The 56378-nt window shown below is 67.5% G+C and carries 60 protein-coding genes, 1 tRNA gene and 1 pseudogene (2 of these 62 only partly in view); 53 read left to right on the top strand and 9 right to left on the bottom strand.

Annotated features, from left to right (window positions below):
• Both ACOGI8_RS16495 and ACOGI8_RS16490 read left to right on the top strand, forming a co-directional pair.
• Positions 1–2406, top strand: partial view of a fibronectin type III domain-containing protein gene (locus tag ACOGI8_RS16495; protein ID WP_419856426.1) — the end only. The gene continues 14595 nt to the left of window position 1, outside the view; only the last 2406 of its 17001 coding nucleotides appear in the window; its start codon lies off the left edge, out of view; it ends in the stop codon at positions 2404–2406.
• 122 nt (positions 2407–2528) lie between these two features.
• Positions 2529–3728 carry a Fic family protein gene (locus ACOGI8_RS16490; RefSeq protein WP_419854869.1) on the top strand — a complete coding sequence of 400 codons (1200 nt, stop codon included), beginning with the start codon at positions 2529–2531 and terminating at the stop codon, positions 3726–3728.
• Positions 3729–3743: 15 nt separating this feature from the next.
• On the opposite strand, the gene orn is transcribed toward ACOGI8_RS16490, so the two are convergent.
• A complete protein-coding gene (gene orn / locus ACOGI8_RS16485) occupies positions 3744–4328 on the bottom strand; it encodes an oligoribonuclease (RefSeq protein WP_419856425.1) in 585 nt (194 codons plus the stop codon).
• A gap of 43 nt (positions 4329–4371) precedes the next feature.
• Here orn and ACOGI8_RS16480 point away from each other — a divergent pair, with 43 nt between their 5' ends.
• The gene (locus ACOGI8_RS16480) at positions 4372–5187 is read left to right on the top strand and encodes a potassium channel family protein (RefSeq protein ID WP_419854868.1); all 816 of its coding nucleotides are present in this window, start codon (positions 4372–4374) and stop codon (positions 5185–5187) included.
• Here the strand turns inward: ACOGI8_RS16480 and ACOGI8_RS16475 are convergent.
• From ACOGI8_RS16475 to ACOGI8_RS16465, 3 genes are all read right to left on the bottom strand, one after another.
• Positions 5184–5474, bottom strand: coding sequence for a hypothetical protein (locus tag ACOGI8_RS16475; RefSeq protein WP_419854867.1), 291 nt, complete (start codon positions 5472–5474; stop codon positions 5184–5186). The two genes, ACOGI8_RS16480 and ACOGI8_RS16475, sit on opposite strands and share 4 nt — an antisense overlap.
• Before the next feature lie 52 nt (positions 5475–5526).
• Positions 5527–5961: a dUTP diphosphatase gene (dut, locus tag ACOGI8_RS16470; protein WP_419854866.1), complete on the bottom strand. Its 435-nt coding sequence runs from the start codon at positions 5959–5961 to the stop codon at positions 5527–5529.
• 60 nt (positions 5962–6021) lie between these two features.
• Positions 6022–6094, bottom strand: a tRNA-Lys gene (locus ACOGI8_RS16465).
• An 80-nt stretch (positions 6095–6174) separates the two neighbouring features.
• Between ACOGI8_RS16465 and ACOGI8_RS16460 the strand changes: the two genes are divergently transcribed.
• Positions 6175–6372 carry a hypothetical protein gene (locus ACOGI8_RS16460; protein WP_419854865.1) on the top strand — a complete coding sequence of 66 codons (198 nt, stop codon included), beginning with the start codon at positions 6175–6177 and terminating at the stop codon, positions 6370–6372.
• Between the two features lie 27 nt (positions 6373–6399).
• Here ACOGI8_RS16460 and ACOGI8_RS16455 read toward each other — a convergent pair whose 3' ends face one another.
• Positions 6400–7104 (bottom strand): histidine phosphatase family protein, encoded by a 705-nt coding sequence (locus ACOGI8_RS16455; protein WP_419854864.1) that lies wholly within the window; start codon positions 7102–7104, stop codon positions 6400–6402.
• Positions 7105–7166: 62 nt separating this feature from the next.
• On the opposite strand from ACOGI8_RS16455, the gene ACOGI8_RS16450 reads away from it, so the two are divergent.
• The 12 genes from ACOGI8_RS16450 to ACOGI8_RS16395 all read left to right on the top strand — a co-directional run bounded on the left by ACOGI8_RS16450 (position 7167) and on the right by ACOGI8_RS16395 (position 17742).
• Positions 7167–7409 carry a MoaD/ThiS family protein gene (locus ACOGI8_RS16450; RefSeq protein WP_419854863.1) on the top strand — a complete coding sequence of 81 codons (243 nt, stop codon included), beginning with the start codon at positions 7167–7169 and terminating at the stop codon, positions 7407–7409.
• Positions 7410–7423: 14 nt separating this feature from the next.
• A complete protein-coding gene (locus tag ACOGI8_RS16445) occupies positions 7424–8440 on the top strand; it encodes a hypothetical protein (RefSeq protein ID WP_419854862.1) in 1017 nt (338 codons plus the stop codon).
• Between the two features lie 72 nt (positions 8441–8512).
• Positions 8513–9775, top strand: a complete 1263-nt coding sequence (locus ACOGI8_RS16440; RefSeq protein WP_419854861.1) for a glycosyltransferase — start codon at positions 8513–8515, stop codon at positions 9773–9775.
• Positions 9772–10248, top strand: a complete 477-nt coding sequence (locus ACOGI8_RS16435; protein ID WP_419854860.1) for a YbjN domain-containing protein — start codon at positions 9772–9774, stop codon at positions 10246–10248. The genes ACOGI8_RS16440 and ACOGI8_RS16435 overlap by 4 nt, the downstream gene beginning before the upstream one ends.
• A gap of 163 nt (positions 10249–10411) precedes the next feature.
• Positions 10412–11203, top strand: a complete 792-nt coding sequence (gene proC / locus ACOGI8_RS16430; protein ID WP_419854859.1) for a pyrroline-5-carboxylate reductase — start codon at positions 10412–10414, stop codon at positions 11201–11203.
• Positions 11204–11302: 99 nt separating this feature from the next.
• A complete protein-coding gene (locus tag ACOGI8_RS16425) occupies positions 11303–12127 on the top strand; it encodes an SAM-dependent chlorinase/fluorinase (RefSeq protein WP_419854858.1) in 825 nt (274 codons plus the stop codon).
• Positions 12128–12347: 220 nt separating this feature from the next.
• On the top strand, positions 12348–13607 hold the full coding sequence (locus ACOGI8_RS16420) for a glutamyl-tRNA reductase (protein ID WP_419854857.1): 1260 nt from the start codon (positions 12348–12350) through the stop codon (positions 13605–13607).
• 140 nt (positions 13608–13747) lie between these two features.
• A complete protein-coding gene (gene hemC / locus ACOGI8_RS16415; protein WP_419854856.1) occupies positions 13748–14623 on the top strand; it encodes a hydroxymethylbilane synthase in 876 nt (291 codons plus the stop codon).
• Positions 14620–15483, top strand: coding sequence for a uroporphyrinogen-III synthase (locus ACOGI8_RS16410; protein WP_419854855.1), 864 nt, complete (start codon positions 14620–14622; stop codon positions 15481–15483). The genes hemC and ACOGI8_RS16410 overlap by 4 nt, the downstream gene beginning before the upstream one ends.
• Positions 15484–15620: 137 nt before the next feature.
• Positions 15621–15989: a clan AA aspartic protease gene (locus tag ACOGI8_RS16405; RefSeq protein ID WP_419854854.1), complete on the top strand. Its 369-nt coding sequence runs from the start codon at positions 15621–15623 to the stop codon at positions 15987–15989.
• Positions 15990–16025: 36 nt separating this feature from the next.
• Complete coding sequence (gene hemL / locus ACOGI8_RS16400) at positions 16026–17315, top strand: glutamate-1-semialdehyde 2,1-aminomutase (RefSeq protein WP_419854853.1); 1290 nt, start codon at positions 16026–16028, stop codon at positions 17313–17315.
• 103 nt (positions 17316–17418) lie between these two features.
• A complete protein-coding gene (locus ACOGI8_RS16395) occupies positions 17419–17742 on the top strand; it encodes a hypothetical protein (RefSeq protein ID WP_419854852.1) in 324 nt (107 codons plus the stop codon).
• Between the two features lie 43 nt (positions 17743–17785).
• On the opposite strand, the gene ACOGI8_RS16390 is transcribed toward ACOGI8_RS16395, so the two are convergent.
• The 4 genes from ACOGI8_RS16390 to ACOGI8_RS16375 form a co-directional block, all read right to left on the bottom strand.
• Positions 17786–18013, bottom strand: coding sequence for a type II toxin-antitoxin system HicB family antitoxin (locus tag ACOGI8_RS16390; protein ID WP_419854851.1), 228 nt, complete (start codon positions 18011–18013; stop codon positions 17786–17788).
• Between the two features lie 177 nt (positions 18014–18190).
• A complete protein-coding gene (locus ACOGI8_RS16385) occupies positions 18191–19357 on the bottom strand; it encodes an ATP-binding protein (protein WP_419854850.1) in 1167 nt (388 codons plus the stop codon).
• A 73-nt stretch (positions 19358–19430) separates the two neighbouring features.
• Positions 19431–20696, bottom strand: coding sequence for a geranylgeranyl reductase family protein (locus tag ACOGI8_RS16380; RefSeq protein ID WP_419854849.1), 1266 nt, complete (start codon positions 20694–20696; stop codon positions 19431–19433).
• A gap of 9 nt (positions 20697–20705) precedes the next feature.
• Positions 20706–21485 (bottom strand): c-type cytochrome, encoded by a 780-nt coding sequence (locus ACOGI8_RS16375; RefSeq protein WP_419854848.1) that lies wholly within the window; start codon positions 21483–21485, stop codon positions 20706–20708.
• A gap of 344 nt (positions 21486–21829) precedes the next feature.
• Here ACOGI8_RS16375 and ACOGI8_RS16370 point away from each other — a divergent pair, with 344 nt between their 5' ends.
• The 37 genes and pseudogenes from ACOGI8_RS16370 to nuoH (ACOGI8_RS16190) all read left to right on the top strand — a co-directional run.
• The gene (locus tag ACOGI8_RS16370; RefSeq protein WP_419854847.1) at positions 21830–22264 is read left to right on the top strand and encodes a hypothetical protein; all 435 of its coding nucleotides are present in this window, start codon (positions 21830–21832) and stop codon (positions 22262–22264) included.
• A gap of 11 nt (positions 22265–22275) precedes the next feature.
• Positions 22276–22692 (top strand): 4Fe-4S dicluster domain-containing protein, encoded by a 417-nt coding sequence (locus tag ACOGI8_RS16365; RefSeq protein ID WP_323671405.1) that lies wholly within the window; start codon positions 22276–22278, stop codon positions 22690–22692.
• Between the two features lie 147 nt (positions 22693–22839).
• Positions 22840–23556 carry a selenite/tellurite reduction operon b-type cytochrome ExtP gene (extP, locus tag ACOGI8_RS16360; protein WP_416246634.1) on the top strand — a complete coding sequence of 239 codons (717 nt, stop codon included), beginning with the start codon at positions 22840–22842 and terminating at the stop codon, positions 23554–23556.
• 27 nt (positions 23557–23583) lie between these two features.
• Complete coding sequence (locus ACOGI8_RS16355; protein WP_419854846.1) at positions 23584–24351, top strand: menaquinol-cytochrome c reductase cytochrome b subunit; 768 nt, start codon at positions 23584–23586, stop codon at positions 24349–24351.
• Positions 24352–24363: 12 nt separating this feature from the next.
• Positions 24364–25251: a ubiquinol-cytochrome c reductase iron-sulfur subunit gene (locus ACOGI8_RS16350; RefSeq protein WP_419854845.1), complete on the top strand. Its 888-nt coding sequence runs from the start codon at positions 24364–24366 to the stop codon at positions 25249–25251.
• Positions 25244–26506: a c-type cytochrome gene (locus ACOGI8_RS16345; RefSeq protein ID WP_419854844.1), complete on the top strand. Its 1263-nt coding sequence runs from the start codon at positions 25244–25246 to the stop codon at positions 26504–26506. The genes ACOGI8_RS16350 and ACOGI8_RS16345 overlap by 8 nt, the downstream gene beginning before the upstream one ends.
• Positions 26503–27399, top strand: coding sequence for a hypothetical protein (locus ACOGI8_RS16340; RefSeq protein WP_419854843.1), 897 nt, complete (start codon positions 26503–26505; stop codon positions 27397–27399). The genes ACOGI8_RS16345 and ACOGI8_RS16340 overlap by 4 nt, the downstream gene beginning before the upstream one ends.
• A 69-nt stretch (positions 27400–27468) precedes the next feature.
• Positions 27469–27981: an NADH-quinone oxidoreductase subunit A gene (locus ACOGI8_RS16335; protein WP_419854842.1), complete on the top strand. Its 513-nt coding sequence runs from the start codon at positions 27469–27471 to the stop codon at positions 27979–27981.
• An 83-nt stretch (positions 27982–28064) separates the two neighbouring features.
• Positions 28065–28479 (top strand): annotated as a pseudogene (locus tag ACOGI8_RS16330) (NADH-quinone oxidoreductase subunit B); the annotation flags it as partial.
• Positions 28480–28690: 211 nt separating this feature from the next.
• Positions 28691–29221: an NADH-quinone oxidoreductase subunit C gene (locus ACOGI8_RS16325; RefSeq protein ID WP_419854841.1), complete on the top strand. Its 531-nt coding sequence runs from the start codon at positions 28691–28693 to the stop codon at positions 29219–29221.
• Positions 29218–30507 (top strand): NADH-quinone oxidoreductase subunit D, encoded by a 1290-nt coding sequence (locus ACOGI8_RS16320; RefSeq protein WP_419854840.1) that lies wholly within the window; start codon positions 29218–29220, stop codon positions 30505–30507. The genes ACOGI8_RS16325 and ACOGI8_RS16320 overlap by 4 nt, the downstream gene beginning before the upstream one ends.
• A gap of 124 nt (positions 30508–30631) precedes the next feature.
• Entirely contained in the window at positions 30632–31261 is a 630-nt protein-coding gene (gene nuoE / locus ACOGI8_RS16315; protein ID WP_419854839.1) for an NADH-quinone oxidoreductase subunit NuoE, read from the top strand.
• Between the two features lie 58 nt (positions 31262–31319).
• Positions 31320–32756: an NADH-quinone oxidoreductase subunit NuoF gene (nuoF, locus tag ACOGI8_RS16310; protein ID WP_419854838.1), complete on the top strand. Its 1437-nt coding sequence runs from the start codon at positions 31320–31322 to the stop codon at positions 32754–32756.
• Positions 32749–35238, top strand: coding sequence for an NADH-quinone oxidoreductase subunit NuoG (nuoG, locus tag ACOGI8_RS16305; protein ID WP_419854837.1), 2490 nt, complete (start codon positions 32749–32751; stop codon positions 35236–35238). Before nuoF ends, nuoG begins: the two co-directional genes overlap by 8 nt.
• Entirely contained in the window at positions 35235–36512 is a 1278-nt protein-coding gene (nuoH, locus tag ACOGI8_RS16300; RefSeq protein WP_419854836.1) for an NADH-quinone oxidoreductase subunit NuoH, read from the top strand. Before nuoG ends, nuoH (ACOGI8_RS16300) begins: the two co-directional genes overlap by 4 nt.
• The gene (gene nuoI, locus ACOGI8_RS16295) at positions 36512–37219 is read left to right on the top strand and encodes an NADH-quinone oxidoreductase subunit NuoI (protein ID WP_419854835.1); all 708 of its coding nucleotides are present in this window, start codon (positions 36512–36514) and stop codon (positions 37217–37219) included. The genes nuoH (ACOGI8_RS16300) and nuoI overlap by 1 nt, the downstream gene beginning before the upstream one ends.
• Entirely contained in the window at positions 37219–37908 is a 690-nt protein-coding gene (locus tag ACOGI8_RS16290) for an NADH-quinone oxidoreductase subunit J (protein WP_419854834.1), read from the top strand. The genes nuoI and ACOGI8_RS16290 overlap by 1 nt, the downstream gene beginning before the upstream one ends.
• Entirely contained in the window at positions 37905–38219 is a 315-nt protein-coding gene (gene nuoK, locus ACOGI8_RS16285; RefSeq protein ID WP_419854833.1) for an NADH-quinone oxidoreductase subunit NuoK, read from the top strand. Before ACOGI8_RS16290 ends, nuoK begins: the two co-directional genes overlap by 4 nt.
• A gap of 18 nt (positions 38220–38237) precedes the next feature.
• Positions 38238–40166: an NADH-quinone oxidoreductase subunit L gene (nuoL, locus tag ACOGI8_RS16280; protein ID WP_419854832.1), complete on the top strand. Its 1929-nt coding sequence runs from the start codon at positions 38238–38240 to the stop codon at positions 40164–40166.
• A 2-nt stretch (positions 40167–40168) separates the two neighbouring features.
• Complete coding sequence (locus tag ACOGI8_RS16275; protein WP_419854831.1) at positions 40169–41836, top strand: complex I subunit 4 family protein; 1668 nt, start codon at positions 40169–40171, stop codon at positions 41834–41836.
• The gene (locus tag ACOGI8_RS16270) at positions 41836–43425 is read left to right on the top strand and encodes an NADH-quinone oxidoreductase subunit N (RefSeq protein ID WP_419854830.1); all 1590 of its coding nucleotides are present in this window, start codon (positions 41836–41838) and stop codon (positions 43423–43425) included. The genes ACOGI8_RS16275 and ACOGI8_RS16270 overlap by 1 nt, the downstream gene beginning before the upstream one ends.
• 89 nt (positions 43426–43514) lie before the next feature.
• On the top strand, positions 43515–43754 hold the full coding sequence (locus ACOGI8_RS16265; RefSeq protein WP_419854829.1) for a hypothetical protein: 240 nt from the start codon (positions 43515–43517) through the stop codon (positions 43752–43754).
• Between the two features lie 131 nt (positions 43755–43885).
• Positions 43886–45652 (top strand): alcohol dehydrogenase catalytic domain-containing protein, encoded by a 1767-nt coding sequence (locus ACOGI8_RS16260; protein WP_419854828.1) that lies wholly within the window; start codon positions 43886–43888, stop codon positions 45650–45652.
• Positions 45649–46575 carry a 1-phosphofructokinase family hexose kinase gene (locus tag ACOGI8_RS16255; protein WP_419854827.1) on the top strand — a complete coding sequence of 309 codons (927 nt, stop codon included), beginning with the start codon at positions 45649–45651 and terminating at the stop codon, positions 46573–46575. Before ACOGI8_RS16260 ends, ACOGI8_RS16255 begins: the two co-directional genes overlap by 4 nt.
• A 2-nt stretch (positions 46576–46577) precedes the next feature.
• Positions 46578–47255, top strand: coding sequence for a hypothetical protein (locus tag ACOGI8_RS16250; protein ID WP_419854826.1), 678 nt, complete (start codon positions 46578–46580; stop codon positions 47253–47255).
• On the top strand, positions 47252–48958 hold the full coding sequence (gene ptsP, locus ACOGI8_RS16245) for a phosphoenolpyruvate--protein phosphotransferase (protein ID WP_419854825.1): 1707 nt from the start codon (positions 47252–47254) through the stop codon (positions 48956–48958). The genes ACOGI8_RS16250 and ptsP overlap by 4 nt, the downstream gene beginning before the upstream one ends.
• Positions 48955–50463: a BglG family transcription antiterminator gene (locus ACOGI8_RS16240; RefSeq protein ID WP_419854824.1), complete on the top strand. Its 1509-nt coding sequence runs from the start codon at positions 48955–48957 to the stop codon at positions 50461–50463. Before ptsP ends, ACOGI8_RS16240 begins: the two co-directional genes overlap by 4 nt.
• A gap of 340 nt (positions 50464–50803) precedes the next feature.
• Positions 50804–51544, top strand: a complete 741-nt coding sequence (locus tag ACOGI8_RS16235) for a hypothetical protein (RefSeq protein WP_419854823.1) — start codon at positions 50804–50806, stop codon at positions 51542–51544.
• Positions 51545–51639: 95 nt separating this feature from the next.
• Complete coding sequence (locus ACOGI8_RS16230) at positions 51640–52062, top strand: hypothetical protein (protein ID WP_419854822.1); 423 nt, start codon at positions 51640–51642, stop codon at positions 52060–52062.
• Between the two features lie 8 nt (positions 52063–52070).
• On the top strand, positions 52071–52538 hold the full coding sequence (locus ACOGI8_RS16225; RefSeq protein ID WP_419854821.1) for a PTS sugar transporter subunit IIA: 468 nt from the start codon (positions 52071–52073) through the stop codon (positions 52536–52538).
• 21 nt (positions 52539–52559) lie between these two features.
• On the top strand, positions 52560–52823 hold the full coding sequence (locus ACOGI8_RS16220; RefSeq protein WP_419854820.1) for an HPr family phosphocarrier protein: 264 nt from the start codon (positions 52560–52562) through the stop codon (positions 52821–52823).
• Between the two features lies 1 nt (position 52824).
• Positions 52825–53127, top strand: coding sequence for a hypothetical protein (locus ACOGI8_RS16215; RefSeq protein ID WP_419854819.1), 303 nt, complete (start codon positions 52825–52827; stop codon positions 53125–53127).
• A gap of 99 nt (positions 53128–53226) precedes the next feature.
• Positions 53227–53592: an NADH-quinone oxidoreductase subunit A gene (locus ACOGI8_RS16210; protein WP_419854818.1), complete on the top strand. Its 366-nt coding sequence runs from the start codon at positions 53227–53229 to the stop codon at positions 53590–53592.
• Positions 53593–53612: 20 nt separating this feature from the next.
• The gene (locus tag ACOGI8_RS16205; protein WP_419854817.1) at positions 53613–54164 is read left to right on the top strand and encodes an NADH-quinone oxidoreductase subunit B; all 552 of its coding nucleotides are present in this window, start codon (positions 53613–53615) and stop codon (positions 54162–54164) included.
• A gap of 8 nt (positions 54165–54172) precedes the next feature.
• Entirely contained in the window at positions 54173–54904 is a 732-nt protein-coding gene (locus tag ACOGI8_RS16200) for an NADH-quinone oxidoreductase subunit C (protein ID WP_419854816.1), read from the top strand.
• Positions 54905–54968: 64 nt separating this feature from the next.
• A complete protein-coding gene (locus ACOGI8_RS16195; protein WP_419854815.1) occupies positions 54969–56153 on the top strand; it encodes an NADH-quinone oxidoreductase subunit D in 1185 nt (394 codons plus the stop codon).
• On the top strand, positions 56150–56378 hold the start of the coding sequence (gene nuoH, locus ACOGI8_RS16190) for an NADH-quinone oxidoreductase subunit NuoH (RefSeq protein ID WP_419854814.1). The gene runs 824 nt beyond the window's last position; 229 of the gene's 1053 nt are visible here — the first part of the coding sequence; its start codon is at positions 56150–56152; its stop codon lies off the right edge, out of view. Before ACOGI8_RS16195 ends, nuoH (ACOGI8_RS16190) begins: the two co-directional genes overlap by 4 nt.

The raw sequence follows: 56378 nt of genomic DNA, 5'->3' as shown, positions 1-56378 counted from the left end.
ACCGCCCAGGACGGCACCTACACCTCGCTGGCGCTGTCGCCTGCGTTCGACGCGGCGAAGACCTCCTATGCCGCCTCGGTGCTCAACAGCGTGGGCTATGTGAAGCTGACGCCGACGGTGGCCGACACCGGCAAGGCCACGGTGAAGGCCGGCAAGGCGGGTTCTGCCCTTTCTACGGTGATGAGCGGTTCGGAGACGTCGGCCATCGCGCTGGCCCAGAACGCCGACAACGCGATCACGGTCACGGTGACGGCGGAGAACGGCACTGAGAAGGACTACACCGTCACGGTGACGACATACGCCGTCCCGACCCTCACGTCGGTCACCGCGGGCGCGGTCGGCGGCAAGCCCGCGCTGACGGTGGTCACGTCGAACCCCGACTCTGCGGGCTTCGACGTGGTGGTGCAGATCAAAGAGTCGTCCGGCGGCTGGCCGGCGAGCCGGGCCACGTCGCATCAGCTTCCCGACGGCGTCTCCCGCGACGCGGCGGCCAGCAGCGCGGGCTCGGACGTGTTCACCGGCTTCGAGAAGGGCGCGGCCTACACGGTGCGGGCCCATCTGGTGTCCAAGGGCGCCACCCCGGCGGCCAACCCCGGGTCGAGCCCGTCGGTGGAGGCCACCACCTGGGACGTGCCCGGCGCGCCGCCCGCGCCCACGGCGACCGCCGGGGTGGGCAAGCTGACGCTGAGATGGGCGGCGCCCACGGACGCCGGCGGCGCGGGCGCGGCCGTGACCGGCTACGACGTGGAGTACAAGGAGACCTCGGCCGCCGACCGGGCGGCCACCACCACGGGCGACCCGTCCACCGGCTGGGTCGACGCGGGCCACAGCGGGACGGGCACGAGGGCGGAGATCGCCGGGCTCACCGGCGGCACGAGCTACGACGTGCGGGTGAGGGCCCGCAACGGCATCGACCCCGGCAGCGCCTGGGCCGCCGCCCGAGGCACGCCGCAGGCGGAGCTGGAGTTGGCCTTCGACGCGGTCGCCTCAGAGGAGGCCGCCGGTGAACGGGGGCAGACGGTGCGGGTGACGGCCACCCTCACCGAGGCGGCCGCGGCAGAGACGACGGTCGCGCTGTCGGTGGACAACAGCAGCACCGCAACCCGCCACAAGGACTACTCCTGGTTCGTGCCGCGGGCCCTCACGATCGCCGTAGGCGAGACGTCGGTCTCGACGATGCTGACGGTGTTCGACGACGACATCGCCGAGGATTCTGAGACGATCGTGGTCGACGCCCGCGCGACCCGGACCGAAGAGGGCGTGGCGAGGACCATCCGGGCGCAGCGCCAGACGCTCACCATCGAGGACGACGACACGGCGGGCGTGCTGCTGGTCAAGCTGCACGACACCGGCGTCACCGGTGACGACTGGGCCAGAGACGTGGTGACGGCGGAGCTGAGAACCGTGACTGCGCTCACCGTGTCGACCGTGGTGCCGAAGGACACCTACTCGGTGAGGCTGGCAAGCGAGCCGACGGCCGACGTGACGATCGCAGCCGCCAGCGTGGCCCCGGGCGTGGCTGTGGTCAGCGGCGGCCCGCTCACCTTCACTGCATCGGACTGGAACCGGAACCAGACGCTCACCGTCACCGGAGTGGCGTCGGGCGCCACGTTGATCTCTCACATCTCCGCCAGCAGCGACCCCAAATACGACGGCGTCTTCATGGATGTAGCCGTGACAGTGACGCAGGGGCACTTTGTTCCCGGCGTGCCCCGCGACGTGGTAGCGGCCAATCCCAACGGCCAGCAAAGCGGGCAGATAACGGTGGCATGGCGTCCCCCGGCCGACGACGGCGGGGATGCCGTCACCGGGTACGACGTGGAGTACAAGGAGAGCGCAGCCGAGGATCGAGCGGCTGCGACGCCGGGCGATCCCCGCTCCGGCTGGGTGGACTCCGGCCACACCGGCAGCGGAACCACCACACAGATCACCGGCCTCGACAAGGGCGCCAGCTACGAGATACGGGTACGGGCGGTCAACTCGGTAGGCCCGGGCGAATGGTCGGCCTCGGCGATGGGCACAACGCCTGAACCGCAAGAGGAGACGCCGCCCGAGGAGACGCCGCCCGAGGAGGAGACCCAGCCGCCCGAGGAGGTGCCGGATGCTCCTGCGGAGGTGCCCGGGCCGGTGACCGGTTTGGCGCTGTCGGCGACCGAGAAGACGGTCACCGTCACCTGGCAGGCCCCGGAGTCGGGCGGCGCCCCCGACGGCTACATCGTGCAGCTCAAGCCGGTGGGAGGCGGCAGCGGGAAGACGCATCGTCCCAAGGCGGGCAAGCTCACGACCACCTTCCGCAACCTGGAACCCGGCACGGCCTACAAGGTGTGGGTGCGGGCGCAGAACGACGCCGGCAAGGGCGAGCGCACCCACGCCCGCATAACCCTTCCCGCCGTCCCGCCGCGCTGAGCGGCGGCGCCGAGTTGCTGCTGGCCTTCGGCACAGTTTAAGTTACGGTTGAGGTATAACCGATACTTAGGTGATCGATGGCGTCACACTTGCGAAAGCGTTGGCATCCGAGATTCGAGGGGATGAGTCGGCAGGATCGGCGCGGCTGTTTCTATGACGCGTACGTTGCCGACCCACTCGTGGGGTGGGATCCGTCGATCACCGCGGATGTGGCCGCGGACATTGCAGATGCCGAGTCGGCGGTGCGAGCGCTGAATGTTGCCGACGCATCGCATGTGAGTCTCGAAGGTCTCGCGCGGTTCTTGTTGCGGGCTGAGTCTGTTGCGTCATCCAGGATCGAAGGTCTGCAATTGGGAGCCCGTCGGCTGGCGCTCGCGGAGGCGGCGATTGCGCTCGGCGGGGAGGCGGGAGACCGAGTGGCCGCGGAGGTGCTCGCCAACATCGCAGCGATGGAATCTGCTCTCGAGCTCGCGCTCAGCAGCGCGCGGTTCGAGCTTGACGACTTGCTGCGGGTGCATCGCACCTTGATGGACAGATCGCCTGCTCCCGAACTCGGGGGAGTCGTCCGGGAGGAGCAGAACTGGATCGGCGGCAGTTCGTACAACCCGTGCAGCGCGGCGTTCGTCCCGCCGCCTCCCGAGTGCGTGCCCGAGCTGCTCGCCGATCTCCTCGACTACGTCAATCGCGACGATCACTCACCGCTGACACAAGCCGCTCTTGCGCACGCCCAGTTCGAGACCATCCATCCATTTGCCGATGGCAATGGCCGGACGGGCCGCGCGCTGATTCATGTCGTTCTGAGGCGACGCGGTCTCGCGCCCACATTCGTCCCGCCCATCAGCCTGGCCTTGGCCACGCTGTCGGACGACTACGTCGGGGGCCTGATGACGTTTCGCCATCTCAGCGAGCCCCACAGCGCCGAGCGATCCGCCGCAGCGGCGGAATGGATGCGCATCTTCGCCGTCGCGACCAACCGGGCCTGCCGGGATGCGCAGAGCTACAGCGCCGACATCAGTGCCGTCACCGCTGGCTGGCATGCAAAGCTCGGCCGTGTCCGCGCCAACTCCAGCACCGACTTGCTGTTGGGGGTCTTGCCGGGCGCGCCGATCGTGACCGTCGAATCCGCGAGCTGCCTCATCAGCCGTTCCAAGGCGCGCACGGCCGATGCGGTCAACCAGCTTGCCGAAGCAGGCATCCTGCGACAACGCAACGCGGGCCGCCAGCGCTACCGAGTATTCGAAGCCACTGGAGTGCTCGACCTGTTCACCGCACTCGAACGAGCACTCGCCAGCCCAACCGGCAACACCCGATCTGCCTATTGATCTAGCGACAGCAGCTCACGCTGAGGCTGCGTCCGCAGCATCCTGTCGGAGCCACCGGTCGCGGTAGTAGCGGAGCTCGTCGATGCTCTCGAGCACGTCGTCAAGCGCTCGGTGCTTGGTGGACCCGGCACGCGATCGGCTGAGGTCCGCCCACGCCTGGGCCACCTCGGGCTGCCAGCGCTTGGCGAGCTCCTTGATGGTGGACACATCGACCACCCGGTAATGCAAGTGCTGCTCGAGCGCCGGCATGTACTGGTCCAAGAAGCGACGGTCGGTGCCGATGGAGTTGCCGCACAGCGGCACGGTGCCCGGTTCGGGGACGTGCTCGGTGATGAACGAGAGCGTGCGTTCCTGCGCGTCGGCGACGGTGATGTTCGATGCTGCGATCTCGTCGAGCAATCCCGTGGCTTCATGCATCGTGCGGACCTCGGCGTCCATGGCATCGAGATCTGCTTGCGAAGCGCCGATCACCAGCGACGGACCCGTGGCGACGACCTCCAGCGAGTCGTCGGTGATCACGGTTGCGATCTCCACGATGCGATGGCGGCGATGATCCAGCCCGGTCATCTCGAGGTCCAGCCAGACCAGCACGGCGGCCATGGTAGGCACGACCCGGGCTGCTGGCCGCAATAGCGTTCCATCGATGAAGGTCGTGTTGGGACGACGGCAGGCGCGCCGCGCTCAGCGATCTCGCGGCGGATCGCGGCGGCGCCTCGTTTCCGGTGGACTTGAGCCCGTTGAGCGGCTCATTGCCGGCCTCACGGTGCTCGCGGTCATCTTGGCAGCCGGCACGACGGGTTATGTACTGCTCGGCCTCGGTCTGCTCGACGCGCTGTATCAGACGGTCATCACCGTCTCGACGGTTGGCTACAGCGATCCAGCGGGCACAGGAGGCCGCTACCAGATCTTCACGATCGCCCTCATCCTGCTCGGCACCGGCACGTCGCTGTACACCGTCGGTGTTGTCATTGAAATGCTGTTCGAGGGACGGCTCGACGACCACATCAGGAGGCGACGCATGCAGCGCTCCATCGACAGTCTTTCCGGTCACGCCGTGGTCTGCGGTTACGGCCAGGTCGGCCAAGCCATCGCCGCGGCAATGATCGACGCAGGCACCGATGTGGTGCTGATCGACAGCGACTCCGACGTCGATCCCGGTGATCTGCACTTGGTGCCCGGCGACGCCACCCACGACAGCACCTTGCGGAATGCCGGGCTCGAGCGGGCCAGTTCGCTGGTGGTGGCTTTGGATTCCGACGCCGACAATCTCTATGTGGCATTGAGCGCCCGCGCCCTGTGCCCCGAGCTGTTCATCGTGGCGAGAGCCAATTCGGGCGACGCGTTGCCGAAGCTGCAACAAGCCGGTGCCGATCGCGTCATCAACCCGCACCAGATCGGCGGAGCACACATGGCCGAGGCTGCCCTGCGCCAAGACGCAGCCGGCGACGGCGAGCGCTAGTCGGCCACGAGGTTCAAGGCGCGGCGAGTTTGCTCGATGCGCTCGTAACCCTCGGTGTCAGCGAGGTAACGACGCTTCGCCAGCCGCGCACGGGCGCGGCGCCTGCGGGCCTTCACGGCTGCGGCACTTGCAATCTTTCGGCCAGCGCCTGCGGCAACAAGGCCGCTGGCTGCCAGCCCTGCGGACGGGGGCCGGGATGGCGTCTTGGCCGTGTGATCGGTCTCGAATTCGAACTGAGAAACATCGAACAGGGTGAGCGGTGGCTGCGTCGGCGGCTTCGTGGCCATGCCGTCATGGCTACAGATGGGGTGTGACAGTGCTGGCGCGGGGCGCACGGCGTCAGCGACCTGAGTGCCCGAACCCTCCAAGCCCCCGCTCGGTCTCGTCGAGCGAATCGACCTCTTCCCACTCTGCCTGTTCAACGCGCTGGATCACCAGTTGCGCGATCCGGTCGCCGCGCTGGATCTCGTAGGGCTCGCTGGGGTCGGTGTTCAGCAGCAGCACCCGCAGCTCATCCCGGTAGCCGCTGTCGATCAATCCGGGCGAGTTCACGCAGGTGACCCCATGCCGCCACGCCAACCCGCTGCGGGGCTGCACGAATCCTGCGTAGCCGGGCGGGATTGCCACAGCGATGCCGGTCGGCACCATGGCCCGGCCGCCGGCTGCGGCCAGCGTGACCGTCTCGGCGGCCAGCAGGTCGCATCCTGCGTCACCGGGCTTGGCGTACGCCGGAAGCGGAAGGTCGGGATCGAGGCGCCGTATCGGAACTGCCACCACGGCGAGCACTGTAGGTGAGGCCTGAGCTGGCTCGAAGCCCGCGATTCATGGCTGCGGTAGGCCGCCCGGGACTCGAACCCGGCACCTTGGGATTAAAAGTCCCCTGCTCTACCCGATGAGCTAGCGGCCCGACGTCCGCAGGCACCGATTCGGCGCTCCGGCACTCGTATCGAGGCTACTGGTGGGGCTTCTCGCTCTAGCCTGACGCCAGTGTCTCCAGCATCCGGGCCCGAAGAGTCGCCTTCGCCAGCCGCGATGCCCGCCGCGGCATCTGAGCCGGATCTGTTCAGCGAGGCCGAGCTGGACGCCATCGAGGACGATCTGGCACGAGCGGAACGAACCTTGAGCCTGCTGGCCGACGACGACATCGATGCCGCAGCGGCAACGGCCTGGCTTACTGAGTCCTAAGAGGCGGCGTCCCGAGAGCCGGCGCGGCTACTCGATGGTGAGGTCGATGTTCGACGAGACCAGTTCGACCCTGTTACGAGGCTCCAGCTGATCCCAGCTCCAGGTGGCGTCGGCTGCAGCGCCGTCGAGCCAGAACCAGCGGCCCGCAAGGTTCGGCACCCGCTCGTCGCCGAGACCCACCCGCGCGTCGATTGTCTTGAGCACACCTGCGTGGCCCACGAGCAGGACGCGGCCGCAGACAGACATATGCCGCCGCAGCGCCGGCAGCAGCCGCCGGGCAATGCTGTCTTCAGACTCGAAGCCCGGCGGCCACCTCCTCGCTGCGACATCGCCGGGCCAGCCCTCGTCGATCTCGGCCCGGGTGAGGCCTTCCCACGGTCCCGCACTGCGCTCGCGCAGTGCCTCATCGGTCACGACGTCGCTCACGCCGAGCTGCTTGGCAATGATCTCGGCGGTCCGCCGCGCCCGTTGCAGGTCGCTGGACACGATCAAGTCGAATGCAGGCAGGTCGAACGCATGCCGACCGGTGTGCAGATCGCGCCCCCGCATCACCGGTGTCCGCCAGCTGTCATCCGCGGCAGCGAGCGTCGTCGCCAAGGCGTCGGCGGCGATCTCCGCCTGCCGCTCGCCGAGGCCGGTCAATACGGGATCGGCCTGTCCCTGCCAGCGGCCGCGCAGGTTCCATTCGGATTGACCATGCCGCACCGCCAGCAACTCTGAATGCTGTGTCACGGCGCCCGACCCTAGAGGCTCATCCTCGTTGCCTCTGGGACGTGATCGGTAGCATCGCAGCGATGCCGACGGTGACGATCCGCCTGTTCGCGGGGGCGCGCGAAGCGGCTGGTGTCGGCAGCACCCAGACCGAGGCGTCCTCAGTCGCCGAAGCACTGGACTGGGCGAAGGCGAGCTTCGGTGAGGGCTTCAGCGCTGTTCTGGCCGCCAGCAGGGTCTGGCTGAACGGCGAACCGGCGCTCGGGGAGTCGAAGCTCAGCACCGGAGACGAGATCGCCGTCCTGCCGCCCGTCTCGGGCGGCTGAGCGGCGGCTGCACCGTGGCAGCGTCGCCGGATCTCGAGCTGGCGCGGCCGCGAACCTCCGCAGCGGCGCAATGGCTCGGCCCTGCGGTCGAATTGGGCGACGCCACCATCAGCGGCGGACTGATCTGGTTCGCCGGGTTGATCGGTGCATTGTGGGCGGGAGCGGTGACGTTTGGCATCGCACTGACAGCGGTCGCCATGCTCGGCGCCTGGCAAGCTGCGGGCGTTCGCAGCCGCGCCGGAGCGACACGCCCATCGTCGAGCTCGACCGGGGCGCGGCCGCAGATTGCCGAATCGCTGGTGCTTCCCCAGAGTCATCGGCTGCCCGCTGCCGCGCTCGCCGGTGCAGTCGGATTCGCAGGCGTCCTCGACACCCGCCTGGCGGGGGTCGTTGTGGGCGGGGCGGTCGCCGCCAGCTTCATCGTGGTCGCAGCCTTGCGACCCCGCCGCCCCGACACCGGCGCTGCAATGGGGGAACAGGCGTCGCCGCTGCGGTACCTGAGCGGTGCAGGGCTGCTGATTCGCACCTGGATGCAGGTCGGCGTCGCGGCCGCGTGCTTGGCAGCCATCGCTCGCTACTCGCTGGGAGCGGCACTCGTGCTCGTGAGCGCGGCCGCCGCTCACGACGCCAGCGCGCACCTCAGCGCGTCGGGTCGGCAGCCGGGGCTTCGCGGTCCGCTGATGGGAGCGATCGCCGCCGTGATCGCCGTCTTTGCCCTGACCGGCCTGAGCGTGCCGCCGTTTGCACCCAACGACGTCTTCAGGTTCGGTGTGCTCGCGGCGTTGACCCTGCCGCTCGGCCCCGCGCTCGCCCGGCCGAATACCGCGCTCGCCGCACGCCGAGAGCACGTCCGGGCAGGCCCGCCGAACGCCAACAGACGATCAGTCGCCGGCAGCGGTGCATCGGAGCCCGCCGGCGGGCTCCAGCGTGCGCGGGAGCGTCTGGCCGGGGAGTGGGCCGTGCGCAGGCTCGATTCGCTGAGCGTCACGGCTCTGGCGTGGCTGTGGGGCTTGGGACTTCTCGCCATCTGAACGTCTCATCCCCACGGCGCTGCTGCGCACTCAGTTCGTGACGCTGCGGTGATCTGCGTAGCGTTATCGGCCGTGGCCCACGATGTTCCTGACCGCCAGATGCCTGGCCGCGTCTTGCGGGTCGCCGTGCTGTGCATGCACACCTCGCCGTTGCGCCAGCCCGGCAGCGGCGACGGCGGCGGCTTGAACGTATACGTGCGCGAACTCACTGCCGCGCTGGCGCATCTCGGCGTCGACTGCGACATCTACACGCGCCGCACCGATCCGTCGCAACCCGATCAGCTCGAGGTGGAGTCGGGGGTGACGGTCACACATGTCGATGCCGGTGCCCCGTCGCTCGACAAGGACGACCTGCCGGCGGTCGTTGCGGCATTTGCCGGCAGGGTCGGCGAGCACCTCGCTCGACGCCCAGTCGACGCAATTCACGCTCACTACTGGTTGAGCGGCATGGCCGGGCACCAACTGAAACACCGCTTGGACATTCCGCTGGCAGTCACGTTTCACACCCTGGGGCGCGTCAAGACGAGCACCGGCGACGCCGAGCCACGCCACCGGGGCGACGCGGAGCAACGAGTCATCGACTGCGCGGACGCCGTGTTCACCTCCGGCGACGCTGAGGCGGCCCAGCTCACGTCGCTGTACGACGTTGCGCCCGAGCGTCTCCACGTGCTGACACCCGGCGTGGACCGGGCCATGTTCGCGCCCGGCCAGCGCCATGGGGCTCGTGCAGCGATCGGCCTTCCACCGGGACCGGTGCTGCTGTTCGTGGGTCGCCTGCAGCCGCTGAAGGGCGCCGAGCTGGCCGTTGAGACGCTCGCAGCCACGAGAGCTGCCGGCGCAGCGGGCGCCCACGCCCAGCTCATCGTTGTGGGTGGGCCCAGCGGTCCGCGCGGCGAGGCCACGCTGTCCCGCCTGAAAGCCATGACCGACGAGCTGGCCGTGACAGACCACGTGCGGTTCGTCGATCCGCTCCCGCACTACCTGCTGTCGACCTATTACCGGGCCGCCGATGTGTGCTTGGTACCCAGCCGCTCAGAATCGTTCGGGCTCGTTGCGCTCGAAGCCGCGGCGTGCGGGACACCGGTCGTCGCGTCCGACGTCGGCGGTCTGCGCGACAACGTCGTCGAGGGCAATACGGGCTACCTCATCTCCGACCGCAGCAGCGACGCGTTCGCCCGCCGGGTCATCGACATCCTCGCTGATCCGCTGCTGGCGCTGCGCCTCGGCGATGCCGGCTCTCGCCGCGCCGAGCGCCATAGCTGGCGTGCGAGTGCGGCCGCGGCGCTGGACGTGCTCGACACCGCGGCCCGGCGAGAGCTCGTCGCCTGCCTGTGACCCGCCGGCCGGCGTCCGACGCCGAGCTCGATCGGCTCGAGTCTCGCATGGACGATTGGCTCGCCGACTGGGCCCGCTCACAGGCCGACGGCGGCGCCGACGAGCGCCCGATGCTGCTCGACGTGACCCGTGACGAGGAGGTTCCGCGGCGCTGGTACGTGCGTCTGGCCGGGGAATCGCGCGATGTCATCGCCATCTGGCTGACGCTACGCCAGCGCACGCTGGCGTATGAGTCCTACGTGCTCCCGACGCCGCAGCATCGAGCGGACCAGGTGGCCGACTTCATCCTGCGCCGCAACTACTCGCTGGTGGGCGCCCAATACGGCATCGGCCCCGAGGATGCCGTGTACCTGACGGGGGAGCTGCCCACCCACTGCGTCGACGAGGACGAGCTTGACCGGGTCGTCGGATCGCTCTGGGCGTACATCGAGCGTGACTTCACGACGCTGATCCGCCTCGGCTTCAAGCCATAAACCGCGAAAATCATTTGACACGTTTCATTGGTTTCTGATTGATTTGATTCTTGCCGGGGCACTCGCCTGCAGGCCGCAGGGAAGCGTCCCACTTCACCGCGAGTGCCCCGGCACCGCCATTGGGCTTGGCAGCGGTCCTGATGCGGTCCGGTACCGTGACCGCATGGCTGACAGCGTCGAACTGCTGATCGTCGGCGGCGGCAAGATGGGCGAAGCGCTGCTGGGCGGGTTGCTCACGGCCGGCCGCAGCGCCGAGAGCATCTGCGTCGCTGAGCCGATTGCCGCGCGCCGCGATGAGCTGGCCGATCGCTACGGCGTCGCTGTCTCCGGTGACGTCCCGGCGTCGGCCGGCGCCATCCTCGCCACCAAGCCCGACGTCATCCCGACCGTCGCCGCCGCGGTCACGGCCGCCGGCACCGAGCGCATCCTCTCGATCGCTGCCGGAGTCACGCTCTCGACGCTCGACACCGCTGCAGGCACCGGCACCCCGATCGTGCGCGCCATGCCGAACACGCCCGCACTGGTGTCGGAGGGCGCGGCGGCGATCTGCGGCAACGACCGAGCCTCCGAAGACGACCTCGGATGGGCCGAGGAGATTCTTGGTGCCGTAGGACGTGTTGTGCGCGTCCCCGAGCACCTGATGGATGCGGTGACCGGTCTGTCTGGGTCCGGACCGGCGTATGTGTTCCTGGTGGCCGAGGCAATGATCGAGGCGGGCGTGCTCATGGGCCTGGGCCGACCGGTGGCGGCGGAATTGGCCAACCAGACACTGCTGGGTGCCGCGACGCTGCTGGCCGAGGGACGTTCGCCGGCCGATCTGCGAGCCGACGTGACGTCGCCGGGCGGCACGACGGCGGCCGGGCTCCGCGAGCTGGAGGGCCACGGCGTGCGTGCCGCATTCGCTGCGGCCGTCGAAGCAGCCACGCGCCGCTCCGCCGAACTCGGCTCAGCGTGATCGAGCGCCTGGGGCCCGAGCGGCCCGTGAGCCCGTATCCAATCGAGACTGGGAACAAGAGCGGGAGATAAGCGTGTCGCCACGAGACGCTCTGCAGCCATGACAGGTTTCGACACGATCACGTGCTTGAGCGATCTGGGCACCGCAGACGAGTCGGTGGGCGTCGTTCATTCGATCGTGCGCCAGGCCGCTCCCCACGCCGCCGTGATCGACCTGTGCCACGAGATCGATCCGGGCGATACGCGCACGGCAGCTTTGATGCTGGCGCGCAGCGTGCCGCACCTTGCGCCGGGGGTGGTGCTCGCATCGGTGGGACGCCGCTTGGACCGGCCCGCCATAGCGGTCTCGGTCGGCGACGGCCAATCGATGCTGGTCGGCCCGGACAATGGGATGCTGGCGGCTGCGGTGGCGACGGTCGGCGGAGCGGACATCGCTGTGTGCATCGAGGTTGCCGACTGCGGCGATCCCCAATCTGTGCTTCACCCGGCGCGCGATGTGCTCGCGCCCGCAGCCGGTCTGCTGGCGGCCGGAGCGCCGATTGAAGCGTTGGGCGCGCCGATCGACCCCTCGCTGCTGTTGCCGTCGCTCGTTGCGGTGCCCCGCGTCGAAGACGACGGTTCGGTGACCGCGGAAGTGCTGTCGGTGACGCGCTGGGGCACGGTGCAGCTCAACGTCGACCGCGAGACGCTGGCAGCCCTCGGCGATCTCCTGGTCATGGAATGGACGGCAGGCGCGAGTGCGTCACAGCCCGCGGCAGCGAATTCGCAGTCGGTCCGGCTGGCGCCTGCGGGGTCGACGGACACAGGCAGCCTCGCCCTGTGCGACGATCCCTTCGGCTTGCTCGAGTTGACGATCGCCGGCGGGAGCGCCGCTCATCTTGGCTTCGCAGTGGGTACCGAAGTCCGGCTGCGCCCCACAGCGTGAGACCGTGACATGAGAGGGTGACATGAGACCTCGAACAGCGCTCGTGCTGGCCGCGCTCGCTGCGGTCATCCTGCTCGCCGCAACCATCCAGCTGCTCGTGGCGCTCGACTGATCGTTCTGTGACCCCATTTGCTGCGCGATCTTTTGTCGAACGCGTGGAAACGGGGTGCCGGATCGGCGAGACTGTGCGGGCCGCATTTCCGAACCCTGGGTAGTCCTCGTGTCCATCGTTGTCATGGGCGTGAGCCATCGCAGCGCACCGCTTGAGCTATTGGAGCGCTGCACGGTTGCCGCCGCCGACGTGCCGAAACGACTTGCTGATCTCGCGTCGTGCGCGAACGTCAGCGAGGCCGTCGTCGTGTCCACGTGCAACCGCACCGAGGCTTACGTCGTAGCCGAGAAATTCCATGCGGCGTTCGGCGAGATGCGCGATTTCTTCTGCACGCTGTCGGGTGCAGCGCCCGCCGAGCTGTCCGACCATCTCTACGTCCACTACGACGACGACGCGGCGCGTCACCTGTTCCGTGTGGCCAGCGGCCTGGAATCCGCCGTGGTCGGGGAGCATGAGATCTTGGGCCAGGTCCGCACCGCATGGGACACGGCACGAACCGAGGGCGCGACGGGCGCAGTCCTGAACCAGCTGTTCCGCCACGGCATCAGTGCCGGCAAGCGCGCACGCACCGAAACCGGCATCGCACGGGGGACCGCTTCGATCAGCCACGCGGCAGTGAGCATGGCCAAGAACCACCTCGGCACCTTGGAGGATGCTCAGGTGCTCGTCGTGGGCGCCGGCGAAATGGCCGAGGGCATGATCGTCGCGCTCGCGGCAGCTGGTCCTGCAGCAGTGCAGGTAGCCAACCGCACGCCTTCGCACGCCGAAGCCTTGGCAGCTCGGGTCGGAGGCCACCACCTGCCGCTCGGAAGCTTGGAAGATGCGTTGGTCGAGGTTGATCTGCTGCTGACGTCCACCGGTGCCAGTTCGGTGATCGTCGACCACGCCAGCGTCGGAGCGATCATTGAGCGACGCGCCGGTCGCCCGCTGCTGATCGTGGACATTGCCGTGCCGCGAGATGTCGACCCGGCTGTAGCTCGCCTTCCCGGTGTCACCCTCCTCGACATGGATGACCTGTCGCGATTTGCTGAGGTCGGTCAGGCGGGCCGGCAAGCCGAGGTGGCGGCCGTCGAATCGATCCTGGCTGACGAGACGGAGCGTTTCTCCGCCGACCGCACCGCCCGGGAAATGGCCCCGCTCATCGAATCGCTGCGCGGCAAGGCCGAAGCAGTGCGCCAATCCGAGCTCGAACGCGCCTTGGCAGCCCACCCCGATCTCGACGACGACGCACGCGAGGCGCTCGAGCGCGCGACCGCCGCGCTCGTCAACAAGCTGATGCATGAGCCCACCGTGGCGTTGAGGTCCGCGGCAGGCAAGGCCAAGGGCGACCGGCTCGCAGACTCAGTGCGCGACCTGTTCGATCTGTAGATCTGCGGTAATGCGCGGATAGGTGCACCGTCCCGTGGTCACCCTGCTTGTTTCCCGCTCTTGTTCCCAGTTCGTATTGGATACGGGCTCACGGGCCGCTCGGGCCACGGCTTCGCCTGCTGGCTCAGCCTCTTGATCGCGTGAGGATCGCGACACGATCGAGCCCGCTGGCAACCTGGCAGGCGCGTGCCGTCGCCACCGCGCTGGAGGCAGCCGGAGCTTCCCGGGGCGACATCGAGCTCGTGCCCGTTCGCACCACCGGCGATCTCGACCTGTCCACGCCGATTTCGGAGATGTCCGGCAGGGGCGTGTTCGTGACCGAGGTGCAAGCGGCAGTACTCGATGGGCGCGCCGACATGGCCGTGCACAGCGCCAAGGACATGCGGTCTGAGCCGACCCCGGGCTTGATGCTCGCAGGCTGTCTAGTGCGGGGCGACGCGCGCGACGCACTCGTCGGAGCGGCGCTTGATGACATCGCCGCTGGTGGCCTGATCGCCACGGGTTCGCAGCGTCGCGAATGCCAGCTGGCGGCTTTGCGGCCTGATCTGCACTTCACCGGCTTGCGCGGGAACATGGCCCGCCGCATCGCAGCAGCCGATCGGCCCGGCATCGATGCCGTGGCCGTGGCGGCGGCGGCACTCGAGCGTCTCGGCGAGTCTCACCGGGTCGCACAGCTATTCGGCCCCGACGAGATCGTGCCCCAAGTCGGCCAGGGTGCCATCGCGATCGAGCACCGCTCTGACGACGCTGACACTGCTGCCGCTGTCGGCGCGATCATCGACGAAGTGACCACACGATGCGTTCATGCCGAGCGAGCATTCCTGCGGACGCTGGGCGGCGGCTGCGAACTGCCCGCTGGCGCTCACGCCACCATCGACGCAGACGGCAACATCGCGATGTCAGCGATGCTTGCTGGGCTTGACAGTGCCATCGCGCGCGCCTCGCTCGTAGGCCCGCACGGGGAAGCTGTCGGCGAGGCGCTTGCGCGTGAACTGCTGGACCGTACAGCGCCATGAGTGACCCGATGGCTGCCGATCTGGCTGGCCGCACCGTCGTCGTCACGAGGGCGTCGCATCAAGCCGCGCCGCTCGCGGCAGCGTTGCGTGAGCGGGGCGCGAACGTGGTGCTGGCTCCCGCCATAGCGGTGGTGCCCCCGCTCGACGGCGGCCAACCGCTCGACGACGCGCTGCTGCGGCTCGAGCAGTACAGCTGGGTTGCGTTCACGTCCTCGAATGCCGTGGCGGCCACGTTCGCCCGCGCCGACCGGCGCGGCGTTCGCAAGCGCTTCGCGCGTATCCGCACAGCGGCCGTCGGCCCCTCCACGGCGGCCCGCGTCGAGTCCGAGATCAACCGTCCGGTCACGCTGGTGCCCGAGCAGCACGATGCTGCCGGGCTGGCCGCTGCCTTCCCTGAGCCCCGCCCAGACGACTGGTGCTTCGTGCCCCAGTCGGCACAGGCCCGTCCCGATCTGGTCGACGGCCTGCGCGCTCGCGGCTGGAACATCGATGCCGTGAGCGCATATCGCACTGTGACGCCCACGCTGTCTGACCATCTAGCCGCCGACGTGTCCAGCGCGGATGCCGTGGTGTTCGCCTCACCCTCCGCCGTGCAAGGCCACCTATCGCAAGTGGCCAGCACTGCCGCGCCGCCGGGCGGTGATCTGTCGGCGGCGGGCAACGATCCGCCGCCGCGCCAGTCGCTCAATGAGCCCTCCGCGCCGCCGTCTGCGGGGTCATTGGTCAACGGCCGAGTGGTCTGCATCGGGCGCACCACGGCAGCCGCTTGCGCCCAGGCCGACCTGCCGGTGGCGGTCGTCGCGGCGAGTCCTACCGATGCCGGACTCGTCGACGCTGTCGCCGCCGCTGTGCATGGCTGACGCGAGCGCAGCGCGACACTGGTGCCATGACGCGCACACCAGAAAATCCCACGGACCCCCGCGACGCTGCAAGCGAGACTCAGCGCCGCCCCGGCCGGTTGGTCGGGTTCCGCCCTGTCAAGCGAGGGAAACTGCCCATGGGTGCAACACACGTCAACGTCACCATCAGGAACCCGGCTGAACCGGATCGAACCTGGGAAGGCAAGTTCCTCGTGGACACCGGGGCCATAGATTCCCTGGTGCCACGCGAGCACTTGGAAGCCATCGGCATAGCGCCGGTGGGCACCCGCACCTACGAACTCGCCGACGGCAGCCGTCGGCCGTATGACCACGGGGTAGCCCAGATCGAGTTCATGGACGAGATAGTCGCGGGCAAGGTGGTTTTTGTGGAGGACGACACTGAGCCGCTGCTCGGTGTGACCGCGCTCGAGGCAGCTGGCATCGAAGTAGACCCGCGCAACGAGCGCCTCTCCGCGATACGGCTGAAATCCCTCGCCCCCGCCTGACAGCGGCAGACGCCGGTTCGCGTACGCTGCGAGGCCGTGACCGGGTCGAACAGCACGAACGCCGAACTGTTTGAAGCTGCGCGCAGGGTGATTCCCGGTGGCGTCAACTCGCCCGTACGCGCCTTCGGCTCGGTCGGCGGCACGCCGTACTTCGTTGCGCGAGCCGAAGGGCCGTATGTCTTCGATGTCGAAGGCCGCCGGTATCTCGATTTCGTGCAGTCCTACGGGGCGATCATCCTGGGCCACGCCCACCCGGCGGTCACCGAAGCTGTAGCGAAGGCGGCGGCCGACGGCACGTCCTACGGCGCGCCGACGCGGCGCGAGGTGTTGCTTGCCGAGCGGATCGCTGAGGCTGCGACCGGTGTCGAGCAAGTGCGCCTGGTGAGCAGCGGCACTGAGGCCACCATGACTGCCGTGCGTCTCGCACGGGGTTACACCGGCCGGTCCCGCATCGTGAAGTTCGCTGGCTGCTACCACGGCCACGCTGACGCGCTGCTGGCCGCAGGCGGCAGCGGCGTCGCCACGCTGGGCCTGTCCGGCTCTGCAGGCGTCCCGCCGAGCGGCGTGGCTGACACGGTTGTCGCTCCGTACAACGAGGTCCCCGAGCTCGATGACCGAGTGGCGGCGGTCATCGTGGAACCGGTGGCGGCGAACATGGGCGTGGTGCCGCCCGTGCCCGGATTCCTGGAGGGCCTGCGTGCCGCCTGCGACGAATCGGGCGCACTGCTGATCTTCGACGAGGTCATCACCGGATTCCGCTTGTGCCGTGGCGGTGCCGCCGAGCGATTCGGCGTGACGCCCGACATCTCCTGCTTCGGCAAGGTCATCGGCGGCGGCCTGCCCATCGGCGCCCTCGGAGCCCGGTCCGAGATCATGCAGACGCTGGCCCCGACGGGCGCTGTGTACCAAGCCGGCACGCTGTCCGGAAACCCGCTCGCCACCGCCGCAGGGCTCGCTGCGCTCGAGCAGCTCACGCCGGCGGCCTATGCGGAGCTGGAGGCCCGCGCCGGTCAGTTCGCCGACGGCTTGCGCGCAGCACTGACGCGATCAGGCTTCGACGCCGCTGTCGTCCAGGTCGGCACGCTCGTGGGCCTGTATTGCGGCTCGGTCGTCGAGCCCGGCTGGGTCCCGGCCGACTACGACGATGCCCGCACTACCGATGAGCGGGCCTACGCCCGCCTGCACGCCGAGCTGCTCCGGCGCGGTGTGGCCTTCGCACCCGGTGCCTACGAAGCGGTCTTCGTCAGCCTCGCCCACACGCTCGACGTCATCGACGAAACCCTCACCGACATCGCCACGGCCGCCTCAGCCGCGTCACAGGCCTAACGCACCCGACGCTCAGGCACTCGCCGTAGCGGTCATGGGTTCCAATGGAGTGCGCTGGACAACATCGGCGGCACTTTTCTATTGGGTCCTGGTCTCGGCCTACATGTTGATCGTGCAAGGCGACGAACTCGACTTGGATGCCGTGTTTCCCCTAGTCGGCCAGGCTCCTGAAACGTCCGTGTCGTATGCGCCTACGCCGTCCAATCCGCCACGCGCGGTCGTAGCAGCGTTCTGGATCGTCGGCTGCATTGTTGGACTTCCACTCGTGGCCTCGGCCAAGGCAATCGCAGTTGTTCTCCGCATCAGCCTGATTGTGATCGGCGCCTGCCTGCTGGCAACCATTACGCGTCTCGGAATCCTGCTCGTCCCAGTGTCTGCCCTTCAATTGATGGCCTACTACCGAAGTGACTTGTCGGGGCCCTCGTGAAGCGGTCATGTCGCGTTGATCCGTCTCACCAGTTCGGTCCGCTTCACGCCAACGTGAGATCGGCGACGTGACGCACCCCAGATAGTTCACCGCTCGTCAGGTCTGCGTGAAGGTCGCGCAGGTGCTCTTCGAGGTCTTCCAGCGTCGTCCCATGGGTCCAATAGTCGGGGAATTCCGCGAGGTAGCCGAGCCACCACTCGTGCTCTTGCCAGTAGACGATCTTCGTGGTCCGCACGCCTGCATCTCCCTGCTGGCCGTCGGCGTCGAGCATCAGGTATCCGAAAATCGTCTCTGAATGCAGAGGCGGCACCGATACGGTGCCGCCTCGCCGCAACTGTGCCCCAAGCAGCTTCCGTGAGAGGCCGACGAGGAGCGTACGCCAGAGACGATACCGCGCCAGGGCGAGGTCAGCGCCGTCGGATCGTTTGTCTACGACGACGCTCAGGTGCTATTGCGCTAGGCCTTCTTGCCAGAGGCGGCGGGCGAATTCGTGTGCGGGGATGATGTCGATGCCGTCGTGGGTGCGGCGTGGCCGGTCTTCGAGGCAGACCAGCATTCGGGCGCGTAGCTCAGCGTGCTCCTCGGCGAGTGTGCGCAGCCCCCGAAGATGGCGTGCGGTGACGGTGGCGGTGGCCTTGGCTTCGATCGCGACACGCATGTCGCCCACGATGAAGTCCACCTCGATGCCGCTGGGCAGCCGCCAGTAGCTGAGCTCCTCGCCGGTCTCGTGGTACGCCGTCATCGCGCACAGCTCGTGGAACACCCAGTTCTCGAACGCCTTGCCGTACGCGTCTGAGCCCCGCTCGACCGTGCCGCGACGGGCGAGGCGATTCACCACGCCGACATCCTCGAAGTACAGCTTGGGTGCCCCAGCCAGGCGGCGCTTCGCCCGTCGCCGCCAGCGCGGCAGCCAACGGGCCAGCAGCGTGTCGGTGAGGATGCCGAAGTGCGCCTTGGCCGTCGGTCCCGAGACACCGCATTCGCGGGCGATGTTGGCGAAGTTGACGGGGTCGCCGTCGCTGAGGGCCGCGGCGTCGAGGAAGTCGGAGAACGCAGGCAGATTGCGTACTAGGCCCTCAGCAGCGATCTCCTGCCGCAGGTAATCGGCGATGTAGGCATCCAGCAGGCGGTGGGGCCGTTCCGATTCGTACATGCGCGGCAAGTAGCCATGATTGAGCATCCGGTCGAGGTTGAACGCGTCGTCGAGTTCGCCCGAGGTGAGGCCGCGAAGCTCATAGCGCAACGCCCGCCCGCCGAGCAGATTTGCCGCGCCGTGGCGGACCTTTCGTGCGCTTGACCCGCACAGCGCGAAATGCAGCCGGTGGCGTTCGATGAGCCAATGCACTTCGTCGAGCAGTGCGGGCACCTTCTGGATTTCGTCGATGACGACCTGGCGGGTCGAGTCCGGGCCAGCGGGGCTGGCTGCTTCGAGTTCCTGGCGCAGCCGCTCGGGCCGAGTGGCGTAGCGGCGGAAATCGTCGGCCTTGAGCAGGTCCACCCACACGCCGTCGGGATACTGCTGGCGCAGCAGCGTGCTCTTTCCTGCCTGTCGAGGCCCCCACAGAAAGAACGTCTCAGTGCCCGACGCCGGCAATGTCAATCTGCGTTCAAACATCAACTTTAGAATATCATGATTATCTAAAGCACAATTTGCCATAACGCATCACAGCAGGCATCGCCAATGGCGCTCAGGTGCGGTCGCGCCAGAGCCGCGCCATCCCCGCCGCTGCCCGGTAGATGCCGCGGGGGCCGCGCGGACCGGCTCGGCTCTGCAGCAGATCTGTCGAGACGCGCATGGCCAGGTTCCCCATGCGGGGGGAGCGGATCGCGAGCTGTGTCAGCTTCCTCATCAGCCCGGGCCGGCCCAGCGCGCGGGTCGTCAGCCTGCCGAGATTGTGGTACCGCTCCCAGCGCTCAGCCAGCACAGCCTCGTACCGCCGCAGCTCGAGTCCGTCGTCGGCGTCGAGCGCCCGCCCGATGACCTCGGCCGCCAGCCGGCCGGTTGCCAGTGCCGGGCCGACGCCGTCGCCGTTCCAGGGATTGACGCTGCCGGCTGCGTCGCCGACCACCACCCAGTTCGGTCCCGAGCGCGGGCGCACCGATCCTCCCATCGGCAATCGACCGCCGGCCGGTTCGCTGCGAGGCCCGGCAGGATCGATCTCCCAGTGCTCGGGGACCTGCTGGGTCCACTGTTCAAAGAGGTGCTCTAGGGATATGGCCTCGTTCCCGTAGTGATGGCTGAGCAAGCCCACTCCCACATTGGCCGTGCCATCGCCCACCGGGAATACCCATCCATAACCCGGCAGCTGGCTCCCGGCGCGATCGGCCAACGCAAAGACCGACTCGATCCACGGTTCGGCGTGGCGCGGGGTGGGGTAGTAGGCGCGCATCGCCAGTCCCTGCGCGTAGGTCCGCGTTCGCACGGTGCCGAGCGCCCGGCCGAAGTTCGAACGCGGACCGTCGGCGATCACGATGTAACGGGCGCGCGCAACCACGTCCTCGTGCAGCGCTCCGCTGCCGCCCTGAGCGACGCAGCCACGCAGGTGACCATCGGTGATCAGCGGAGCTGTGACCTCCGTGCCAATGAGCACGCGCGCCCCCGCCGACTGTGCTCGGGCGAACGTCAGCGCGTCGAGGCGTGACCGGCGCACCACCACGCCGTAGCCGGGCCACTGCTCGCCCTGGGGCCACGACACCTCAAGGCTCTGCCCGTGGGCGGTGATCCGCAGCCCGTGATGCCGGTGCCAGCGCGCAGCGCCCGGATCACAGCCCATGTCGATGAGCTCGCCCACAGCGACGGGTGTGAGTGCATCGCCGCAGACGCGTTCGCGCGGATGGGTCGAGCGCTCGATGAGCAGCACATCGCGTCCCGCCTGCGCCAGCCAGTACGCGGCAGCGCTGCCCGCTGGCCCGCCACCCACGACGAGCACATCGCAATCGAGTGTCTCGCTCAAGGCATGGCGCTAATGGCCGCCGCCACCCCCGCCGCCGGACAGGGCGCCGCCGCCGAGATGTTCCCATTCGGCATCGCGCTCGGCTGCCACTTCGTCGCTGATCGCTTCACCGCCGATCACCTCGCGTACATAGCGCGCAACTGAATAGAGCTGATGCTCGTTGAGCACATCGCCGAACGCGGGCATGGCGGCTGCGTTGTCGCTGCCGCCCGAGATGTGCGCGCCGCCGGGCCGGTTGGGATCGCCGTAAACCTGCCCGAGCCCGAGCCCTTCGGAGCCCACCGAGATCCACTCGATGAACGAGTCGTCCAGACTCGGGAATGTCAGCAGCACCTCGCCGTTCCACAGCGGGCGCCCTACCAAGCCCCCGTCGGAACCAGCGCCGTCACCGCCGTGACAGCTCGAGCATCTCACTGCGTAGGTGGTTGCTCCCTCGTTGATGGCGGTGATCGGTTCGGGGGGTGGCTCGGTGAGCTTCACGTACACGAACGCCCACAGCGGCAGGCAGAACAACACGGGCAGCACCCAGATCGGTATCCGATGCCGCGTCTGGGCCGCGATCACCCATGACGGATCAGGCGGAGCCTCAGGCTCCACTTCGAGCTGTGCCGCCTCGCGCGCGGCAGCAATCATCTCGGCTTGGGTAGGCCCAGCGGCCGCAGCTGCTCCGGCTGCGGGCGCCGCTGCGCCCGCATCACCGCCGCCACCGCTGCCGTCGTCTTCGAGCACCCCCAGCGCGATGCGACGCTGTCGCGAGCGCTCCAGCAGGTACTCGGGAACTTCGGTCACGGGATCCTCCGCGGGGTCGCCCCCAGGGGTTCTGGCACAGCGGCAGTGCCAAGTTCGCAGGGCACGATACGCGCCCGAACGCACCGAGGCGCAAGTCTGCCATGCAGCCGCGCTGATGGCGCAGACTGTCACGCCCAATTGGGCCATCCGATGAGGCCGTCCGAATGGGTCAGCCCGAATTGTGGCGAGTGCTGGCTGTCGTGCTAGAACATCACGCGCCATGGCCGGGGCGCCGGTAATCTTTGCCCCGGTCTCGCTGCGGCTGACGCACTCGATGCACTATCGATTGGGCCAGTTCGCAACAGTCCTGACACGCCGACGGGAGAACGCGGGAGGAACACCGAGTGGTTGCACTCGTCACATCGATCCTCGTCACCGCGCTGATGGTCTACCTGCTGGTGTGGTACGGCAAGCGCCGCCCGACCGACCGTCCCACTACCTGGGGCGAAGCCATGCTCGGGGCCGCCTACGTCTTCATGCTGATGCTGCTGGTGTTCGGCATCGTGCCCGACCGCTGGATCCGCCTGACCGACAACGAGTGGGGCTGGTCGGTGGAGCGCTTCCTGGTTACGGATGGGCAGTTCATGACCTCGCCGATTCACTTCCCGCCGATGAGCATCGACCTCAAGAAGGTCAGCGACATCGTGGTCGTCATCGAGCACCTGATCGCGTTCATCGGACTGCCAGTGCTGGCGATGTGGTGGCAGAAGCGCGACAAGGCCCAACCCGCCGCCGAGCCGATCTCCGACTACGGCCGTCCACTGGTCAAGGGCAACTGAGGGCAAGACGAATGGCTGCGAACGACGCGAACCCGCCGATGCCCAAGTTCCGGGATGACTACCTGCTGCAGCAGGTCGACGCTTCATACCTCGATGCGGCCGTCAAGCCCAAGCAGTTCATCAACATCGACCAGTCCGAGTGCATTCAGTGCGAGGGCTGCGTGGACATCTGCCCGTGGAAGTGCATCTGGTACGTGTCCACCGAGGCGGTCGACGAGGCCGTCGGTGTGGATCTGCCGGGGCTCGACCCCACCGACAACGCCATCTTCATCATCGACGACGACGTGTGCACTCGCTGCGCACTGTGCGTCGACCGCTGCCCGACCGGCGTGATCACGCTGGGGCGGGTCAGCAACAACCCTCCGCCGTCGGGCGACGTCCACGGCCGCACCCACACCCACGGTTACGCCTACGGGATGCGCCTGTAGGCCGGCGGGAATGCCAGTACTGCTGAGACTGCGAACGACCCGGTCCACCTAGATCGAAGAGATATGGCGAACACGCTCGAGTCCCCCGATACCAAGCCGAAGCTGCCGCAGCGTCTCCAGAACGCGCAGCAGCAGGCGGCCGATTGGATGCAGGACAGCCAGTTCTGGACCTCGATCTTCCGGCCCGGGTCGATCTTCCGCAAGGGCTACACCGACAGCCCGCGGAACCGGTCCTACGTCATCATGAACAGCGTCCTGTACCACCTTCACCCGGTGAAGGTGAAGCGGCACGCCGTGAAGGTGAGCTACACGCTGTGCCTGGGCGGTCTGAGCTTCTTCCTGTTCATCCTGCTCACGATCACGGGCATCTTCCTGATGTTCTTCTACCGACCGACCGACACGGCGGCTTGGGCAGACATCGAGAGCCTCCACACGCAGGTGGCGTTCGGTCTGCTCGTGCGCAACATGCACCGATGGGCTGCGCACCTCATGGTGATCACGGTGTTCCTGCACATGGCCCGCGTCTTCTACCACGGTGCCTACAAGGCGCCGAGAGAGTTCAACTGGGTCGTCGGGGTCATGCTGCTGCAGCTCACCTTGCTGCTCGCCTTCACCGGCTACCTGCTGCCGTGGGACCAGCTCGCGCTGTGGGCGGTCACGGTGGGCACGAACATGATGGGCTTCACGCCAGTATTCGGCGAACAAGTCCGGTTCGTCCTACTAGGCGGCCAACAGATCGGAGCCGAGACGTTATTGCGCTGGTATGTGCTGCACGTCTTGATGCTCCCCTTTGTCATCGTCATCTTCATGGCGATCCACTTCTGGCGAGTGAGAAAGGACGGAGGCATTTCGGGGCCGCTGTAGGAAGCGTGGCCGTCCCGAACCATCAGCATGACTGAGATCCCCGAACACCTCCTGCGCCGCAGCGCCGAAGCCAGGGCCCGCGCAACTGGCGCGCCCGCGCCGGGCGAAGGCGAGGCGCCGGCTGCCGCGCAGCCCGACGACGATGACGGTGTCACGATCCCTCGTTCACTGCTGGAAGCCAGCCAGCAGCCCGGCGGCGCACCCGCAGTTGCCGGCATGGCTCAGGCCGGCGGCCCCGCGGCTGGCGGTGGGGGAGTGGCCACCGCTCTGCCGCCGCTCATGGCGGGGCCCGCAGGCAACACTCACCGGCTGCTGACGGTCGTCAAGTCGGGCTCGATCCAGGACGTCAAGGCCAGCCCAGGCGACAAGGTCCACGTCTGGCCGCACTTGCTGGCTGCTGAATTCACCGCAGCGCTGTTCATCACGGCCTTCACGCTGGTCTTCTCGCTGTTCATCAACGCACCGCTGCTCGAGCTCGCCAACCACAACGAGACGCCGAACCCGTCCAAGGCGCCGTGGTACTTCCTGGGCCTGCAGGAACTGCTCACGATGTTCGATCCGATGATCGCCGGCGTGACGATCCCCGGCGTCGCGCTCATACTGCTGGCCTTCGCCCCCTACGTCGACAAGAACCCCTCTCTGCGCCCCGAAGACCGCAAGTTCGCCATCTCGGTCCAGACGATCCACCTCATGTTCTGGGCAGTGCTGGTGATCATCGGCTCGTTCTTCCGGGGGCAGGGCTTCAACTTCACCTACCCGTGGGACACCGGTCTGCACGGCATCTTCCACCTGTAGGAGCACGTCGGCATGTCCACCGGAACCATTCTCGCGATTGCCATCCCGGTCATCGTCGTGCTGGGTGCCGTGGTCGCGTTCGTATCCTTGCGCCGTCGCGACGCCACCGGCCTGGGGCACCTGTCGCGCGAGACCCGCCGTCGGGACGAACTGGCCGCCAGTGCCGGCGACGACGCCGCTGCCAGCGACGACGCCGGTGCGTTCGGTGTCAGCGCGCAAGCACAAGAGCTGGAACGCTCGGTGGCCGCCGAGCGCCGCCCGTCGCCTGTCGCCACCGCGGAACCCGAGCTGCCGCAGGACTGGGCACCGCCGCCGTCCGACGAGGTGGGTGTCACCCGTCGGCAGTTCCTGAACCGGTCCTCGGTGTTGCTGATGGCGACTGGTCTGGGCACTTTCAATGCGGCCATGCTCGCCTTCCTGTGGCCGCGCCCGACCGGCGGGTTCGGCTCGAAGATCAAGATCGGCACGGTCGCATCGGTTGACGAGGCGATCTCGTCGTCTACTCCGGCCGAGAACTTCTCGTACTTCTCCGAGGCGCAGAGCTACATCCAGCCCTACCCCACCGATTCGGCGACGCTGTCCAACGCCGAGGCGGTGTACGGCGGTGCGGTGCTCGAGGGCATGCGGCTGGGCTATGTCGCGCTGTGGCAGGTCTGCCCGCACCTGGGCTGCAAGGTGCCGGTGTGCGGCAGCTCCCAGTGGTTCGAGTGCCCGTGCCACGGCTCGAAGTACAACCGCGTCGGCGAGAAGAAGTCCGGTCCGGCACCCCGCGGCATGGACCGCTTCCCGGTGACCATCGAGGGCGGCAGCGTCTTCGTCGACACCGGCAAGGTGTCGCAGGGACCGGCGATCGGCACCGACAGCACGGGCCAGGGCCTCGAGGGGCCGCACTGTGCCTGAGCTCAGTCACATGCTGGCCGTCAGCACGGAGCGTTCGATCGCGATCGTGCTCCTAGCGGTCGTCGTGGTCGGCTGGGCGATCTACGTCTTCGTCAACATCCGCCAGGCGAAGGCCGAGGCGGGCAGCGAGATCGAGTTGGCGCCCAATCGCGGCAACCTGCCCGACGACGAGGAACTCGAGGGCCGCCGGCTGGAGAAGGTGCAGGCCTTCGGCGTGCTGATGCTGCTGATCATGGCGCTGGTGCTGCCCGTCTACTGGATGCTCGAAGGCGGGCGCCGTTCAGGTGCGGAGACGTCGTTCTCCAACGCGGCTGTGAGCCGCGGTGAGGCCGTCGCAACCGCAGCGGAGTGCTTCGACTGCCATGGTGCCGATCTCGGCGGCGCGCGCTTCGCTCCGGTGGTGCTCGACATCGGCCACCAGTTCTCCGACAAGGAGTCGTTCGTCATCAACACGACGTGGGAGGCGCCGTCTCTCGACGACGTGTTCACGCGTTTCGACACCGATGCCGAGACCCTCGACGAGGTCACCGAGGTGCGGCAGATCCTGGTGTATGGCCGCGGCGTGATGCCGGCGTGGGGCCTCGAGGGCGGCGGTCCGTACAACGATCAGCAGATCGACGACCTCGTGGCATGGCTGTGGGCCAACCGGATCGGCGCAGACCAAGACGCAGCAGATGCCGCCTCCGACGAGATCGCCCGCGAGATTCTCGCGCCCGCAGTAGGAGGCGACGAGAACGCCCAGCTCTTGCTAGACGCAGCAGCAGATGCCTTGGACGACCCGCTCAATGAAGAGGCCCACGCTCGGGCGACGGCCCGGTTCGAGGCTGCCAGAGCGTCGGACGCGTACGCGGGAGCGTCGGACGGGAAGATCTTGTTCGATCTGCATTGCGCCCGGTGCCACACGCCGCGCTGGCCGGGCCGCGGCACCGCGCAGCTGCCCAACAACGGCGGAACGGTGGAGGTGCTTCCCGGACCCGACGGTGCCGGCCGCTACGGACCGGCGCTCAACAGCGTGAGCCTTGAGCGGCTGTTCCCCGACATCGAAGAGCACATCAAGTTCGTCTCGGATGGTGCTGCCGACAATGTGGCGTACGGCCAGTTCGCACGCCTCGGCAACTACGGCATGCCCGGCTTCAAGCGGGTGCTGACCGAAGACGACATCCGGAAGATCGTCGAGTACGAACGAAGCCTCGACCCGCAGAGCCAGAACGCGGTCGGCTTCGATCGGCTGCACGAAGCGGGAGACGACGAATGACCGCCTCGCACCTGCTCGGCATCGTCAGCTGGGATCCGGTACTCACCGGATACTTGGCCGTCATCATCGGCATCGCCGTGCTGTGCGGTTCGGTGTACCTGCTGCTGGCCACCAACCTCGGGGTCCGTCTCGGCTTCCTGGTTGCATGGACCGGGCTGTGGGGCTGGATGCTGCTGATGTCCATCGTGTGGTGGGTGTTCGGCATCGGATGGATCGGCAGCCAGCCGGGATGGAACGTGCTGCAGGTGACCTCCAATCCCGCAACGGTGCTGGTCGACGAGGTGCAGCAGCTCGGGGGCATCCCCATCGATCAACCGCCCCCCGGCTGGATCGAGATCGTGATCAAGGAGAAGTCCGACGACGACACCGAGGAGATCGTCGATCCCGAGATCGTCGAAGCGCAGGCATTCGCGGCAGACGCCCGCTCGGCGGCCGATGGACATGTCGTCTGCGATGGTGCCGACCCGCGCCGGCTGCTGGCGGTCAATTCGTGCTTGTTCTCGGCCGCGGACGAATACAAGACGTACCGGGTGCTGATCCGGGGCGGCGAGCGGTACCGGCCGTTGAGCATCCCCGACAACGCCGTCACGCAGTACTTCCTGCCGAGCAGGGGCAGGCCGCACTACGCCGTCGTGCAGATCCAGCCGTACCTGCCGAGGGTCGAGATCGATCCGAACCTGTTCGGCGACGACGGCAAGATCGTGGTGCCTCAGCCCCAGATCGACGAGAACGAGCCGGTGTACTCGGTGGTGCTGGTGCGTGACCACGGCAGCGTGCGGCTCCGCCCGGCCCTGCTCACGATCTTCTCTGCCCTGCTGTTCGGCTTGGGCTGCTACCACCTGCATCGACGGGATCAGGCGATCTGGGCGGTGCGCGAAGCTGCGGGCCAGTGACCGGCTGGCCTGTTTTGGGCCAGACTGGGGCCGGCATCTGATCACCGACGCGCCGAGGGGGTCCAGAGCATGAACAGCGGCTTGGCGGAATACCTGCCGGTGTTGGTTCTCGGCGTGCTTGCTGTGCTGTTCGTGCTGGTGAGCATCATCGCATCGCGGCTGCTGGCACCCCAGCGCAGCACGAATACCAAGCTGGCGTCGTACGAGTGCGGCATCGTCGACCAGGCCGCCATTCCCGAGCGATTCCCGGTGCGCTTCTACCTCGTGGCGATGCTGTTCATCATGTTCGACATCGAGATCGTCTTCCTGTACCCGTGGGCGGTCGCGAACAGCCAGCTCGGCCTCTTCGGATTCATGGCGATGCTGATCTTCGTCGTGATCTTCTTCCTGTCGTTCGTCTATGAGCTGGCAATGGGCGGGCTGGAGTGGGGCCCGCGCAAGCGCCGTGTCCTCCCGCTGCCGCCTGCCAGCCGCAGCGGGATCACTGGCGTGCGCACGGTTGGGCTGACCGGCCGCGAGCACGTCCCCGACGCCGCGTGGAGCGGCGCACAGCAACCCAGCAGCAGTACGGCGGCAGGCTGATGGCGGGCATCGACGATCTCAAGTCGCGACTCGGCATCGACGACGGTCTCGCCGGGCTCGGTCACAACGTCTTCACCGCACCGGTGGAGGAGCTGGTGAAGTGGGCACGCCGGCGCAGCCTGATGCCCGCCACCTTCGGGCTCGCCTGCTGTGCCATCGAGATGATGGCGACGGGCACGGCCCATTACGACCTGGCCCGCTTCGGCATGGAGACGTTCCGCGCCTCGCCTCGTCAAGCCGATCTGATGATCGTGGCGGGCCGCGTCAGCCAGAAGATGGCGCCCGTATTGCGCCAGATCTACGACCAGATGATGGAGCCCAAGTGGGTGCTGTCGATGGGCGTGTGCGCGTCCAGCGGCGGCATGTTCAACAACTACGCCATCGTGCAGGGCGTCGACCAGGTTGTCCCGGTCGACATGTACGCACCCGGTTGCCCTCCGGGACCCGAGACGCTGCTGCATGCGATCTTGGCGCTGCACGAGAAGATCCGCACCGGCGAGCTGACCCAGCGCCGGGCCGAGCGCGGCGGCGGCGCTGCTGTGGATCTGGCGGCGCATGGGGTGCCGCAATCGAGCACGGCGGCGCATGGGGTGCCGCAATCGAGCACGGCGGCGCATGGGGTGCCGCAATCGAATCCGGCGGCGCATGGGGCACCGCAATCGAATCCGGCGGCGCATGGGGCGCCGCAGTCAAGTACGGCGACGCGCTGATGGCAGACGAGGGCGTAGCAGCCGACGACGCCGCGCCGGCGACAGAAATCGCTGAGCAGCCGACCATGTTCGGCGTGCCATGCACCGACGAGCGTGGCCAGCAGGTGCTGCATCCGAGCCGCGACGAGTACCTCGATGTGCTCGGCATGGCTGCTGCTGACGGATTCGAGCTGTGCGTCGACGTGTGTGCGGTGGACGGGCTCACGAATCGCGGCCGCGCCGTGGCGCCCGGCATCGAGCCGGAGCGCTTCGAGGTGGTGGTGAACCTGCTGGATCTCCGTGGCCGGCGCCGGCTGCGCATCCGCACCCAAGTACCGGCCGATGATCCGCAGGTGCCTTCCGCGGTGGGCCTGTACCCGGGTGCCGAGGCGCCCGAGCGGGAGGCGGCCGACCTGTTCGGCATCAGCTTCAGCGATCACCCCGATCCGAGCCGCATTCTCATGCCGCCGGACTGGGATGGTCACCCACTGCGCAAGGACTACGCCATCGGTGCCATCCCGGTGCAGTTCAAGGCGGTGGAAGGCCGATGAGCACTGCAACGGCCGCCGCCATCCGCCGACCGACGGACGCCGTGCTGCGCATCTCCGAAGAGGCTGCGCTGGATGCAGCCGCTGTTGACGACGACGCGGCGGCAATCACAACAGAACCTGGCGACGGGCCGATGCTCATCAACATGGGCCCCCAGCACCCGTCCACCCACGGCGTGCTGCGCATAGCGATGGAGCTCCAGGGCGAGACGGTGCTGCGTTCCAAGCCGATCATCGGCTACCTGCACACCGGGATGGAGAAGACTGCGGAGGATCTCACGTTCCTGCAGGGGCCGACGAACGTCACCCGCATGGATTACGCCTCGCCGCTGTTCACGGAGCTGGTGTTCTGCCTCGCGGTCGAGGATCTGCTGGGAACGGAAATCCCGCCGCGAGCTACGTGGATTCGCATGCTGATGTGCGAGCTGAACCGGATGAGCTCCCACCTGCTGTTTCTCGCGACCAACGGCATGGACCTCGGCGCAGTCGGGATGATGCTCTACGGGTGGAAGGAACGCGAGGAGATCCTGCGGTTCTTCGAGAGCGTCACCGGCTTGCGGATGAATCACAACTACATCCGCCCCGGCGGCGTGGCAGCCGACCTGCCCGACGGCTGGCAGGACGACGTGGAGCACATTCTGACGGTGCTGCCCGGCCAGCTCGAGCAGTTCGACACCTTGATGACCGGCCAGCCGATCTGGCGAGACCGCACCCAGGGCGTCGGCGTGATCACCGCCGATGAAGCCATCGCCATGTCGGCGACGGGGCCGCTGCTGCGCAGCACCGGCGAGGCGTGGGACTTGCGCCGCACCATGCCGTATCTGGCCTACGACGAGGTGGACTTCGACGTCGTGGTGGGTGCCTACGGCGACACATTCGATCGGTACTCGATCCGCCTGAACGAGATCCGCGAGTCGATGCGCATCGTGGAGCAGTGCCTCGACAAGATGCCGAAGGGTCCCTACCGCACCGAGGATCGCAAGGTCACACCGCCTCCGCGGGCTCGCATCGACGAGTCGATGGAAGCGCTGATCCACCACTTCAAGATCTTCACCGAGGGCTTCCGGGTGCCGCCCGGAGAGACGTATGTGGCAGTCGAGTCACCCCGCGGCGAGCTGGGCTGCTACCTGGTCTCCGACGGCGGGCCGAAGCCGCAGCGTGTGCACATCCGGGCGCCCTCGTTCGTGAACCTGCAGAGCCTGCCGCATCTGATGTACGGCGGCCTGCTGGCCGACGCCATCGCCATCATCTCCTCCGTCGACCCGATCATGGGGGAGGTGGACAGATGAGCGTTTGCGACCGCCGCGTTCTTGCCTGCTCCGCGTCCGACGGTGGCGGAGAGCAGCCGGTGAGGGTTCGCGACCGCCGCGTTATTGCCTGCTCCGCGCCCGACGGTGGTGGGGAGGTCGACCGGTGAGCTTCTTCACTGAGGAGAACCGCACGCTGGCGCGCGAGATCATCGGCCGCTACCCGAAGCGCCGGTCGGCAATGATCCCGCTGTTGCATGTCGCACAGGCGCAGGCCGGCTGGGTCACTGAAGACGCGATGGTGGAGATCGCCGAGCTCGTCGACACCACGCCCGCCGAGGTGCTCGGCACCTGCTCGTTCTACGAGATGTTCAAGCGAGAGCCCGTTGGCAAGTACCTCGTGAACATCTGCGCCACCATGTCGTGCGCGCTGGCCGGCGCCGCCGAGCTCATGGAACACGCCGAGGAGCGGCTGGGCGTACGCGCCGGCGGCACCACCCCCGACGGCCTGTTCACGCTGGCATCCGCGGAGTGCCAGGCCGCCTGCACCGAGGCGCCCTGTCTGCAAGTGAACTACCGCTACCGCTACCGGGTTAACGCCGACGGGTTCGACCAGCTCGTTGACGACCTCGCCGCGGGCGCGCTCGACGACGAGATCCCGCCGCACGGGGTCACTGCTCGCGTGCGCCAGCACATCCCGGCCGGCCGAGCAGTCGGCGCCGTGCCTCCCGAAGCGGTCAACGAGCCGCCGGTCTGGATGGCAGCACCCGCCAGCAATGGGGCAGGTTCGGCGTGAGGGCCCCCAGCCGCCGCGTTGGCGTGCGGTCCGCGTCCGACGGCGGAAGGCTCAGCTGATGGCGTCGTACACGATTCCCCACGCGCCCGGCTTCGTAGCCAATGATGCGCCCCGCATCGTCACCGAGCGATTCGACCATCCCGACAGCTACACGCTCGAGCGCTACCTGGCCACCGGCGGCTACGAGGGTCTGCGTGCCGCCCTGGAGCGCACGCCCGAAGAGGTCCACAGCGAAGTACGCAGCGCAACCCTGCTCGGGCGCGGCGGCGCCGGCTTTCCCGCCGGAGTGAAATGGGGCTTCTGCCCGCCCGGTGTGTGGCCCCGCTACCTCGTGGTGAACGGCGACGAGTCCGAGCCCGGCACCTACAAGGACCGGCTGCTGATGGAGCTCGACCCGCACCAGCTCATCGAGGGGTGCCTCATCGCTTGCTACGCGGTCGGGCTGTCGCAGTGCTTCCTGTACATCCGCGGCGAGATGGCCGTCGCGCAGGAGCGTGTGGCACAGGCCCTCAACGAGGCCTACGAGGCCGGCTGGGTGGGCCGCAACATCTGCGGCACCGACTTCTCGGTCGACATCGTGCTGCACTGGGGCGCCGGCGCATACGTGGTGGGCGAGGAGACCGCGCTTATCGAGAGCCTGGAAGGCAACCGCGGCATGCCGCGGCTCAAGCCCCCCTACTTCCCGGCAGCCATCGGGCTGTACGGCCAGCCGACCATCGTCAACAACGTGGAGACGCTGGCAAACCTGCCGTGGATCCTGCGAAACGGCGCCGAAGCGTTCACCGCCATCGGCACGCCCACGTCGCCGGGCACGCGCATGGTGGCGGTGAGCGGGCACGTGCAGCGCCCCGGTGTGTACGAGATCACCAACGGCACCACGACGTTCCGCGACCTGATCTACGGCGAGGACTACTGCGGCGGCATGCATCCGGGCCGCGAGCTCAAGGCCTTCGTTCCGGGCGGCGGCTCAGCGCCGTGGTTCACGCCGGCCCAACTCGACCTGCCGTTCGAGGCGTCCGAGGTGGGGCCGCAGGGGTCGATGCTGGGTTCCGGCGCGGTGATGGTGATGGACGACACCACCGACATCCCCGCGGCGGCGCTCACGCTGACGAAGTTCTATGCCCACGAGTCGTGCGGCAAGTGCGTGCCGTGCCGGGAAGGAGCGACTTGGCTGGAGCGGGTGCTGCGGCGCGTCTGCGACGGCACCGGCACGCCACGCGACCTCGACGTGCTGTTCGAAGTGGGTGCGTCGATCTGCCCCGGCGACTTTCCCCACGCCGCGGTGCCCGAACGGGGCCTGGAGCCGAAGCCGTTCCCGTACCAGATGACCACCATCTGCTTTGTGGGACCGTCCGCATTCGCTCCGGTGCACTCGGCCATGACGCTGTTTCCCGAGGAGTTCGAGGCTCGGGTGGCGCCGAACGCGCGTCTCGACACCGGGCCGTCTGACGGCCCTGCCGCGAATTCAATCTCGGAGGTGGCCATCCGTGTCTGACGCCACTACAGCCGAAGCAGCGCCGAGCACCGTGGAGGTGACGATCAACGGCGTCGCCCTCGATGCGCAGCCGGGCGAACTCGTCATCGCTGCCGCGGATCGTGCCGGGGTGCATATCCCGCGGTTCTGTTACCACGAGCGGATGAGCCCGGTGGGCATGTGCCGCATGTGCCTCGTCGAGATCGACACCGGGCGGGGGCCGCAGCTGCAGCCCTCCTGCATGGTGCCCGTCTCGCCGGAAATGGTGGTGGACACCACCAGCGAGCGCACGCAGCGGGCGCAGGAAGGCGTGCTGGAGCTGCTGCTCATCAACCACCCGCTCGACTGCCCGGTCTGCGACAAAGGCGGCGAGTGCCCCCTGCAGGACCAGACCATGGCGTATGGCCCGGGCGAGTCCAGGTTCGTGGAGGAGAAGCGGCACTTCCAGAAGCCGATCCCGATTTCGGATCTGGTGCACCTCGACCGGGAGCGCTGCATCCTGTGCGACCGCTGCACCCGCTTCGCAGACGAGGTGGCCGGCGACCCGCTCATCGACTTCACCGAGCGCGGCAACGAGACACAGGTGCTCACCTTCCCCGGCGAGCCCTTCTCGTCGTACTTCTCGGGCAACACGGTGCAGATCTGCCCCGTCGGTGCGCTCACGGCATCGCCGTACCGCTTCAAGGCGCGGCCGTGGGATCTCGTGGAGACCGAGTCCACCTGCACGACATGTGCCGTGGGCTGTCGCATCGCCGTGCAGTCGTCGCGCAATGAGCTGGTGCGCTACCTCGGCGTCGACATCGACCCGGTCAACCACGGCTGGCTGTGCGACAAGGGTCGCTTCGCCTTCGGCTCGGTGGCGAGCCCAAACCGGGTGACGACGCCGCTGCAGGCACGCACACCGTCGGGCACCACCTCCGACATCGCCGACGCCGAGCCGCTGCGGCGCTTCCAGCCGACCGACTGGGCGAGTGCCCTCGGTGCCGTGGCCGCTGCGGTGAAGGCGGCCCGACCCGGCGCGATTGCCGTGCTCGGCGGTGCCCGCGGCACCAACGAGGACGCCTATGCCTGGTCGAAGCTGGCCCGCACGGTGCTGCGGACCGACCACGTGGATGCGCAGCTCGGCGACGGGCTGCCCGCCGAGCTGACGGTGGGCCTGCCCGCCGCGACGATCGACGAGGCATGCAGCGCCGACACGACCCTGCTGGTGTGCGGGGACCTCCGCGAGGAGCTGCCGGTTCTGCACCTGCGCTTGCGCGGCGCGGCCCGAGCAGGCACGACCCGGCTGGTCGAGATCGCTCCGACCACCACAGGTCTCACGCGAAACGCAGTTCGCAGCGAACAGTGCCGCGGCGGCGAGGCAGCATCGGTGCTGCGGAACCTGCTCGACGGCGATGATCCGCTGGCCGGCGAGCTGGCATCCGGATCGGTCGTCGTGGTGCTGGGCCGCTCGTCGGTGTCGGAGTCGGCCGAGGCGACGGCTGAGGTGGCCGCAGTGATCAGCGCTCGCGTCCCCCACGCCCGCTTCCTGGTCGCCGCACGGCGAGGCAACGTCCGCGGCGCGCTCGACATGGGGCTGGCGCCGGGAATGCTTCCTGGGCGGGCAGTGAGCGCCAGCCCGCCGCCGGAGCTCGCGGCGGCGTGGGGCGAGCTGCCTGGCGAGCGCGGGCACGACGCCACGGGAATCCTCGCGGCAGCCGCCTCCGGAGAGATCGACGTGCTCTTCCTGCTCGGCGCAGATCCTTTGACCGATTTCCCCGACAGCATGCTGGCGCGCCTCGGCGTGTCGGGTGCGGGCATGGTCGTGGCGGTGGACTCGTTCGTGAGCCAGTCGGCGGCGGAGGCCGACATCGTGCTGCCTGCCGCCGTGTTCGGGGAGAAATCGGGCACCACGACCAACCTGGAGGGACGCGTCTCGGCCGTCGGCGAGCTGGTGACCGCACCCGGCTCAGCCCGCCCCGACTGGATGATCGCGGCCGAGCTGGCCGTGATGTGCGGCGGCGACCTCGGCTTCCTGTCGGTGGATGAGATCACTGCCGAGATCGCGGCCGTGTGCGCCACCCACGCCGGGGCGATCGGCCCGGAGCTCGCCGCTGACGGCGTGCTGGCATCGGGAGCGGCCTTCGAGCCCGACTTCCCGCCCGAACACGTGGCGCCGGCCCGAGACGCCTATGGCCTCCGCTTGGTCTGCAACCGCAAGCTGTACGACGGCGGCGTGACGATCAGCCAGACGCCGGCGCTGGAGTCGCTGGCGGCCGACACGGTGATGCGTGTGCACCCGGTCGACTTGGAGCGAGTGGGCGTCGAATCGGGCACCGAGGTCGAAGTGCACTCCGACCGCGGTGCGCTGCGGCTGCCGATCGTGGCCGACGCCGGCATCGCCCGCGGCAATGTCGTGGTGCTGTTCCCCTCGCCATATATCGATGTGGGGGCCTTGATCGACGTGACGGCGCCGGTCACTGACGTGCGGATCGAGACCCGCGGCGGCGAGGCGTCACGGTGACCGGCGACCCGCTGTTCGCCGACGGTGTCGACTGGGGCGACATCGGCATCATGGGCATCAAGGTGCTCGTGGCGTTCGCCGCCCTGCTGGTCGCCACCATGTTCATGATCTGGTTCGAGCGCAAGCTGATCTCGGACATGCAGCACCGCATCGGCCCCAACGTGGCCGGTCCGTGGGGCCTGCTGCAGGCCTTCGCCGACGGAGTCAAGTTCTTCTTCAAGGAAGACCTGCGCCCCGCCAACGCCGACCCCCTCGTGTTCCGGCTGGCGCCCTACATCTCGGCGGTCACCGCGTTTGTCGCCTTCGCCATCGTGCCCATCGGCGGCGTCTTCACCGACACTCCAGGTCGCAGCGGCACGGTCACGCTCTTCGGCAAGAAGACCATCCTGCAGGTGGCCGATCCGCCGGTGGGCATCCTGCTGCTGCTAGCGATGTCGTCGGTCGCTGTCTACGGCGTGATGCTGGCGGGCTGGTCCTCGGGCTCGAAGTACCCGCTCATCGGCTCGGTGCGGGCCTCGGCGCAGGCCATCTCGTATGAAGCGGCGCTGGGCATGTCCGTTGTCGCCGTGGTGATCACCGCAGGCACGCTGTCCACTCACGAGATCGTGAGGGCTCAGGCGGGCGGTGTGGACGAGTGGCTCCTCATCACGACAGGCTTCGTTCCGTTTCTCGTGTTCCTGATCTCTGCCACTGCGGAGTTGAATCGTCCCCCGTTCGATCTCGTGGAAGCCGAGCAGGAACTCGTGGGGGGCTTCCACACGGAGTACTCGTCGATCCGGTTCGCCCTGTTCTTCCTGGCCGAGTTCATGAACGTGATCACCATGTCGGCGATCATGGTGACGCTGTTCTTCGGCGGGACGGCCGGGCCGGTGTTCTTCGGCTGGACGTGGTTGTGGCCGACCGTGTGGTTCCTGGCCAAGGTGTTCGCCTTCCTGTTCGTCTTCGTCTGGTTCCGCGCCACGCTGCCCCGCCTGCGTTATGACCAGCTGATGTCACTGGGCTGGAAGGTGCTCATCCCCGTGATGCTGTTCTGGCTGATGTTCCTGGGGCTGCGACAGCTGGTGATTGATCAGGGCTGGAGCCCGCTGCAAGAAGTGGTGGTGGTGCTGGGGGTGAGCGCTGCTGGGCTCGCGCTGGGCTGGACGCTGCTGGCGGCGGCACTGCGCGCAGCCAAGCGCAACACGGACTCCGAAGGTCTTGACGATCACGATCCTGAGGACTTGATGCCGGTAGGGGCGTCGCCGGATGACGCCGGACCGGGAGGGGAGAGCTGATGGGCTACCTCGACGGCTTCAAGGTCACGTTCGGCAAGCTCTTCGGCGAGCGGGTCACCACCGAGTACCCGCAGGAGAAGCGGCCGAAGCCACCCCGCTTCCACGGGCGCCATGTGCTCAACCGCTACCCCGACGGCATGGAGAAGTGCATCGGGTGCGAGCTGTGCGCGGGTGTCTGCCCGGCCCGGTGCATCTACGTGCGCGGGGCCGACAACCCGCCCGACGACCCGGTGTCGCCGGGGGAGCGCTTCGGCTACGTCTACGAGATCAACTACCTGCGCTGCATCCACTGCGACCTGTGCGTGGAAGCCTGCCCGACCGAGGCCATCACCGAGACGAAGGTCTTCGAGTTCAGCTTCCCCACCCGTCGCGACGCCATCTACACCAAGGACGAACTGCTGACCGACGACGACGGCCGGCCCCGGCGGCAGCCATGGGAGCTGTGGCACGACGGCGACGACGAGCACACGTCGGGCTGGATGCGGGCCACCTCGCCGTCGGGTCAGCCCGACTACGAGGGCCGTGTCGGCTGGAGCGGCGAGCTGGGCTACGGCGTGCGAGCGCCCGAGCAGGGTCAGCACGCCGACTACGACGCCGGCGAAGACGACCCGCCCGCAGCCGGCGAAGACGACCCGCCCGCAGCCGGCGACGAGCCGGCCGACCTCGACGAGCACAGCCGCGCGCCGGCGGCAGGAGATCATCACTGATGGTCGAAGTGGTGGTGTTTGCGGTGGCCGGTGCCGCATGCCTCGTCGGCGCGGTCGGCGTGGTGCTGTCGCGCAATCCGGTGCACGCGGCGCTCATGCTGGTGATGACGCTGTTCGGAATTGCGGTGCTGTTCGTCACGCTCCAGGCCCACTTCATCGCCGCCGTCCAGGTCATCGTGTACGCCGGCGCCATCGTGGTGCTGTTCCTGTTCGTCATCATGCTGCTCGGCGTGGATCGGGCAGCCGAGCTGTCGCTGGGCGCCTTGCCGGCCCAGCGGTGGACCGCGGCCGCATTCGGCCTCGGCGGTGCCGCCGTGCTGGTCTGGCTGGTCGCCGCAGTCGACCGGATCTTTCAGGGTCTTCCGTCGTATTGCGCTGAGGAAGCGGCCAAGCTCGGGCGCGACGTGTCAGCGGTCTGCGCTCCGCTGTTGGAAGCCGGAGCACTTGGCAGTGAGGCCGAGCCGGCCGCGACGGACTACCTGATCGACGTGAGCGCGATCGCCCGGTCGCTGTTCTCCGACTACGTGTATGCCTTCGAGCTGACGTCGCTGCTGCTCATCGTGGCGGTCATCGGTACCGTGATCCTGGCGCGACGCAGCTACGGCGCCGATGGTCGGCGCGCCGGCCAGCACGGCGGCGAATCAGCGCCTGCCGAGAACGCTCCGGCGTCGCAGGAGACACGCCAGTGAGCGGCCTCGAGGTGACCACCGGCTGGTACCTGACGCTCGGGGCAATGCTGTTCCTCATCGGCGGCACGGGCCTGCTGGTGCGCCGCAACCCGCTGATCATGCTCATGTGCGTCGAGCTGATGCTCAACGGCGTCAATCTCAGCTTCATTGCCTTCGCCGACCGCTTCGGCGATGTGCACGGGCACACGGTGGTGCTGTTCGTGCTGGTCGTTGCGGCGGCCGAGGTGGTGGTGGGTCTCGGACTGGTGGTGGCGGTGCTGCGCGCTTCGCCCCGGGCGACAGCGGACGATCTGTCGGCCCTGAAGGGCTGAGGCCGGGGGTTTCAGACAGTGGTCGAACTCGTATGGCTCATCCCCGCGCTGCCTCTCGCCGGGTTCGCGGTGCTGCTGCTGGCCGGCCCGCGCCTGGGCGAGCCCCGCGCCGGCTGGCTGGCGACGGCGGCGAGCGCCGGATCATTCCTGTTCACGCTCGTCACGTTCGGCGGGCTGCTGGGACTGGAGTCGGCGGACGAAGGCGGTGCCGGTGGGCACGGCGGGCGCTGGTTCGTCTCGACGCTGTTCGAGTGGATGCCGATCGGCGGCCTCGAGGTCGACGCTGCGCTGCTGGTGGATCCGCTGTCAATGACGATGGCGCTGTTCGTGACCGGTGTGGGCACGCTCATCCACCTGTACTCGGTCGGCTACATGCACGGCGACCCGAAGTACTCCAAGTTCTTCCTGTACCTCAACCTGTTCCTGTTCTCGATGCTCATGCTGGTGCTGGGCAACAATCTCGTGGTCACCTTCCTGGGCTGGGAGGGTGTCGGCACCTGCTCCTACCTGCTCATCTCGTTCTGGCACGAGCGACCCACCGCGGCCACCGCAGGCAAGAAGGCGTTCGTCACCAACCGCATCGGCGACTTCGGCTTCATGATCGCCACGTTCCTGCTGTGGACCACGCTCGGCACGGTGTCGTACGCAGGCATCGCGGCAGGGGCGCCGGCGCTGGCCACCGGCACCGCCACCGCTGTCTCGCTGCTGCTGCTGCTTGCGGCAGCGGGCAAGTCAGCTCAGCTGCCGCTGTACGTGTGGCTGCCCGACGCCATGGAGGGCCCCACCCCGGTCTCGGCCATGGTGCATGCGGCCACGATGGTGACGGCCGGCGTGTACCTGCTGGTGCGGCTCAACCCGGTGCTCGATGCGTCGGACTGGGCACCGTTGGTCATTGCAATTGTCGGTGCTGCGACGGCGCTATTCGCGGCGCTCGCCGCGGTGGCACAGCACGACATCAAGAGAGTGCTGGCGTACTCCACCGTCAGCCAGCTCGGCTACATGTTCCTGGCGATCGGCTCGGGCGCGTATGTGGCCGCGATCTTCCATGTCGTCACCCACGCGTTCTTCAAGGGCCTGCTGTTCCTGGGCTCCGGCTCGGTCATCCACGGTCTTGGCGACGAGCAGGACATGCGCCGGATGGGTGCGCTAAGAGCAGTCATGCCCGTCACCGCCGTCACCTTCATCGTGGGTTGGTTAGCGATTGCTGGCGTGCCGCCACTGTCGGGCTTCTGGTCGAAGGACGAGATCCTGCTGGCCGCCTGGGAACACTCCTACGTCACTCTCGGCTGGCTGCGCGTTGGACATGTGCTGTGGGCCGTGGGACTGGTCACGGCGCTGCTGACCGCCTATTACATGAGCCGCCAAACCTTCCTGGTGTTCTTCGGCGGCCAGCGTTGGGATGACAGCGCTCACCCGCACGAGTCACCCGCCACCATGACGCTGCCGCTGGTGGTGCTGGCCGGGGCGGCCGCCATCGGCGGGATCATGAACCTGCCGCTGGTGGGCGACTGGTTGGTGCTCGAGCATTTCTTGGAGCCCGCCTTGGCTCATGAGCATCGCTTCTCATCGGAGACCTGGAAGAAGCTGCTGCTCGCATTCGTCGCAGTGCTCGCAGCGCTGATCGGCATCACGGTCGCCGCCGCGGCGTGGCTGCGTTCGCGCATTCCCAGCAACCGGCTTGAACCGGCGCTGCTCGAGAATGTGTTCTACGTCGACTCGACCATCTCCAACTTCGTCGGCGGGCCGGGCACCAAGGCGTTCGAGGCCGCAGCCACGGCTGACCGGCGCTTCGTCGACGGCGCCGTCAACGGCGTCGCGAAGCTCGTCCGGATGCTCGGCGAAGCCGTGCGGCCGTTGCAGTCGGGTTACCTGCGGCACTACGCATCGGGCGTGGCCGTCGGCGCGATCGTCCTCGTCATCTGGCTGGCGCTGCGGGGCGTCTCATAGCCATGGGCTCCCTGCTTGCTGCTTCGGGCTCCGCCAGCGATTTCCCGCTGCTGAACGCACTGATCTTCGTGCCCGCAGTGGGGGCTTTGGTCGTCGCCCTGCTGCCCCGTAGCCGCCCGGATCTCGCCCGCCCGCTCGGCACGTTGTTCGCGGCCATCGGCGGCGCACTGGCGCTGGCGCTCGCCTGGCAGTTCGATACGGCCGCAGTCGATACCGTCGGCGAGGGCTTTCAGTTCGTCAGCCAGCAGCCGTGGATCCCGGCGCTTGGCATCTCGTGGCATGTCGGCGTCGACGGCATCTCGCTGTGGCTGGTGGTGCTGACCAGCTTGGTTGTGCCGATCGTGCTGGCCGGCGTCGATCCGCACCACGATCCCAAGCCCTACACGGCTTGGATGCTGCTGCTGCAGGCGGGCTCGGTGGGCGCGTTCGTCGCGCTCGACCTGTTCCTGTTCTTCGTGATGTTCGAAGTAGTGCTGGTACCCATGTACCTGCTCATCGCGGGCTGGGGCTACGAGGGACGCCGCTACGCGGCCACAAAGTTCTTCATCTACACCATGGCGGGCTCGGCACTGCTGCTCGTGGCGATCGTGGCCACCGCCGTGCTTGGCTCGCCCGAAGGCGACATCACGTTCAGCCTTCAGACGCTCGCAGAAGGACCGGACGGAAACGGATCCCTTCTGGGCCAGAACGCAGCGCGCCTGTGCTTCGTGGCGTTTGCCATCGCCTTCCTGGTGAAGGTGCCCGTGGTGCCGCTGCACACCTGGCTGCCCGATGCGCACACCGAGGCGCCCACCGCGGGTTCGGTGGTGCTGGCGGCTGTGCTGCTGAAGCTGGGCACCTACGGCCTGCTGCGGTTCGGCCTGTACCTGTTTCCCGAGGCATCCGACTGGGCGGCGCCCGTGCTGGTGACGGTCGGCGTGGTGGGCGTCATCTGGGGCGCGATCACCGCCGCCATGCAGCGCGACCTCAAACGCCTCGTGGCCTATTCCTCAGTGGCCCACATGGGCTTCATCGTGCTGGGCATCTTTGCGTTCACCGCGACGGCCATCGGCGGCGGCGTGATCCAGATGGTCAACCACGGCATCAGCACCGGCGCCTTGTTCCTGCTGGTGGGGATGCTGTACGAGCGTCGGCACACCCGCCAGATCGACGAGCTGGCCGGCATTCAGTCGGCAGCGCCGGTCTATGCCGGGGTGTTCACGCTGATCATGCTGTCGTCGGTGGGCGTGCCGGGCCTGAACGGGTTCGTGGGCGAGTTCCTGATCCTGATCGGCTCATTCGACACGCGGCCCGTATGGACGATCATCGCTGCCACCGGGGTGATCCTGGCAGCGCTGTACCTGCTGTGGGCCTACCAGCGGGTGTTCCACGGGCCCCCTGCGGCGGCCGACCGCCAGACGGCCGACCTGCGCCGAGGCGAGCTGCTGACGCTGGCGCCGTTCGTCATCGCCGTAGTGGCGCTCGGCGTGTACCCCAAGCCGCTGCTCACCGCCACCGAGCCCGCCGCCAAGTGCTTGGTGATGCACGTCACTGTGCACAGCTCCGACGAGCCGAGCGACCCTGCCGATCCCGTCCTCGTCTTCGAAAAGTGTGAAGTCCGTGACGGCACCGGCTCGGCCAGCGGCAGCGCTGGCGACAGCATCGGTGAACACGACGAGGACGGCCACTGATGGCCCAAGTCGAGATCGCGTTCGAAGCCCCGGCCGTCGACTGGTGGGTGCTCACCCCGCAGATCATCCTGGTGGGCGCTGCGCTCGGTCTGCTGCTGGTGGCCTCGCTGGCACCGCGAGCGCTGCCCGGATGGGTGTCCACGATCGTCACGATCGGCACCGGCGCCGCAGCAGCCATCGTGGCCGCCGTCCAGTGGACTGTCTGGGACGCCGCACCCCGACCCACGCTGAACGGAGCCTTCGTGAGCGACGGCTTCAGCCTGCTGCTCACGGTGCTGGTGGGCGCCGGTCTGGTCATGACGGCGCTGGTCGCGCATTCGGCCCTCGACCGCTATGACATGGCGCCGCCGGAGTTCGCAGCACTGCTGCTCGCCTCTGCTGCGGGCGCGGTGGTCATGGCCGGAGCGAACGATCTCATCGTGCTGTTCCTCGGTCTCGAGTCGCTGTCGATCGCCCTGTACGTGCTGATCGCACTGGCGGGACGGCGGGCGTCGGCACGCGAGTCGGCCATGAAGTATTTCGTGCTGGGGGCATTCAGCTCGGCGTTCTTCCTCTACGGCATCGCGCTGGTGTACGGCTCCACGGGCAGCACCAACCTCAGCGGGATCGGCGGCTTCCTGTTTGGTTCGATCGGACCGACCAGGGAATCCGACTACCTGCTGCTCGTCGGCATCGCGTTGCTGCTGGTCGGCTTGGGCTTCAAGGTGGCCGCCGTCCCGTTCCATTTCTGGGCGCCCGACGTGTACGAGGGTGCGCCCAGCCCCGTCACCGGCTACCTGGCGTCGATCGCCAAGGCGGCCGGCTTCGCTGCGCTGGCACGAGTGCTGTACGTAGCGGTGTTCGAGCAGAGCACTGCGTGGACGCCGATCATGGTCGGGCTGGCCTTCGCCACGCTCGCAGTCGGCGCGATCATGGCCATCTGCCAGAACGACGTGAAGCGCATGCTGGCCTACAGCTCGATCAGCCACGCAGGCTTCGTGCTGGTCGGCCTCTCGGCTGTCCCGGCGGCCAGCGGGCTGGTGCAGTGGGCCGAGGAGGGCGGCGGTGACGCTGTGTCGTCGTCGGTCTTCTATCTGATTACTTACTCGTTCATGGCGCTGGGCAGTTTCGCGGTGCTGTCGGTAGTCGGTGCCGAGCTTCGATCGTCGGAAGCCGATGCGAGCGCCCACGCATACAGCCGATACGGCGGGCTCGCACGTCGCCGCCCTGTTCTGGCACTTGCGTTCACCGTGCTGTTGCTGGCGCAGGCCGGCGTGCCGTTCACGGCCGGCTTTGTGGCCAAGTTCGAGGTCATCCTCGCGTCCATTAACGCCGAGGGCTACGTCCTGGCCGCAGTGGCGATGGTCACGGCCGTGGTGAGCGCCTTCGCGTACCTGCGGGTCGTGCTGGCCATGTACGCCCCGGAGGGGTCGGCCGACGGCGACGACAGCACTCCTACCGCCCGACCGGGCCGGCCACGCTGGGGCGGCCTGCCCCTGACCTCGGTGTTCGCCATCAGCCTCGCGGTAGCCGTGACCGTCGTCGTTGGCGTCTTCCCGCAGACACTCATCGAATGGAGCCGGGACGCCGTCCTGTCCATCATCCCGTAGCCCGGCACTGCGCTCGCCGGCCGCGCGATGCACTTGGGCATGCCGCAGCGAACCAGCCTGCGGTCCAACGCAGTGCCTATCGTGACGTCGTGATCACGCCACTCGGCCGTGAGATGCGCAGCCTCGGCCGTCAGATTGCGGATAAGTCCTCGCAGATGGGCGACCTCGAGCGGGTGCGGGCACTCCAACGAGAGCTGGAACGCAAGCTGCAAGAAGCGGGAGCGACCAACAAGGAGATTGCCAAGGCTGCAGGCGTCTCGCGTTGGACAGTGCGCATTTGGATCGGCATGGCCGACCGGAGCGGAATCGGGCGGCCATGGTGGATGTGACAGAAGCGATCAATCGCGCCGGTTTGGCTTAACTGCCATCGGCCAAACTGCCGGTTGCGACGCGCCGGGCAGCCGTGAACGATGGTGCCTGCGGAGCTTGGGGTTGAAGCTCCTGCAGGGAGGACCAGCCCGTGACGGCGACCGGCGAGTGGTCATACGACCGATACCGCGAGGGCACGGCGCCCCTTCCGCGTCCGAATCTGGCATGGAATAGCTACGGCAGAGGCGTCGAGAGCATCGGCCGCGACGGACACCCGGAACCGGTCGATGTGCCGGCGCCGGCGCCCGATCAACTGCTGGTGCGGGTCGACGCTGTCGGGCTCTGCTTCTCCGACGTGAAGCTGATCCGTCTGGGCTCCGAGCATCCCAAGCTGTACGGACGCGATCTGTCGGTTGACCCCATTCGGCTCGGCCATGAGGCGACGGTGACGGTCATCGAGGTTGGCGACGACCTCGCCGACACTTACCGCACCGGTGATCGTCTCGCCATCCAGCCGGACATCTACTTGAACGGCCGCAGCGTGGCCTACGGCTACACCATCCCCGGCGGCCTGATCCAGTACCACCTGATCGGTCCCGAGATCCTTGCTGCAGACGGTGTCTCCTATGTGATCCCGGTTGATGAGGGCATCGGATACGCGGCAGCAGCGCTGTCGGAACCCTGGGCATGCGTGGAAGCTGCATACACGCAGCGCCGCCGGCTGTGGCCGCGCACTGGCGGGACGGCCTGGATCATCGGCCACCCCGACGACGAGCGCAGCTACGACTTCGGCGAGACGCTTCGCGACACCGCTCGCGTCGTGCTCACCGGTGTGAGCCCGAGCACCGTCACGGCCGTACTCAAGGCCACGGGTCCGCGTACCGAGACATCGGTCGTCGATGCCCCCGAGCTGGCGGAGTACTCCCCGATTGTCGATCGTGAGACCGATGGAGAGGGCTTCGACGACATCATTCTCCTCGACCCGAGGTCTGCCTCCGAGGTGACCGAGGTCGCGCGGCACATCGCGTTTCGCGGCACGCTCAATCTCGTCGGCGAACGCCCGCTGGACGGTCCGTCGTCTATCGACTTCGGTCGCTTGCACTACGACTACACGGCCTTCGTCGGCACACGCGGACCGAAGATTGCGGCGGCATACGGCGAGCAGCGCAATCGCTGTGATCTCCGTCCCGGCGGTTTGGCGGTGTTCGTCGGTGCAGGCGGGCCGATGGGTCAGATGCATGTGCAGCGGGCGCTCGAGAAGGCTGATGGCCCCGCCGTCATTATCGGCATCGATCCCGACCGGGCGCGCCTCGATGTGCTGGCCGAGTCGCTCGGCCCGCTCGCGGAACGCTCTGGCTGCGAACTCATCGTGCTGAATGCCGACGCATCCGACCCGAGCGTGCGTGATCTCATCGACCGGCGATCGGACGGAGCCGGTGCCGACGACGTCGTCGTCACGGTGCCAGTGGCGTCGGTCATGGCTTCGGCAGCGCAGTTGATGAGCCCCGATGGGATGTTGGTGTTCTTCGCCGGTGTCGCTAACGGCACCACCGGGCCGCTCGACATGAGCCGGGTGTACTTGAGCAGTGCTCAATACACGGGCACGTCGGGCTCGACACTGGATGATCAGGCGCTGGTGCTCGACAAGACGGCACAGGGCTCCCTGTCGCCCGACTTGAATCTGGCCGCGGTCGGTGGAATCGAAGCCGGCCGGGACGGCGTGCAGGCGATGCTCGACGGCCGGTTCGCCGGGAAGATCGTCATCTTCCCCCAAGTCGCCGGCATGCCGTTGCTCGGACTCGACGAGCTGGCCGACAAGTATCCGGACATCGGCAGCGCCCTGGGACCGCAGGGCCAGTGGACCTCCGAAGCCGAACGGCGGCTGCTCGAGACCTACGGCGCCGTCGAGGGCTCGTGATCACGACGCTGACGCCCAATCCGAGTTTCGACCGGACACTGCGCGTCAGTGCACTTGAACGTGGCGAGGTACACCGGGCCTCGCTCGTGCGGGTCGAGTGCGCTGGCAAGGGCGTCAACGTGGCCCGCGCCCTCGCCGTCAACGAGCACGCGGCTCGGGCCGTGTTCCCGGCCAACGATGACGACTTCGCAGCCTTCGATGCGGCACTGGCCGCAACTGGAGTGATGTCGCATGCAGTGCGAATTCGCGGGTCCATCCGGAGCAACATCACCGTGGTCGAACCTGACGGCACCACGACGAAGATCAACGAGCCAGGGCCGGAACTCAATGCTGCCGAGGCTGCCGAGCTGCTGCGGGCCGCAGTGACGGGCTCGGACTGGCTGATTGCCAGCGGAAGCCTTGCACCCCGAACGCCGACGGATTTCTACGCTCAGCTCGCCGCGTCTCTTCCCGACGCGGAGCAACGGCTCGCTGTCGATTCAAGCGGTCAACCGCTTCAGCAGCTCGTCGGGACACCGTGCGCCGTCGTGAAGCCGAACCTCAGTGAGCTGGCCGAACTCACACGCCGGTGCATGCGCACCGTGGGCGATGTCGTCGAGGCAGCCCGAGATCTGCGCGACCGCGGCTGGGGTTCAGTGCTGGTCAGCCTCGGCCGCTTCGGGGCCGTGCTGGTGAGCGACGAGATCTCCTACGGGACAGTCTCGGCGACTGATGTGCGCAATACGGTCGGTGCGGGCGATGCACTGCTGGCCGGCTTCATTTCTGCAGGTGGTCGGGGAGTGACGGCGCTCGCTGAGGGGCTCGCCTGGGCCTCGGCTGCGGTGAGATCGCTGGGCACGGCCGGCGCCCGGGTCAGTCTCGACGATCGGCGTGCAGTCGTGGTGTCGCAGTGCGTGCCGCGAGACTTGCCGGTGGGGGAGTGAACATGCGCGAGCAGTTCCCGCTCCCGATCTCGGCGATGTTTCGCTCCGGGATCTCGGGGTATGTCAAGAACGTCGTCCCGCTCACTGTCGCCGCGGCGATCACGATTGCCGTCTTCGGCGTTTTCCGCTTCTGGGCGCAGATCTCGATCAACGACGGCAAGACCTTTCAGTCGATCGTCGTCGACCTCGTCGGGCTCGTGCTGGCCGGCACGGTGGCGCTGCCGTGGTTCGGGTATGCCCTCGACGCTGCTCGTGGCAAGCCGATCGACATCGCCGGGCCGTGGCGCAGCGGCAGGCAGATCGCTGCACAGTTCGTGTGCGCGATCTTCTTCTGGGCGGCCTTCCTGCTCGGCTTGCGCTATCTGGCCGGGATTCCGTCAATTCTCGCGACCCTGTTCTACGGGTTCTATGGCTACGTTGTCGCTGACCGGGCAGCTCAGGGAGGCCTGCGCGCGCTGGGCACCAGCGTTCGCCTGGGCACCAAGCGCCGGGTTGCGCTGTTTGCAATCGTGGCGCTGTTCGGAGCGTTCAATCTGCTGGCTGCGATCCCGCTGGGCTATGCCGTGTCGGCGTTCACGGTCGTGCTCAGCCTCGCCCTGCTCACCGCTACTGCCAGCATCACGCTGGTGGGGGGAGCCTGCTTGTACGACGTCCTGACTGATCGACTGGGTGAGCGATGAGCGAATCAGCGGAGATCCGTCTGGGCGGAACTCCAGCCTCGCCGGGTGTCGCTGTCGGGCCGGCGATCGTCGTCGACCCGCAAGCAGTGGTGGTGCCCGATGTGCCGGATCCCCCCGCTGCGTTCAGCGAAGCAAGCGCGGCGGTGTGCACACAGCTCGAAGCGATGTGCAAGGCGGCTCGGGCGGCGGGGCGCGCCGAAGCCGGAGACGTCCTCGAAGCCCAGGCGCTGATGGCGCAAGACCCGATGCTGGCCGACGCTGTTGCTGCGGCTCTCGACGACGGAGCCGGACTGAATGCGGCGCTGCAGCAGGCGCGCCAGCAGATCGAGGACTTGTTCGCTGCCATCGATGATCCGTACATCGCGGCACGAGCTCAGGACGTGATCGAAGTCACCGAGCGGATCCGCCGATGGCTCGCTGGCGTCGAGGTACCCGACTTGGGACAGATCGCTGAACCCTCAGTGCTCGTGGCGAGGGAACTCACTGCGGCTGACACCGCCGCGCTCGACCCCGCATCGGTTCTCGGCTTCGTGACCGAAGCCGGCGGGCCCACCTCTCACGTTGCCATCATCGCTCGATCGCTGGGCGTAGCGGCTGTGGTGGGAGCGGCGGGCATCGTCGACCGCACGCGAGCAGGTGACCCAGTCGCCATCGACGGCGCGACCGGCGACCTGGTCATCCACCCGACCGCGGCGACATTCGACGAATTCGCGGCACGCCGCGAGGCATTCGACGCCGCCGTTGTCGCCGCCGATCAGTTCCGAGGCATCAGCGTGGCCCTCGGCGAACATCAGGTACAAGTGCCGGCCAACGTGGGTTCCCGCGATGACGTCGAGAGTGCCGTCTCCGTCGCGGCGGAAGGCATCGGCCTGCTTCGTACGGAGTTCCTGTTCCTCGATCGGTCCGATGCGCCCGGCGAAGAGGAGCAGTTCGACTTCTACGCATTCGCCGGCTCCAGCTTCGAAGAACCCGTCGTGATCAGGACCTTCGACATCGGCGGGGACAAGCCGGCGCCCTATCTCCGCATGGCAGCGGAGGAGAATCCGTTCCTCGGTGTGCGCGGCGCGCGGCTGTACAGCGAGTTCCCCGAGGTGTTCGAAACGCAGGTGAGAGCAATCCTGCGAGCTGCGATCGACTCCCCGATCTGGCTGATGCTTCCCATGGTGTCCACGGTGACCGAGATAGATGACCTGCGCAGCCGGATTGCCGAGATCTCGGCCGGGTTGACAGCAAGCGGAGTGCGCCATGAGATGCCGCCGATCGGGATCATGGTGGAAGTTCCCTCGGTGGCACTGGTGGCCGACGCCGTGGCACCCCATGTGGATTTCTTCTCGATCGGAACCAACGATCTCACGCAGTACGTCATGGCTGCTGACCGCACCAACTCCGGGCTCGACGAACTCCAGGATCCGCTCCATCCTGCGGTACTGGCTCTGTGCGAGCGCACAGTGGCCGCGGCCAGGCGCAACGGCATCAGCGTGTCGGTGTGCGGTCTCGCTGCGGCCGACCCGCTCGGTGCTGCGGTTTTCGCCGCCATGGGCGTCGACAAGCTCTCGGTCAGCCCGCGAGCGGTCAACATTGTGAAAGCGGCGGTCGCGGCAACAGATGCGTCGACGGCCGACTCGATGGTCCGGGCGGCCCTTGCAGCGGCCACTGCTGATGAAGCCCGCAGCATCATCGCCGACACGACTGGCAGCCCATGACGGCCCTGCTCGACACCCGTGCCCTGCGCATCACTCGGTGGCTGCTGCAACAGGACCAACCCCGCAGTACTGCCGCGCTTGCCTCAGACCTCGGATTGAGCCAGCGCGTCGTCCGTTATCGACTCGACCAAGTCGAGCGGTTTCTCCAAGAGTGCGGTGCTGAGCTGGCACGCAAACGGGGCCAAGGCCTGCTCGTCACTGCCACATCCGATGTTCGTTCGAGAATCGCGGCCGGCATCCGGTCCTTGCCAGAGGTGCCGCGGGTGTATGCCCCGCCTGAAAGGGCGAGGATTCTGCTCGCGGCACTGCTGTGGGAAGCGCCGGACGTGGTGTCCCTCGAGGAGCTCCACCTGGAACTGGAGGTCTCGAAGACATCGGCTCGCCGCGATCTGCAGAGGTGTGAGCCGTGGCTCGAACGCAATGGACTCCCGCTGGTGCGACGCGCCGGCCGAGGTATCTCGCTGGTCGGCACCGAACGACGCATCCGCCGCGTGACTGTGCAGCTCATTCTCGAAGCAATCCCAGAAGAGGTACTGCACCTGCAGCTCGCTGAGGCACCGTCTGCAGCGCAACAGGCGACCGCGCGAGTGCCGATCGGCCTGCTGGAGCGGATCTTCACGCTTCCCTTGGCCGAGACTGCCGCGATCGTTCGGTCCAGCGCACTCGGCCAGACGCTCACCACAGGCCGCAGCGATGCGGTCTTCGCCCTGTATCTGGCAGTGTCGGTCGCCCGGATCCAAGCAGGACGCTGCGTCGCGCTCGATGCTGGTTCGCATCGGTCGGCGATGGACCATCCCATTGCCCGCAGCGTCGCGACCATCGTTCCGAGCTTGGAGCAGCTTGCAGGCACCAGCCTCCCTGCGGCAGAGGTGGCGACGATCACCGAATATCTGCTCGGACTCGATGCCCTCGACACCGCACACTCGGGTTCGGAGGGCATCGGCGATGAACTCCTCGACGCGATCATGCAACTCGCCGGCGACAGGCTTCACACGGCACTCGTCGACGACTCGGAGCTCAGGCGTGGGTTGGCGGCTCATCTCGAACGTCTCGGTGTTCGCCTGCGCTATGGGTTGCCGATTCACAATCCCCTGCTCGAAGAAGTGCGCGAGCGTTATCCCGACGTGTATGCCGTCGCCGGCGAGATGGCATCACTGATCGCCGAGACGATGCATGTGGCGGTCGCTGAGGACGAGATCGGCTTCATCACCATGTACGTCTCGGGTGCGATGGAACGAGCGCGGCTCCGGCCGAGGCGCCGCGCCCTCGTCGTGTGCCCCAGCGGGATGGCCACGGTCTGGGTGCTCGTGTCTCGGATCAAGTCCGAGTTCCCCGAACTGGACCTCGTGGAGGTCCTGTCTGAGGGCGGCTTTGAAGATCTCCCGCATGACGATTTCGACCTAGTCATCTCGACTGTGCCGCTGCGGGCGAGCGATGTGCCGGTGGTTGTCGTCAGCCCCCTGCTGTCGACGACCGATGTCGCTCAGGTCGCGCAGTACGCCTGATCCTGTCGCTGTCGAGCCGGGACGCTATTGAGACCGATTGCTGTTGCGCCACAACGCAGCGCGCGCACCGAAATGTCGTTGCCGAACGGTGCCGTATTGGCAGTAGATCCGGATGGCTTCCAAGGGCAAGGATGATCCAATCGCCTGAAGCAAGGGGGTTCTACGCATGCTTCAACGTGTCCAACGTTTCGGCGGCTTCCTATCGAGCATGGTCATACCGAATATCGGTGCGTTCATCGCTTGGGGGTTGATCACCGCTCTATTCATCCCGACGGGCTGGCTGGCCAAGACCAGCATTGACTGGGATTGAGGATTGATAACCGAGAACACCGTCGGCCCGATGATCAAGTATCTGCTGCCGATGCTCGTCGCCTATACCGGCGGCAAGCTGCTCCACGGCCACCGCGGCGGTGTGCTCGGCGCTGTGGCCGTGCTCGGTGTCATCGGCGGTGCGTCCTTCGAGCTGTCGTCGGGTGTTGTCGGCGATCCGCCGCAGTTCCTCGGCGCCATGGTCATCGGCCCGCTCTCCGGTTGGGTGATGAGGGAGATCGACAAGTACCTGGAGGACAAGCGTCCGGCCGGCTTCGAGATGCTCATCAATAACTTCTCGCAAGGCATTGCGGGCGTCATCCTGGCGATGCTCGGCTACGTGGTCATCGGCCCGATCATGTCGAGCCTCGCGACGGCGTTCGGCAATATGGTCGAAGGCATCAGCGATGCCGGCCTGCTGCCGCTCATGGATCTGCCCATTGAAGTCGGCAAGGTGCTGTTCCTGAACAACGCCATCAACCATGGGGTGCTCACGCCGCTGGGTACCACCGACGTGGCCGACATTGTGTTCGTCATCTTCGATGCAGGCCTTACCGGGCCGCCGTCGCCAGGCAGCATCTTCGCCTACATCACCTTCCTGCCGTCAAGCGGCGGTGCGGTCGCAGGGGTGTTCCTAGGAATCGCAGCAGGGGCCGCAGCCGCATTCATTGTCGGCTCGATCCTGTTGAGACTCTTCCCGGTTCCGGAGATCGACGACAGCGACGACGACACCTCGCTCGACGACGCCATGGAGGGAGTCCCGCTGAACTGAGCCACCACGGAGGTTGCGCCGAGCCCCAGATGAGCGCAGCCTGAGGAGGCCGGGGCGGCTCAGGATTGCTGACCGCCCCGGTCCTCCTAATCTCAGTGGCTCATATTCTTCGTGGCACCGCCATCCTGCGTATTGGTCTGTGGCGCAGGGGCGGCACCAGCATCGGAAAGACCGACCGGAGGTCAGACATGACGGAGCGAGTCACCAAGACGGCCAGCGACGTGAAGTTGATCGTGTTCGCCTGCGAAGCGGGTATGGGCAGCAGCCTGATGGGTGCAAATCAACTGAAGAAGATGGTCAAGAAGGCGAAGCTCGACATCGCCGTCGTGCATCGACCGGTAGGTCAGCTGGCTGACGATGCCGACGTGATCGTCGTCCATCAAGGTCTCGCGAAGCAGGCGCGGGAGAAAGTCCCGACGGCGGCCATCGTGCCGTTCGTTCTCTTCATGAATGACCCATCAGTGAAACAACTGGTCGCGACGTTGAAGGCCGGTGAGCCGGTCGTGTCAAAGATCTGAGCTCTGACGTGGACGACAGCGTGGACAACGGGCTTGGGTCTGTGCTGACCCGAGCGGACGTTGTGCTCGGGTGCAGTGCGGATTCCATGGATGAAGCCATCGAATACTCGGGCAGTCTGCTCGTGAATCGTGGCTCGGTAACACCCCCCTACGTCGAAGGGATGAAGAATCGCGAACGGGTTGTCTCCACCTACTTGGGCAATGGCGTTGCCCTGCCTCATGGGGTCAACGAGAGCAAGGAGTTCATCCGATCGACGGGGATCGTGGTGGCCCAGTATCCCGAGGGCGTCGACTGGGGGCCAGGCACCGCCTATCTGGTGGTCGGGCTTGCGGCGGTAGGCGACGATCACGTACGCGTCCTGTCGCAGCTTGCCGAGATACTGCAAGACGAGGAGTTATGCGAGCAGCTTGCGCAGACGGGTGATGCCGACTTCGTCTACGACCAGTTGAGCGCTGCGCCGTCGGACGACGATTGACCCCAGGAGTTGGAGATCTCGATGGACCCGCTGTTCGCCGAAGTGGTCATCACCAATCCGCATGGCCTTCACGCCCGGCCTGCCGCGGTCATGGTGGAGAAGCTGAAGGCTTTCGATGCGGAGGTCAGGATCGAGGCCGGCCAGAAGACCGCCAATGCGGTGAGCATCATGAGCGTGCTCGCGCTCGGAGCGGGACCCGGTGACACTGCGCGAGTCCACTCAGAGGGACCTCAAGCCGAAGCCGCGCTTGAGACTGTCGTGGCCATTCTCACCGAGGAGGAATGACATGAGCCGACTCGACCATGACGCGCTGACTGCATCTGTGGCGGCAGCGGTTGGCGCGACTGCCGATGCTTCGGGCGCAGCCGATCTCGTGTTCGATAAGGGCTCCATCATCGTCGCGGCCAGCGTGGACGACCTCAAGGGTGCCTTCAAGCGTGTGAAGAAGATCGACGGCTACCGGTGGGTGGCCATCAACCGCGCCGATCTGTTCGGCGCGAACCCGCTCTCCCTTGGGTCCAAGGCCGGAATCATCGATGCTCACGGCGAGGTTCTCAAGAACGCGGACATACCCCGCAGGAAGGTCTGATCGCACGCCCCAAGCCCTCGCGATTCCGCTTGGGCACGTTCGCCGCGAAACGTCGCAGATTCGGCGCAGGGTGGCGCGAAGTCGCTAGCGTTGCGGTCCGTGTCCGACCTCTTGCGGAGCTATCTGACCGTCGCAATCTTCGGCGCAGCGGCAGTCTTGATGGCCTTCGCAATGTTCGGCGTCGCCCGCATTCTGCGCCCGCAACGACCGACACCGCAGAAGCTGATCGCGTACGAGAGCGGCGTCGATCCGGTCGGCAGCGACTGGACCCAGAGCCAAATCCGGTACTACGTCTTCGCGGTCCTCTTCGTCCTGTTCGACGTGGAGGCCGTCTTCATCTTCCCTTGGGCGACGCGGCTCGAGGTCTACGCCCTGTTCGGCCTGGTCGAGATGGCGATCTTCATCTTCATCCTGGTGCTGGGCCTGTTCTACGCATGGCGCAAGGGCGTCCTGCGCTGGGTGTGAGGGGCTGAGGGAATCTCGCGATGGCACTGGTCGACAAGGTCAAACTGCCCAAGCCGCTCAGCTGGCTGCTGAACTTCGGCAGGGCCCGCTCGCTGTGGGTGTACCAGTGGGGTCTGGCATGCTGCGCCATCGAGATGGGCGCCGCGTTCGGCTCGCCTCGCTATGACGTCATGCGGCTGGGCGTGATCCCGTTTCCGGCCAGCCCGCGCCAGGCCGATCTGGTGGTGATCTCGGGCACCGTCACCGACAAGATGGCACCGGTCATCCGCCGTCTGTACGAGCAGATGCCCGAGCCCAAGTACGTGATCTCCATGGGGTCGTGCGCCAATTGCGGCGGTCCCTACTGGGACAGCTACTCGGTGACCAAGGGCGTCGATCAGGTCATCCCTGTCGACGTGTACGTGCCGGGCTGCCCGCCGCGGCCCGAAGCCCTGCTGGAGGGCATCGTGCTGCTGCAGGAGCGCATCCAGCGTGAGGACATGCAAGAACGCTGGCGCGGCGAGCCGATCGTGGTTCCTGCGGCCCCGGGACGATCAGACCCAGCGTCGGCTGTCTCGGCGGGATCGGCGTAGGCAGAACGATGGCCGACGAGACCGACGACGCCCAATCTGGCGACGACGCAGCGCCGGGCGACGAGGCCCGCGAAGCGCTCGCGGCCGAGTTGTCCGAGCTGCTGGGCGACGCAGTGATTGAGACCCACATCGAAACCGGCCAGAACCTCTGGCTGCGCATCGAAGTCGAGCACTGGCGGACCGCGCTCGCGGCGCTGCGTGAGCACGGCTTCGTCTACTTCGGCTTCCTGTCGGCCATCGACTGGTCGGACGCACCCGAAGGCCGCTACGAGGACACCGAATTCGATGCCGCCGGCATCGGCGAGGACGACGACGCAACCAGCGCCACGGCCGCCGAGACCGTTCGGCGGGGCGGCGGCGAGACCCGCTTCCAGTTGCTCGCCCAGCTCCATGCGCCGGCACGGCACGCCGCTGTCCTCATCAAGGCCGACCTGCCCGACACCGACGGCACCCCCGCCACGGTGCCGTCGATCGTCGATGTCTTCGCCGGCGCCGATTGGCACGAGCGCGAAGCCCACGAGATGTTCGGCATCGTCTTCGACGGGCACCCCAATCTGGCGCACATCTACCTGCCCACCGAATTCGAGGGCCACCCGCTGCGCAAGGACTTCCCGCTACTGGCCCGTGCCGTCAAACCGTGGCCGGGCGTGGTCGACATCGAGGAGATCCCGCCCGAGCTCGAAGCGCAGCTCGAGGCCGAGGTGATGGCCGAGTTCGAGGCGTCTGGAGCGGGCGCGTGAGTCCCGTCATCGTGGCACCGGCTGTGTCCGATGGCGCTCGCAAGCTCGCGTCTGGAGCGGGCGCATGAGTCCCCCGCCGACGGCATCCGCCCTGCGTGAGCAACAGGCGTACGTGGCGGCGCAGGCCGCCGACGCCCGGGTGAACGTCGAGCTCGACACCGGCGACATGACGCTCAACATCGGCCCGCAGCACCCCGCCACGCACGGCACGCTGCGCATCGCCTGCCAGCTCGACGGCGAGCAGGTCATCTCCGCCGAGCCGCTGATGGGCTACATGCACCGCGGCTACGAGAAGCTCTGCGAGGTCCGCACGTTCCCGCAGTGCACCACGCTGATCAACCGCATCGACTGGCTCGGCAGCTTCGCCAACGAGGTGCCGTTCATCCTCGCCGCCGAGCAGCTCATGGGCATCGAGGCCCCGCCCCGTGCCCAGTGGATCCGCACCATCCTGTTCGAGCTCAGCCGGATCGCCAACGTGTCGCTGTTCCTGGGCGACATGGGCGTGCAGGTAGGTGCCCTCACCCCGGTGTTCTTCGCCTTCCGCGACCGCGAGCGGGTGCTCAACCAGATCGAGGCGGTGACCGGCGGCCGGTTCCATCCCAACTTCGACCGCATCGGCGGACTCAAGGACGACCTGCCACGGGGCTGGATCGACGAGACCCACGCCGTGATGGCCAAGATGCGGGGCTTCTGCGACGAGATGGAAGACCTGTTGATGGGCAACGAGATCTTCCAGACCCGCTGCCGCAGCGTGGGCGTCATCCCGGGTGACGTGGCGCTCAGCTACGGCCTGTCTGGCGCCAACCTGCGGGCCAGCGGCGTCGACTGGGACCTGCGCCGTGACGCCAACCCGGGCCTGGCCTGGGACGAGGTCGACTGGCGGGTGTGGACCCATCCCGACGGCGACTCGTTCGCTCGCTACTGGGTGCGGCTGCAGGAGACCCGCGAGGCCACCAAGATCGTCGATCAGCTGCTCGACAGCATTCCCGCCGGGCCGATCATGGCGAAGGTGCCGCGCATCATCAAGGTGCCGGCCGGCGAGGCGTATGTCTCCACCGAGAACCCGCTCGGCGAGATGGGCTACTACGTGGTGTCCAAGGGCGGGCTGGAGCCGTTCCGGGTGAAGATCCGCACCCCCAGCTTCAGCAACATCTCGGTCGTGCCGTGGGTGATGCGTGGCACCTACGTGCCCGACATCATCACCATCCTCGGATCGCTCTACTTCATCCTCGGGGATATTGACCGGTGACGGGCCTGACGGCGATCGATGTGTCGGGCGCGCTCGGCTTGGCGTACTGGGCAGAGACCAGCATCAAGCTGGGCGTCGCGCTCATCGTCATCCCGACAGCCGCGCTGCTGCTCGGCTACCTGTTCCTGCTGAAGATGATGGCGTTCATGCAGAGCCGGCTCGGCCCTCAAGACGTCGGCCCCTACGGCACGCTGCAGCTCATCGCCGACGCGGTCAAGTTCCTGC

It is taken from the genome of Candidatus Poriferisodalis sp., from assembly GCF_965204195.1.
In the GTDB taxonomy this organism is placed as follows: domain Bacteria; phylum Actinomycetota; class Acidimicrobiia; order Acidimicrobiales; family Poriferisodalaceae; genus Poriferisodalis.
Note: the sequence above shows the minus strand (reverse complement) of the source record. Positions and strands in the feature narration are given on the sequence as shown.

Bases quoted from the DNA above. Each gene is read 5' to 3' on its own strand.
- ACOGI8_RS16490 (WP_419854869.1), top strand. From the start codon at position 2,529: ATGAGTCGGCAGGATCGGCGCGGCTGTTTCTATGACGCGTACGTTGCC.
- orn (WP_419856425.1), bottom strand. From the start codon at position 4,328: ATGGCCGCCGTGCTGGTCTGGCTGGACCTCGAGATGACCGGGCTGGAT.
- ACOGI8_RS16480 (WP_419854868.1), top strand. From the start codon at position 4,372: ATGAAGGTCGTGTTGGGACGACGGCAGGCGCGCCGCGCTCAGCGATCT.
- ACOGI8_RS16475 (WP_419854867.1), bottom strand. From the start codon at position 5,474: ATGGCCACGAAGCCGCCGACGCAGCCACCGCTCACCCTGTTCGATGTT.
- ACOGI8_RS16450 (WP_419854863.1), top strand. From the start codon at position 7,167: ATGCCGACGGTGACGATCCGCCTGTTCGCGGGGGCGCGCGAAGCGGCT.
- proC (WP_419854859.1), top strand. From the start codon at position 10,412: ATGGCTGACAGCGTCGAACTGCTGATCGTCGGCGGCGGCAAGATGGGC.
- ACOGI8_RS16425 (WP_419854858.1), top strand. From the start codon at position 11,303: ATGACAGGTTTCGACACGATCACGTGCTTGAGCGATCTGGGCACCGCA.
- ACOGI8_RS16410 (WP_419854855.1), top strand. From the start codon at position 14,620: ATGAGTGACCCGATGGCTGCCGATCTGGCTGGCCGCACCGTCGTCGTC.
- ACOGI8_RS16405 (WP_419854854.1), top strand. From the start codon at position 15,621: ATGGGTGCAACACACGTCAACGTCACCATCAGGAACCCGGCTGAACCG.
- ACOGI8_RS16395 (WP_419854852.1), top strand. From the start codon at position 17,419: ATGTTGATCGTGCAAGGCGACGAACTCGACTTGGATGCCGTGTTTCCC.
- ACOGI8_RS16390 (WP_419854851.1), bottom strand. From the start codon at position 18,013: ATGCTCGACGCCGACGGCCAGCAGGGAGATGCAGGCGTGCGGACCACG.
- ACOGI8_RS16385 (WP_419854850.1), bottom strand. From the start codon at position 19,357: ATGTTTGAACGCAGATTGACATTGCCGGCGTCGGGCACTGAGACGTTC.
- ACOGI8_RS16365 (WP_323671405.1), top strand. From the start codon at position 22,276: ATGGCTGCGAACGACGCGAACCCGCCGATGCCCAAGTTCCGGGATGAC.
- extP (WP_416246634.1), top strand. From the start codon at position 22,840: ATGCAGGACAGCCAGTTCTGGACCTCGATCTTCCGGCCCGGGTCGATC.
- ACOGI8_RS16355 (WP_419854846.1), top strand. From the start codon at position 23,584: ATGACTGAGATCCCCGAACACCTCCTGCGCCGCAGCGCCGAAGCCAGG.
- ACOGI8_RS16350 (WP_419854845.1), top strand. From the start codon at position 24,364: ATGTCCACCGGAACCATTCTCGCGATTGCCATCCCGGTCATCGTCGTG.
- ACOGI8_RS16340 (WP_419854843.1), top strand. From the start codon at position 26,503: ATGACCGCCTCGCACCTGCTCGGCATCGTCAGCTGGGATCCGGTACTC.
- ACOGI8_RS16335 (WP_419854842.1), top strand. From the start codon at position 27,469: ATGAACAGCGGCTTGGCGGAATACCTGCCGGTGTTGGTTCTCGGCGTG.
- ACOGI8_RS16325 (WP_419854841.1), top strand. From the start codon at position 28,691: ATGGCAGACGAGGGCGTAGCAGCCGACGACGCCGCGCCGGCGACAGAA.
- ACOGI8_RS16320 (WP_419854840.1), top strand. From the start codon at position 29,218: ATGAGCACTGCAACGGCCGCCGCCATCCGCCGACCGACGGACGCCGTG.
- nuoF (WP_419854838.1), top strand. From the start codon at position 31,320: ATGGCGTCGTACACGATTCCCCACGCGCCCGGCTTCGTAGCCAATGAT.
- nuoI (WP_419854835.1), top strand. From the start codon at position 36,512: ATGGGCTACCTCGACGGCTTCAAGGTCACGTTCGGCAAGCTCTTCGGC.
- ACOGI8_RS16290 (WP_419854834.1), top strand. From the start codon at position 37,219: ATGGTCGAAGTGGTGGTGTTTGCGGTGGCCGGTGCCGCATGCCTCGTC.
- ACOGI8_RS16275 (WP_419854831.1), top strand. From the start codon at position 40,169: ATGGGCTCCCTGCTTGCTGCTTCGGGCTCCGCCAGCGATTTCCCGCTG.
- ACOGI8_RS16270 (WP_419854830.1), top strand. From the start codon at position 41,836: ATGGCCCAAGTCGAGATCGCGTTCGAAGCCCCGGCCGTCGACTGGTGG.
- ACOGI8_RS16250 (WP_419854826.1), top strand. From the start codon at position 46,578: ATGCGCGAGCAGTTCCCGCTCCCGATCTCGGCGATGTTTCGCTCCGGG.
- ptsP (WP_419854825.1), top strand. From the start codon at position 47,252: ATGAGCGAATCAGCGGAGATCCGTCTGGGCGGAACTCCAGCCTCGCCG.
- ACOGI8_RS16240 (WP_419854824.1), top strand. From the start codon at position 48,955: ATGACGGCCCTGCTCGACACCCGTGCCCTGCGCATCACTCGGTGGCTG.
- ACOGI8_RS16235 (WP_419854823.1), top strand. From the start codon at position 50,804: ATGATCAAGTATCTGCTGCCGATGCTCGTCGCCTATACCGGCGGCAAG.
- ACOGI8_RS16220 (WP_419854820.1), top strand. From the start codon at position 52,560: ATGGACCCGCTGTTCGCCGAAGTGGTCATCACCAATCCGCATGGCCTT.
- ACOGI8_RS16215 (WP_419854819.1), top strand. From the start codon at position 52,825: ATGAGCCGACTCGACCATGACGCGCTGACTGCATCTGTGGCGGCAGCG.
- ACOGI8_RS16205 (WP_419854817.1), top strand. From the start codon at position 53,613: ATGGCACTGGTCGACAAGGTCAAACTGCCCAAGCCGCTCAGCTGGCTG.
- ACOGI8_RS16200 (WP_419854816.1), top strand. From the start codon at position 54,173: ATGGCCGACGAGACCGACGACGCCCAATCTGGCGACGACGCAGCGCCG.
- ACOGI8_RS16195 (WP_419854815.1), top strand. From the start codon at position 54,969: ATGAGTCCCCCGCCGACGGCATCCGCCCTGCGTGAGCAACAGGCGTAC.